Below are 54529 nucleotides of genomic sequence, written 5' to 3'. Positions count from 1 at the left end.
TTCGACAACTGCGGCATGAAGGTCACCTTCCAGCGGCCGCCACAGCGCGTCCTGATGCTGAACGGGACCAGCGTGGGCGAGGTGGAGAGCTTCATCCTGCTCGGTCTGGACAAGACCGTCCTGGCCAACGCCCAGAGCTACGGTGTCTCCGACGACCCGTCCATGATCACCAAGATCAAGGCGCTGCCGACCGGCGGGCTGACCATGAACAAGAACTTCGACGTCCCCGCCGAGCAGGTGCTCAAGCTGAAGCCCGACCTGGTGGTGTCCACGTGGTCGGGCGGGTTCGACGCCAAGCGCGGCTTCGCCACCCGCGAGCAGCTCGCCGCCGCCGGGATCACCTCCCTGGTCAACCCCGTGAACTGCGCGATGGGCAAGCCGGAGGCGAGCGAGGAGGAGAAGCGCGCCTACCAGAACCAGTCCATCAACTCCTCGCTGGAGTTCATCGCGCTGCTCGGGCGGGTGTTCGACGTCCAGCAGCGCGCGCTCGACCTGATCGGCAAGCTGCGCGCCCGCGTCGAGGCGGTCCGGGCCCGCGTCGCGGGGAAGCCCGGCAAGAAGGTGCTCATCGCCTATCCCGGCATGTCCATGATGAACGCCAACGGGCTGCCCGCCGTGATGACGGGCGGCATCTACGACGACGTGATCAAGGCCGCCGGCGGCGTCAACGCCTTCGCGGGCCAGACCTCGGACATGACCCGCACCCTCAACAGGGAGCAGCTGGCCACAGCCCAGGTGGACGTGCTCGTGGTCGGCCTGTTCACCCCCGAGGAGAACGGCGAAGCCTCCGCCGCCAAGCTGTTCGCCGCCTACCCGCAGTGGGCCGCGTCCAGGTCCAAGACCTACACGGTGGTCTCCGACGGCGTCTATCTCGGACCGCTCAACGCCTGGGCCGTGGAGAAGATCTCCAAGGTGGTCCACCCCGGTGACTGACACCTCGATTCGCCCGCCGCGGACTCATCCGGTGTCAGGGCAGGCCACCGGGCTGCTGCTGGCCGGGCTGGTCATCGCGCTGGTCGCGGCCTTGGCGGCGGGCATCTCCGTGAGCTCGGTCAACCTCCCCCTCGGCCAGGTCTGGGGGGTGGTCTGGGCGCACCTGTCCGGACGGGGTGCGCAGGCGGACCCGCTGCTCAACCAGGTCGTCTGGGAGATCCGCACCCCGCGGGCACTGCTGGCCGCGCTCGCCGGAGCCGGTCTGTCGGTGGCCGGGGTCGCGTTGCAGGCGCTGGTGCGCAACCCGCTCGCCGACCCCTACGTGCTGGGGGTGTCGTCGGCGGCGTCCCTGGGCGCCGTGCTGGTCCCCGCGCTGGGCGGAGCCGCTCTGGTCGGCGTCACCGGCGCGGCGTTCGCCGCCGCGATGCTGTCGGCGCTGCTGGTGTACGTCCTGGCCCAGCGCGCCGGGCGGCTGCTGGACTCCTGGCTGGTGCTGACCGGGGTCGCCGTCGGCTACCTGTGCACGGCGGCGACCACGTTCGTCCAGCTCCAGCTCAACCCGACCGAGCTGCAGGGCATGATGTTCTGGCTCATGGGCAGCGTCGCCGGCGCGACCTGGGCCGACCTGGGCGTGCCCGCCCTGGTCATCGTCGCCTGCATGACGTGGCTGGCGCTGCGGGCCCGCGCGCTCAACGCCCTGCTGGCGGGCGAGGAGGCGGCCATCGCCATCGGGGTGCCGGTGGCGACCCTGCGGGTCGGGTTGCTGGTGGTCGGGTCGCTGCTCACGGCCACCGTGGTCAGCGTGGTCGGCGGCATCGGCTTCATCGGGCTGATGATCCCGCACATGGTCCGGTTCGTCGTCGGCGCCGACCACCGCCGCGTGCTGCCCACCTCCATGCTGGCCGGAGCGGTGTTCCTGGTGCTGGTGGACCTGGCGGCGCGGACGGCCGACCGGCCCAACGAGCTGCCGGTGGGGATCTTCACGACCGGGCTCGGCGTGCCGTTCTTCCTGTGGCTGATGCGCCGCCGGGCACGTGGAGGCGTCGATGCGGCTTGACCTTGCCGGGGTCAGCGCGCACATCGACGCGCGCCCCATCGTCAGCGACGTCGACCTGACCGCCGGGCCAGGCGAGTTCGTCGCGCTGGTCGGCCCCAACGGCAGCGGCAAGTCCACGCTGCTGCGCACCGTCTACCGATCGCTGCGCCCCTCGGGCGGCGTGGTCCGGCTGGACGGGCAGGACCTGTGGCGGATGCGGCCCCGCCAGGCAGCGCGGCACCGCGCCGTCCTTCCCCAGCACAACCAGGTCGCCGAAGGCCTGTCCGTCGCCGAGGTCGTGGCCATCGGCCGGCACAGCCACCAGCGGCCGTTGGAGCGGGAGTCCGCCGCCGACCGGGCGATCGTCATGACCTCGCTGGAACGGGTCGGCATGGACGGTGCCGCCGACCGGCTGATGACCACCCTGTCCGGCGGCGAACGGCAACGCGTCCTGCTCGCCCGCGCGCTGGCCCAGGAGGCGCCGGTGCTGGTGCTCGACGAACCCACCAACCACCTGGACGTCGGCTCCCAGCTCCTCCTGCTGGATCTGATCCGCTCCCTCGGCCTCACACTGCTGGCCGCCCTGCACGACCTCGACCAGGCAGCCGCCTATGCCGACCAGGTCGTCGTCCTGCGCGATGGCCATGTCGCCGGGCAGGGACCTCCGCTGGAGGTGTTGACACCCGCCTTCATCGAGGAGGTCTTCGGCGTGCGCGCCCACGTCGGCCCGCATCCCATAACCGGCCGGCCGCACATCGCCGTGGCCTCGCCCCCGCCCAAGGACCCGTTCGAGCCTCTTCGACCAGCACATTCGCAACTCGGGGAAGGTAGGTAGACGCCGGATACGCCAACAGGCAGCCAGGATCGAAGATTCAGGACGCTGGACGGACCGGTGCTTCGTCCGAGACCGCGGCCGGCTCGTCCAGGTAATCGGTGAGGTAGCTGCCGGTCGTGGCAGGCGGGGCGAAGCGGCGCAGGCGCAGGCTGTTGGAGACCACGAACACCGACGACAGCGCCATGGTGGCCCCGGCGATGAGCGGATTCAGCAGGCCGGTGGCGGCGAGCGGGAGCGCGGCGACGTTGTAGCCGAAGGCCCACACCAGGTTGCCTCGGATCGTGGCCAGCGTGGCGCGGGCCAGGGTGATGGCGGTGGGGACGACGTTCAGGTCGTCGCGGACCAGGATGAGGTCGGCGGCGGCCTGCGCGACGTCGCTACCCTCGACCACGGCCAGACCGAGGTCGGCGCGGGCCAGGGCGGGGGCGTCGTTGATGCCGTCGCCGACCATGGCGACGCGTTGCCCCTCGCCCTGGAGCCGGGCGATGGTGGCGGCCTTGTCGGCGGGCAGGACCTCGGCGATGACCTCGGTGATGCCGACCTGAGCGGCGACAGCGCGCGCGGTGGCGGTGTTGTCGCCGGTGAGCAGCACGGTGCGCAGTCCCATGGCGTGCAACCGTTCGATCGCCTCGGCGGCCGAAGGCTTGACGGTGTCGGCGAGGGCGATCGCCCCCAAGGCGGCGCCGTCGGCCGCGATGAGGACAGTGGTACGGCCCGCGTGTTCCCAGCGTGTCCGAGCCTGCTCCAGCATCGCGGGAACGGCGATCTCGTGCTGGGCCAGCAGCCGGGCCGAGCCGATGAGGATCCGCCTGCCCTTGACCGTCCCCTGGGCACCCAGTCCGGCCAGGGCGGTGAACTCGCTCACCGAGGGCAGATCCCCGAGCTCGCCGCGCGCGTGCGCGGCGATCGCCGTGGCGATGGCGTGCTCGGAGGCGTCCTCGACGGCGCCGACGTACCTGAGCACGTCGCGTGAGGGAACGCCGTCGGCGGTGACCAGATCCACCACGCTCATCCGGCCCTGGGTAAGGGTGCCGGTCTTGTCCAGGACGACGGTGTCGATGGCCCGGGCGGATTCCATGGCCTGATGGCTCTTGATGAACACGCCGAGCTGCGCACCGGTGCCGGAGGCGACCTGGAGAGCGGTGGGAATGGCCAGGCCGAGCGCACACGGACAGCTGCGTGTCGGCGCCCACCCGGGTGGCGCGCACCACGAGCCGGCCGCTGAGATTCACCGTCGCGCCGATCACCGCGTCGCCCTCGGCGACCTCGGCGGGCATCGACTCGCCCGTCATGGCGCTGGTGTCGATCGTGCCCTGCCCGTCCTCGATCTGGCCGTCGGCGGCGATTCGCTCCCCGGGACGTACCACGAACCGGTCACCGACCCGCAGGTCGGCCACGTCGATGCGGTACTCGTTCCCGTCGGCGCGCAGGACGCTCACATCCTTGGCGCCGAGCTCGGCCAGCCGGCGCAGGACCGCGCCGGAAGATCTCCGCGCCCGGGCCTCCAGCAGCCGCCCGATCAGCGCGAACGTCGTCACCCCGCCGGCGACGTCCAAGTAGAGCGCACCGCCCGGCGCCGTCAGCAGCGCCGACAGACCGGACGGAGCGGGCCCGGCGTCAGCCGGGAAGGCGATGACATACAGCGACCAGCAGGTAGCCGCGATGATCCCGGTCGAGATCAGGGTGTCCATGGAGGTGGTGCCGTGCCGCGCGGCCCTGAGCGCGGTCCGGTGGAACGGCCACGCGCACCACGTCACCAGAGGGAGGGTCAGGCCGACCAGCACCCACTCCCATCCGGGGAAGTGCCAGGCCGGCACGAACGCCATCCCCAGGGACAGATCCGCCAGCAGTACGGCCAGCCCGACGGCGACCACCATGCGCCGCCCCAGCATCCGCACCCGCCGGTCATCGGCGTCGTCCGGCGCGTCCGAGGTGTGCGGCGTGTACGGCTCGGCGCTGTACCCGGCGCGCTCGACCTCCCGGATGAGCTCCTCGAGTGTGGCGTCACCGGCCTGGATGGTCGCCTTCTCGGTGGCGTAGTTGACGCTCGCGGCGACTCCTTCCATCCGGTTGAGCTTGCGTTCCACCCGTGCCGCGCACGCGGCGCAGGTCATCCCGCCGATGATGAGCTGGACGGATGTGCCTTCCGGTGAAGTGAGGGTCATATGTGCTCCCTGAGCGTCGTCATGAAGGTGCCGGTCGGCACCGGGTCGGGCAGGTTGCCGAAGAAGTGCAGGCTTTCGTCGCGGGGACCGCCGCCAACGATGTCCACGGGTCAGCCGAGGGCCGCGACGATGGCATCGGCGTTGGCCCGGTACATGGCGATCAGGTCGAGGCCCTGGTCGGGGAAGTTGTCGATGACCACCCGCTTGGCCTGCAGGTTGGTCAGCGCGTCGCCGCCGGGCATGGCGGAGTTGTCCAGGATCAGCTGCGGCTTCCTGGCGGCCAGGTCGGCGATCTGTCCCGCGGTCGGCGGCTGCGGGCCGTACACCCCGGCGGGCCGGGCACCGGCCAGATCGGCGGCCCAGGCCACGAACGCCTGACAGACGATCACCGGCGTGGTGCCCTTGGTGGCGGTGGTGACCTTCTGCTTGAGCGCTGCGTACTCGGTGTCGAAGCTCTCCGTCCACTTCTCGGCCGCGTCGGCGGTGCCGAATGCGCCGCCCAGCCGTCGCACCTCGGCCTTCACCTTGCCGGGGGCGTTGTCCAGGGACACCTCGATCAGTTTGGCCGTGGATCCTGCGGCGTCCTTGAGCTTGCCCGCGAACCCTTCGAAGCCTGCGTAGAGCACGACGTCGGCCTCGGCGACCTTGGCCAGGTCGGAGGGCTTGGGGTCGTAGTCGGGCGCGTGCTTCACCCCGGGCGGGACGATCACCGTGATGTCGGTGGCGCCCGCCGCCTTGGCGAAGGCGGCCTCCCAGTTGGAGGCGGCGACCACCTTCAGCCCGCCCGGCTTCGCGGGTTCCTGCGCGCCGCCGCGGGCCTGCCGCTGCGGGATCCAGGCGACCTGTGCCCGGCGGCGGGCCCAGTCGGCTCCGCTGCGGGCCTGCTCGCCGTCGACCTCGATCAGGCCGGAGGTGTCGCGGTGCAGGCCGAGGACCGCACGCAGCAGCGTGCTCTTCCCCGAACCGTTGGTGCCGGTGATGGCCAGGTGGTCGCCGGGGGCCAGGTCGAGGTCGACCCGGTCAACGGCCGCGAGCCTGCCGTGGCGGCAACTGACCGCTGACAGGCGAAGGCCGGCCGCGCTGATAGTGGGCATGGGGGTACTCCGGTTGGGGGTGCGGGCATGACGAAAGCCGGCACCGGCGGTAAGTGGGCGCCTTGGGATCAGCGGGAGACAGGCGGCGGGGCGCGCATGCCCATCGCGTGACGCAGCAGCGCCGAGCGCAGAACCGCCGGAACACACCGGCTCGCGTCCCCGGCCCCGGGCGGAGCCGGGATCGCGCCGTGCCAGACCGGCAGGAGGCGCAGCCGTACCACCAGACGGCGCAGCAGCGCCCAGAGAACAGCCTCACCGCGAGCCAGCCACAGCGCCGTCAAGATCACGGCCCAACCGTGCATCACCAGCATGCCGAGCCCGGGGATCAGGCCGGAATGCAGGTGGCTCCCCGGCACCGCAAGGACTGGTGCCGTGGAGAAGAGCAGGTGCAGGCAGATCTGCACACCCGCCAGCAGCGGCAGGATCACGTTCATGCCGCGTTCGCGGCCGGTCACGGGCAGAGCCGTGAGGAAGGCGAGCACCAGCCCGCAGACCGCCGCCCTGCCGGAGACGGCGCCGCCGCCGAACAGGTGCGCGACCATGCCCAGCCCGAGACACACCACGGCGAAGGCGGTGGTGCGGGCCAGGCGGAAGGTCAGATCGGCGGACATGGTGGCCGTGTCACTCCGTGCAGCCGGTCGTGGGCCGACGCGGGCGACGAGACGAACATGCCGCAGCGCAGCGTCACCCTTGCTGTTCTGCGAATGAAACGCGGCACGGATGCCATCGCGAACTCCTGAAGAACCCCGTCCCCGGATGGACGGTGGCCGGAGGAACGCCCACCAGAGCGTCCCACTTGCCGGACGCGCCGACTGAGACCGTCAGAGGGCGCGTGACAGCATCGGCGGACCACGCCGATGGACCGCCGCGGCGAACTCCAACGAGCAGTGCACCCGCGGCTCGGATTCCGGTACGGCCTGCCGTACCGGAGCCGACTCTCCGGTCGAAAGCACGAGCAGCCATCGCAGCACGGGAAGCGGCGGCATCCCCCACAACCGCACCATCAGCCAGAACGCGTTCTCGCCCCGGTACAGCCACCATCCCGTGACGACCGCCACCACCAGATGGGCGAGCGTCATGCCCAGACCTGAGTGTGCATGGGCATCAGGCGAAACGGCGACGGGCGCGACGCCGGAGAACAGCTCGTGGAGCAGGATCTGCGCAGCGATGGTGGCGCCGAGCACCACCTGCGGCCCGCGCTCCCGCCCGCCGAGCAGGTATGCCAGCGCGAGCGTCCCCAGGCTGCCGAGGATCAGCACACCTGGTGCCACCGGCTTGCCACCTGCGAAGACATGTCCACCCGCGGACACCACGACGCACACCGTCGCGAAGACGGTCGCTCGCGCCAGGCGCAACCCTGGCCCCTCAGGGGACATGCCTGTCATTTTCCCATCCGGGGGTTGCGGTGATGACCCGAGGGCCGACCAGAAGGGATTCGATCGGCCGCGGGGAGCATCTGCGACGCGAGGTGGTGGGTGCGGCCGAGGCGCCCCGGAACACGGTGGAGTGGGGCTACCTCGCGGCCTCCTCGACAGGGTCGGTCCGCGAGGTTTCTAGACTGGGAGTATCCCCCCACTGCTTCCGAGGGGGAGGTCGTGACCTTCCTGTCCGCAGGATGGCTGTGGATGTTCGCGGTACTGGCCGCGGTCGTGGTCGCCTACGTGGTGGCCCAGGTGCTGCGGCCCCGCTACACGGTGCGTTTCACCAATCTGGCGCTGCTCAACCTGGTGATGCCGAGCCGTCCGGGCTGGGGGCGGCATGTGGCCGCCGCGTTGTTCGTGGTGATGATGGGGCTGTTGATCGTGGCGGCGGCCCGGCCCGCGGCGACAGTGAAGGTGCCACGCGACCGTGCGACGATCATGGTGGCGATCGACGTGTCGCTGTCGATGGCGGCCGCCGACGTGGCGCCGACACGGATGGGCGCGGCCCAGCAAGCAGCCAAGCGATTCGTGGCCGATCTGCCGGATCGGTTCAACGTGGGGCTGGTGTCCTTCGCGCGCACGGCGTCGGTGCTGGTGTCGCCGACGGCCGACCACACGGCCGTCATCAGGGGCATCGACGCGCTCAAGACCGGCCAGGGCACCGCCATCGGTGAGGCGGTGTTCTCCAGCCTGGAGGCGATCCGCTCCTTCGACCAGCAGGCCGCCAGCAATCCGCCTCCGGCGGCCATCATCCTGCTCTCCGACGGCGACAACACCTCCGGCCGGCTCGTGGTCGATGCGATGAGCGCCGCCGCCCAGGCCAAGGTGCCGGTGTCCACGATCGCCTTCGGCACCCAGGACGGCACCGTCGAGATCGACGGACGACCGGTGCCGGTGCCGCCGAACCTCGAGACGCTGCGCTCTCTGGCCGAGGGCACCCACGGCAGGGCCTACGGCGCGGAGACCAGGAGTTCGCTGGAGGGCGTCTACCAGCAGATCGGCTCATCACTGGGCACGATGACGGTGAAGCAGGAGGTGGGCTACCAGTTCCTGCGCTGGGCGCTGGTGCCGGCGTTCGCGCTCGCCGTGACCTCGATGCTGTTGTCGGTCAAGGTGCCGTGAAGCCCGTCGCCCTCGACGCTAGGCCGGGGTCACGATCTGGATCAGGTTCCCGCAGGTGTCGTCGAAGACCGCCATGGTCACCGGCCCTGCCTCCATCGGCTCCTGGGTGAACGTCACCTCCAGCCCGCGCAGCCGCTTGTACTCCGCCTGCACGTCCGCGACCTGGAACGAGGCGGCCGGAATGCCGTCGGCGACCAGCGCCTCCTTGTACGGCTTGACCGCGGGATGCCCGTCCGGCTCCAGCAGCAGCTCCGTGCCCTCGGGGTCCTCCGGCGAGACGACCGTCAGCCACCGGGGTCCGCCCAGCGGGATGTCGTGCTTCTTGGTGAAGCCGAGCACCTCGGTGTAGAAGTCGAGGGCCTTCTGCTGGTCGTCCACGAACACACTGGTGACGTAGATCTTCACGGTTGCTGTCCTTTCCTGGTGACCGGCCACCGCTCGAAGATGGCGGCCAGAGGAGTGGTGTCGAGGTGGTGGAACTTGTACCGCCCCTGCTTGCGCGTCGTGATCAGCCCGGCCTCCTCCAGCACCGCCAGATGCTGGGATACGGCCTGCCGGGTCAGGCTCAGCTGATGCCGGCTCGTCAGGCGGACACAGATCTCGAACAGGGTCTGGCCGTCGCGCTCGGTCAGCTCGTCGAGGATGGTTCGCCGGGTGGGGTCGGCGAGGGCCTTGAAGACATCGCCCATGCCGCGACAATAGGCAAGCCGTCACTTGCCTGTCAATCCAATCGCCGACTTCCAGGAAGGGACGCAGCCGATCTTCCAGCAGAAGTGGACCTATCGCGGACCGCGCTGGGCTGGGACGACGGGCAGGCTGCGGTCCAGGCCGGTGATGTGCAGCAGCCTGACCAGGTACGGCTGCGGCGCGGCCAGGGTGACGGTGATGCCCTGCCCCCGGGCGCGGTGCTGGATGCCGACCAGCGCGCCAAGACCGGCGGTGTCGCAGAACGAGACTTCCGAAAGGTCCAGAACGAGCACGCTCGTACAGGAGTCCAGCACGCTCAGCAGTCGCTGACGGAGCGCGTCGCTGGTGAAGATGTCGATCTCGCCGGTGAGCCGGACGGTCGTCGTGGCAGGCGGGCCGGTGTCGATGGTGCTCATGGGATTCCACCCGATCTAGATAGGGCTCTCAGCCCTGGGTCCTAGCTCCGTTCGTATGCCATGAGGTGGTCCACCTCCGTGAATCCGGCCGAGTCGAACAGGGACCATCCCGGGTGGGGACGGCAGGGCTCTCCCTCGGCGTACAGGAGAACTTCGTGCGCGCCGTGCGTGTACAGCACGGCCATGGCCTGGTCCAGCAGTGCCTGGTCGAGCGTGGCGTCGGCGTGCGCCAGGTCCGTCCCGAGCCACCACAGGACGCCGACCCCGTCGACGGGCGTCTCGACGACCGCCTCCACGGCCAGATCCTGCTCCCGGATGGTCAACCACCAGCCGGGAGGCGTCAGGCTGGGCTCGACCCGCACGAGCGGGCTCGTCGGCACCAGGATGAGACCGCCCCTGTCGCGGTGCAGGTAGTGCCAGGACCCCCGGCCGGCGAATCCGGCGTGCTCCAGAACCTTGCAGGTCACCGGGCGGCGCCGTGACGGCAGCGCGCCCAGCCCGGGAGTCAGGGCGGAGGGAATGCTGAACGCCTGTACGGCGGGCCGAGGTCCCAGCCAGCCTAGCACGTGGCCGACGAGCGGTTCGATCACGGTCACGAGTTCGCGCCCGTGCAGCCACAGGATCAGCCCGGCGTCGTCGCGAACCCGGGTGGTGGAGGAGATCACGCCGACCACTTCGCCGTCGTCGTCGGTCATCACCTCGGTGCGCGGCCGCTCGAGCTCGGCCCACCGGATGGGATCGCTCGCGCAGACGCCCTCCACGGCGTCGCCGAGCATCTTCGCCGTGCACGGGGCCTGTCCGGGCAGGCGATCCGCGTTGATCAGCGCGAGCACGTCCTCCTGGTCGGCGTCGTCGTAGGCGCGCACGTGGCGGACGGCCTCGCGGCGCGGGAATTCCTGTGCCCTCATGTCGCTGGTGGGACCTGCCACCGCCGACATGGCCGCGACCGCCACCCGTGGAGCAGTGTCCGGGGGGATCACGAGTAGAAGGAAGGCATCCTGGTCGCCGCGGATGACCCGGATCGTCCCCTCGGGCGAGGGAGACTCACCGATCCGGAGAAACCTGCCATCGATCACGAGGCTCGACGGACGGTCGTCCCAGGCGCCGGGGTCGACCCGGGCACGCAGGATCGGGCCGACACTCTCCTGCAGCGCGTTGATGAGCCCAGGCAGTTCCCGGCGTAGATCGCGGGACCTCGGCCACCAGGCCCCGTCCAGAATTCCCTCGCGGCATCCTGTCGGCTCCATCAGGAGCCGGACGTCAGCGGACAGCGGGGGGAACGGATGGTCGTGGTTCGGCATCATGACGTGCCGCCCATCTTCAGCCTCTCAGAGGCCGACTTGTCACCGAGGGTCACGCCAACATACCTGTCGGGCATTTCAGAACGTCCTCGATGGCCTCATCGTACGCCTGTCGGTGCCGCCGAGGCCGATCGCAGGGCAGAGCCACCCGGCTACGTGCTACCGTGTGAGTGTTGCAGTTGTTGTACCCATAAAAGACTTGTGCGCGCCCCGACGGAGTTCGCTCGTCAGGCGCGTGTTTTCGTTTTGCCGGTCACCTCCGGATGGGCTCATCGCGGCGACACGGAAGTCGTACGGAGCGACTTCCGTCTCAGCAGCTATCTTCAAGGAGATCGACATGGCTACCGGAACTGTGAAGTGGTTCAACTCTGAAAAGGGCTTCGGCTTCATCGCGCAGGACGGCGGCGGCGCCGACGTCTTCGCCCACTACTCCAACATCGTCGCCAACGGCGGCTACCGTGAGCTGCACGAGGGCCAGAAGGTGTCCTTCGACGTCGTGCAGGGCCAGAAGGGCCCGCAGGCGGAGAACATCGTCCCGGCCTAACCCGGCACATAGCACGATCAGATGGGCCCGCACCCCGTACAGGGGTGCGGGCCCATCTTTTTGCAAAATCTCGGAACAATGAAGCCAGTGATCCGTCCGGCCGGAGGGTCTGTCCGACAACCTGGCGATCTGGCGCAACCTGTGGTCCGATGGCGAGGACCTGCCCACACCTTCATCACCAGCCGGACACGATGACCACTCTTGACGAACTGGCCCACCGGGCCCGCTCGCTCGTCCTCGGTGAGCGCCGCGCGCTGCTCGGCGTCACGGGCGAACCCGGGTCCGGCAAGAGCACCTTCGCCCAGCACCTGGTCGCCCTGCTGCGGCGCACTCCCCTGCCATCACTGGACTGGGTGGCGTACGTGCCGATGGACGGCTTCCACCTCGCCGACGTCGAACTCGACCGGTTGGGGCGGCGCGACCGCAAAGGGGCCCCCGACACCTTCGACGCCGCCGGCTACACGGCCCTGCTCCGCCGCCTCCACCAGGACGCGGACGAGGTGGTCTACGCACCCGCCTTCGAACGCGACCTGGAGCAGCCGATCGCGGGCAGCATCCCGATCCCGCCCGCCGCCAGGCTCATCGTCACCGAGGGTAACTATCTGCTTCTCGACCAGGGCGACTGGGCTCGCGTGGGGGAACAGCTCGACGAGGTCTGGTACTGCGAACTCGCCAGGGACGAGCGCGTGGCCCGCCTCATCGCCCGCCACAAGCTGTTCGGCAAGGACCACGACACGGCGGTGGCCTGGGTACTGGGAACCGACCAGCGCAACGCCGACCTCATCGCCACGACCCGGTCTCGCGCCGACCTGATCGTGCCCGAGGAAGTCCTCCGCTCGATCGACGACCCCGACCGGGCGATGATCGACCAGCCGTGACCCCTCGGCCTGTCCTAGGAAGAGCCAACGGCAATAGCGGTCGATAAGAGCGAGCTGCCGGCGCCGGTTGATCGCGAGCCTTCCGCCAACCGAATGCTTGCTTGGTTGAGTCCCGCTCTGAGAAAGTGCGGTGTCCATTCTGTCCGGCAAGGTCAAGGAGGCAAGGTCTATGTCCGAGCTCACGGGCGTCTCGCACATCTCGCTGTCGGTGAAGGACAGAGACGCCAGCGTGCGCTGGTACACCGAGGTCCTCGACTTCAAGGAGTACGCCACGATGGATGAGGAGCGCTGGCTGCGCACCATCTGCCTGCACGACAGCCTCGCGGTCGTCGGCTTCACCCAGCACCTTGATGTGCGCGAGGACGGCTTCGACCACCGCAGGGTGGGCATCGACCACCTCGCGTTCGCGGTGCCCTCGCGCGCGGTGCTCGACGCATGGGCGCGCAGGTTCGAGCAGTTCGGCGTCACGTGCTCGCCCGTGGTCGACTCGCCGTTCGGCGCCGTGCTGTCGTTCCGCGACCCGGACGGCATCGCGCTCGAGCTGTTCGCGATGGAATAGAGCGATGTGTCACTGGAGCGCTAGGCCACCTCCTCGGCCAGGCGGTCGAAGAACTCGGTCCAGCCGGCGCGGGCGCCTTCGGCGTGCTCCTGGGTGGTGTTGACGCCGTACTGGTGGAAGCGCATGTGGGTGCCCGTGCCGGTGGCGGCGAACTCGATCGTCACCACCGAGGCGGGGCCGTCGCCGGGGTTGTCGGGGTCGCCGGTGGTGAACACGAGCCGCTCAGGAGCCCGCACCTCGCGGTAGGCGCCCTGCAGCGTCGCCTCGAACCCGTCGCCCGACACCAGCGTCGCCTCCCACCGGCCGCCGGGGCGCACGTCCAGGTGCACCCGGTCGGCCGGGGTGGCGTAGGCGCGGGGCCCGAACCAGCGGGCGAAGCGCTCGGGGTTGGTCCAGGCCTTGTAGACGTCCTCGCGCGGGGCGTCGAAGTCGCGGTCCAGCTCGTACTGCGCGGTGGGGGTCGACATGTCCGTGGTCCCTCTCTCGTCGTTTCTCTGGAGTGGTTCCACCTTCGCCATCGGCCCTTACGGTCTCCTTCCTGCGCCCTAAAGGCCTTCTTCTCATCCAGGTCAGGCGACCTTGGGTCTTTCGCTCATCCGTCGGAGGGTTCGACCTGGTCGGTGCTTTCAGTGGCGGTGGGTTTGGGTTTCTTGGTCTTGGTCTTCTTGGGGGTGTGCTTGGGGGCAGGGGTGGTTCCGGTGGTGCTGGGCCGTACGGGGTGGGAGGACTGGATCGTGGATGGCGGCGTGGTGGGGTACGGCGTGGCCGGGAAGGTCGTGGCGGTGGATCGGACGGTGGCGGTGAAGGAGTTCGTGACGACCGCGGGGGACGACGGGAGCACGGGCGGCGGATCGGTACGGCCGTACAGCCACGCGGCCGTGCCGGTTGCCAGCGCCACCACGACCGTCCCCGCCGCCAGCGCGCCGGCCCATGCCACTCGACGCCGCACCGGTACGGCCGGCCCGCTCACCCGCTGCCGGGACTCCTCGGCAACCGGGCCGGTGGGCTCCAGAGGGTGGCCCGCCACGACGGCGGCGATGCGGCGTTCGGCCTCGCGCAGCGTCAGCCGCTCCACCGGGTCCTTGCGCAGCAGGCCCGACAGGACCGGCGCGAGGGCGCCCGCGCGAGACATCGGGGGCGGTTCGGCGTGCAGGACCGCGCCCAGCGTGGTCAGCGCCGTCTCACGGCGGAAGGGTGACTGGCCCTCCACGGCGAAGAAGAGCGTGGCGCCCAGCGACCACAGGTCCGAGGCGGGCCGCGCCCTGCCTCCCGCGGCACGCTCGGGCGCCATGAACGCCGGTGTGCCCACCAGCTCGCCCGTCCTGGTCACCGGGACCTCGTCCTCGGTCGTGGCGATGCCGAAGTCGGTCAGCACGGCCCTGCCGTCCTCCGACAGCAGCACGTTGTCGGGTTTGACGTCACGGTGCACGACGCCGGCCTCGTGGGAGGCGTGCAGCGCCTCCAGCACCTGTATTCCGATCGACGCCACCTGAGGCACCGGCAGCGGGCCGTGTTCACGCACCCGCTCGCCCAGCGTGGCCGAGGGCACCAGCTGCATGACGATCCACGGGTGGCCGCGCTCCTCCACCACGTCGTAAACCGTGGCCACGCCCGGGTGGGAGACCCGGCCGGCAGCCCTGGCCTCGCGGAAGGTGCGCACGTTGAACATCTCGCGCTCCTGCTCGCTCAGGCCGCGCGGCGGGAGCACCTCCTTGACCGCCACGTCTCTGCCGAGCACCTCGTCGTGCGCCTGCCAGACCGTGCCCATGCCGCCCTGGCCGATGGTGCACAGCAGCCGGTAGCGTCCGCAGATAACCATGCACGGGCGGCTACCCTCACAGCAGCAGGCGGAACACCGCCGTCTCCGCCATGGATCGCCGGCTCACGCCTTGGGCACCAGAGCGACGTCGAACTCCACCTCGACGTCGTCGCTGAGTTTGAGCGCGCCGAAGAACGCCGAGTAGGGCTTGATGCCCCACCTGCTCTGGGTGACGGTCGCGGAACCGCGCGCACGGCTGTCGCCCAGCCGGCCTGTCACCAAGACCGGCTGGGCGACCCCGGCCATGGTCAGCTCGCCTTCGATGCGAAACGCCGCCGCAGTGCCCTCCACCCGCGTCGACCGGAACGTGATCGCCGGGTACCGGTCGGCCTGGAGGACCTTCTGCTGGATGTTCTTCCTGATGTCCGCCCTGTCGGAGTCGGTGAGCGGCTTGACGCCTCCGGTGCCCTCACGAACCTCGAACGACCTCGCGTCGATCTCGGCCACCACCGAGCAGCCGCCCGGATCGGCCGGGTCGACCGTGGCCTCACCACCCCAGCGGGTGACCTCGATGGTGAGATCATGCCCGGCCTTGGCTCCCAGCCCGGTACGCGTCGTCTTGACCAGGAGCCGACCGGACTCCGGACCGAAGGTGTAGCCACCAGCGGGAACACTCACCCTGCCAGGCTATCCCCACCGTCCGCTCACCCGACGGCGGCATGCGGTGACCCACTGATCACGGCGACGGCGAGCCACCGCGTGCGAGCCCCGCTCGCGACCACGCACGGCAGGCCCCGGCTCCAGCGGGCCATTGCGCCCGTGTGCCGGTCGGCTCTGAGTCGGCATATGCGGACGACGGGGCCGGCCGCCGCGTTCACTCGAGGTTCGTGTGGCGGGAGCGTAGGGTCTCGGGCGATTCCGAGCGGCGTGACCGGACTCGGTTGGTGATCAGGTCGACGAGGACGAAGAGAGCGATCTCGTAGGCGCTGCCCATGGGTAGCACCGCCGTCGAGGCCTGGTCGTCGGCCATGGTCTGGGCCGTGATGTGGACGACGCGATCAGCGCGGCCGGCCGGTGGGTTGTGGGGCTGGGCCGTCAGGTAGAGCAGGCGGGCGCCTGCCTGCGCCGCTACACCGGCCAGCGCCTCGACCGTGGCGAGGTGGCCCGGGCCGCAAGAGAGAACGACGAGGTCGCCCTCCCCCACCGCTGGGCAGGTCATCTCGCCGACGTAGTGGGCATCGAGCCCGGCGTGGAAGAGCCGCATGACCAGGCCGCGCAGGACCAGGCCTTCCCGGCCTGGTGCGTAGCAGGCGATCCGGCGGGCCGCGAGCAACTCCTCGACGATCCCGTCGAGCTCCGCTTCGGGCACGCTCCCGACCGCGGCGGCGATCTCCTCCATGGCGCGCGCGGCGTCGCCGGGCAGCTCGCTGTGAGTCGTCATCGCGGTCTCCTTGACGGACGGCTTCGGGCTCTCGGGTGCGAGGGCAACTGCGGCCCCGGTTTTGCAGCACCGCAGGTCGTGGGCTTGTTTATGCAGGGTAAGCGGTAATCCCCCACCTGAGGGCGAGGACCTGCCCGGCCGACCGGAGCCGGCCCCTTTTGACACCTTGTATGGCTAACCGCTATCTATTGGCTAGCCGTTAGGGGGATGGAGTGCAGGACGCAGTGCTGGCGATGCTCGCCAAGGAACCGTCGCACGGGTACCACCTGCGCGCCCGGCTGCGGCAGACTCTCGGCCCGCTGGGCGAGTCGATGAACCCCGGCCAGATCTATGTGACCTTGGCTCGGCTGGAAAAAGCCGGGCTGGTCGTCTACGAGCCGGCGGACGGGCTTCCCGAGCGGCCCGAGCGCAAGGTCTACGCGCTGACGCCGGCCGGGCAGCAACGGGTGGCCGCCTGGCTGGCCGAGGTGGGCTGGCCGAAACCGGACCTGGCGGAGTTTCATCTCAAGCTCGCCGCTGCCGCCGCGGCCCGGCTGGCCGACCCGGTGGAGCTGGTGGCCGCGCAGCGCCGTGAGTTGCTGCGCCGCTTGCGTGAGGCGCAGCAGGCGGCGCTGGCCGAGCCGGCGGGGTCAGGCGCCGGCCTGCTGCTGGAAGGGGTCGTGCTGCGGTTGCAGGCGGACCTGCGCTGGCTGGATGCCTGTGAGCGGGCCTGGTCCAAGGAGGGTGGATGAACGTGTCAGGTGCCGCGGTCCGGGCCTGCGGCCTGGTGAAGACGCATGGTCAGGGGCAGAGCCGGGTCCGCGCGGTGGACGAGGTCGACCTGGAGGTGCCGCAGGGACAGATGCTGGCGGTGATGGGGCCCAGCGGCTGCGGGAAATCCACTCTGCTGCACCTGCTGGGTGGCCTGGAGCGGCCTACCGATGGAGAGGTGTGGGTGGCCGGGCGGCGCATCGACACGCTGAGCGAGCGAGCTCTGGCGCGCATGCGGCGCCGAGCGGTGGGGTTCATCTTCCAGGCCTTCCATCTGGTGGAGGAGCTGTCGGCGGCCGAGAACGTGGAGCTGCCCGCGTTGCTGGCCGGACGCTCGCGCCGCCAGGCCAGACGGCGCGCGAGCCTGCTGCTTGAACGACTCGGGCTCGCCGACCGCGCCCGGCACCTGCCGTCGCAACTGTCGGGCGGGCAACGTCAGCGGGTCGCCGTCGCCCGCGCGCTGGTCAACGAACCGCTGGTTGTCCTGGCCGACGAGCCGACCGGCAACCTGGACACCACGGCGACCCTCGAGGCGCTGCGGATCTTCGAAGAGCTGCGTACGGCGGGGCAGACGCTGGTGATCGTCACGCATGACGAGCGGGTCGCGGCCACCGCCGATCGGCTGGTCTCGATGCGCGACGGGATGTTCGTCGACGACACCCGGCTGGCCGGCTCCCCCACGCGCGGGCTCGGCGGGCTGATCGGGCTGGAGGGCTGAACGGCATGGGCTCCATCGTGCTCGTCGCGCGGCTGGTGCCGGCTGACGTGCGCCGGCACAAGGTCCAGGCCGTGGTGCTCCTGCTCGCGGTCACCGTGGCCACCGCCGCCCTGGCGTTGGGCCTGTCCCTGCAGGGCGTGAGCGACGCGCTGTACGAGCAGACCCGCGCGGCCACCGCCGGGCCGGACGTGGTGGCGCTCTCCGGCGACACCGATCCCGCGGTGACCTCCACCCTGGCCTCGCTGGCGAAGGAGCCCGCGGTGATCGCCCACCATGGGCCCTATCGCATCGTCTACGCCGACCTCACCACGCGCGATTCCCTCTCGTCTCCTGTGGTGGTGCAAGGTTTCGGCGAGACGCCCGGCGCAGTCAACCGGCCGCTGCTGACCTCGGGTCAGTGGGTACGCTCCGGTGGCACGGTCCTCGAACGCGGCTTCGCCGCCGCGCTGGGCGTCAGCGTCGGCGACCGCGTCACCATCGCCGGCCGGCCGTACCCAGTCGTCGGGATCGCCGTGACCGCGGCCACCTCCATCTACCCCTGGGCGGCGCAGATCGGGCCGGGCGGTGGTCCCAGCGACTACAGCGGCCTGGCCTGGATGACCCGATCAGATGCCCGGGCCCTGGCGTCGTCCCACGATCTCCCGGTGACCTTGGCCCTGGACCTCAAGCTGCGCGACCCCGCAACGGCGCAAGCCTTCCTGGACGCCCATCGCATCCCCACCCTCAGGGTGAACTTCCACAGCTGGCAGTTCACGGCCGAACAGGACATGGTCATCCTCAGCGACACCCAGCCGATCCTGGTCGTCGGTAGCTGGCTGCTCGGCTTCCTGGCCATCACCGGAGCGGCGGCGCTGGCCGCGGGGCGCGCCGTCGAGCAGACGCGCCGGGCCGGGCTGCTCAAGGCCGTCGGCGCCACCCCGGGGCTGATCGCCACCGTCCTGCTCACCGAGTACCTGGCGCTGGCGCTGGTCGGCGACGCGCTGGGATTGGTGATCGCCCGTCTGACCGTGCCCGCCATCGCCAGCCCCACGGCCAGCCGGATCGGCGACGCGGCCGGGCCCGGCGGCGCCACCGTTGCCGCGGCGACCGTCCTCGCCGTGGCGGTGGCGGTGCTGTCCACACTGCGTCCCACGCTGCGGGCCATGCGTACGGCGACCGTCACGGCGCTGAGCGCCGCCGCGCACCAGCCCCGTCACCGGCCCTGGCTCACCGCGCTGTCCGCGCTGCTGCCCACGCCGCTGCTGCTCGGGCTGCGGCTGACCGCCCGCCGGCCGGGCCGCGCCGTACTGCAGGCGTGCTCCACCGCCACCACGGTGATCGCGATCGTGGCTCTGCTGACCCTCCACGCCCAGCCGGAGAGGGGCTACGGCCTGGATGGCTCCTCCGCCCTGCCCAACCTGCGCGGCGAGCACGACCGCCGGCTGATGCTCGCCGTCACCATCCTGCTGATCGCACTCGCCGTCGTGAACACCATCACGCTCACCTGGACCACCGCCATGGAGGCCCGGGCGAACATGGCCATCGCACGTACGCTCGGCGCCACCCCCGGACAGATCACCGCGGGGCTGTCCACCGCCCAGCTCCTGCCCAGCCTGCCCGGCGCCGTCATCGGCGTCCCTTTGGGCATCGGCCTGCTCTCACTCTTCGCCGCCAGGAATTCGGCGGAACCTCCCTCCTCCTGGCTGCTCGGGGCCGCGCTCGCGACCCTCCTGGCAACGGCGGCACTCACCGCCCTGCCCGCACGCCTGGCCGCCCGCCGTCCCGTGGCGCAGACCCTCAGCGCCGAAACGGCCTGACCGACCCAGCCCAGCAGGCATAGCGGTCCCCAGCTCCGGCCACTCGGCACAGGGGTCAGACGCCTCGTGGTCGTCGGCGACCGGCTCGGGCGGCTGATTCAGAGCATGACCAGAAGAACGGCCACCAGCAACGGAAGAAGCCTGGTGCCTGGCCGCGTGTTCTGCAGCACCGTCGCGACCGGTCACCTACTCCGCCGGGTCAAGCGCTCGTCCACCTGATCTCGTACGGCTGGAGAGTGACGCTCTTGCCGTTCACCGTCGCGGTCAGCCGGCTGCCCGTGGTGTTGACCATCAGGAGCTTCTCCTGCTGGGCCAGCAGGCGGATTCTGGAGTCGGAGGTCGTGGCCTGCCGCAGCTCGACCCCGGCAGGGAACCACTTGACGAAGTTGCTGATCAGGTCGCCGGTCGGGAGCGCTGAGCCATCCTGAGGGTTCCACATGCAGCCGGGGCAGTCGCCCTGCTTGGTTTCTGGGTTCCAGTACAACGCGGTGGCGGCGCCCGAGGTCGCGAGTTCGATCATGGATACCGCCTGCACCGCCAGCCGCATGTCCTCCGGCCACCTGGTCTGGCCGTCCTCGGGCATGATGTACCACTCCGACCACCAGATCGGCAGGTTGCCCGTCTTCTTCCGCAGCCACCGGGTGACCGCGCCGAACTTGGCCGTGGCGCCGAACGGGTCAGGCAGGACCGCGTGGTCCTCCGTGGGAGAGGCGCCGTCGACGACGATGAAGTCGGCGCCCTTCTTGTGCTTGTTCCAGTAGTCGAAGGCGTCCAGGACCACCTGGTCCACCGCGCCCCACTTGCCCTTGAGCTCGGATGCGTCGGCGCTGCTCACGCTGTCCATGCCGAGGTACGGCCCGCCGATCTTGGCGTCCGGCCTGACGGCCTTCACCGCTTCGTACACCTTGTTGTAGAGGGTGGTGTAGCCCTCGATGTCCGGCGGCTTGGAGTGGTCGGGCCAGAAGCCCTTGAGCTCGTTCCACACCATGAAGTACTGGACGTTGTTGTAGCGTTGCGCGATCGTCGCGGCCAGCTTGGCGAAGTCGTCGAAGTGCGACGGCTCAGGGGCCGCTTCGAAGTGGTCCCTCTGCCAGGAGGTCTGCCCCGCAGGCCCGCCTTTCATCCAGTCAGGCGCACAACACAGCGTGATCACCGGCAGGCCGCCGGAACGGTCCATGAGCCGCATGCGGCTGTCGAGATCCTTGAAGGCGAACTCGCCCGGGTACAACTCCGGGTTGCCCACGCCGAAGCCCATGATGTGCTGGTTCTGCAGCATCGGGACGTGGGACAACGTCTGGGAGGCGCCCTCGAGCAGCCGCTCGTCCCCGTTGTTCGCGCTGGTCTGGGTGTGCGTGAGCCCCCAGCGCGGCCAGTTGGGATCCACAGGCGGAGGCTCGGCCACGGCCGAGCGGGCGGGCGCGGCCGTCCGGCCCTCCGCCTTGGTCGCCGCTTCGGGAACGGTCGCCGAGCACGCCGACAGCGCGGCCAGCACGAGCGTCGCGATGACGACCGTCCTGGTCCGGCGAAGTCGCGTCGAGCCCCAACCATGCCAGCCCATCAGACCCCTCACCCGATCGTCATGTCCCTCGTCCATCGGGAGGGTGGCATGCCGGATATGCCGGAGACTAGGTGGAGCCGAGAGTTCTCAGGCAACTTTCATGAAGCGCTCGGGAATCCAGGCCGAGCCGGTTCTGGTGGCGAGAGTGCCTGCCGACCGCCTTCCTTGATAAATTAGTTGCGCAAGCCAGCAAGCATGCTCCGAGCGTGATGCGAGGAGGCCGCGTAGATGTTCAGCGGTGAATTGAGTCCCACACATTGGCTGATTCTCGGGCTGGTCGTGCTCCTGCTGTTCGGGTCGAAGAAGCTGCCTGATGCGGCGAGGTCTCTCGGCCGTTCCCTTCGGATCCTCAAGTCGGAGACCGGAAAGCTGCAGGAGCAGGACGAGACCAGTGCGCCGGCCCTCTCTTTGGAGGAGCAGGCTCGTCGTCTTGAGGAGCAGGCCGCCGCCTTGAGGGCCAACGCCGAGACGGACAAGCAGGACTGAACGCCGAGGACCACACCACGCAGCCAGGCGGCGACGGCGCGAGCCGTACCGGAAGACCACGCCAACGGCCAGGCCGATGTGCCGGCGCTCAGGCGCGCGGCTGCTGATCGCCGGACGGTGGGGATTGGCCAAAGACTTGCGCATGCGAGCAACAAACAGCGCCACGACAACGTCCTACAGGCGTAGGACGGGACTCCAAGGGCATGAGAACGCGTTTGGAGACTCGGGCACGTATGGAAACCGGCACCGGCCTGGCGGCCGCCATCGGGTGGACGCTCGCTTCGATCGTGGTGCCTGGGGCCGCGCATCTGCGTGCCGGACACCGAATGCTGGGACTCGCGATCTTCGCGATCTTCCTCGTGGTGGTGTCTGGGATCGCGGTGTTCGCGTTGTCCCTCGGCGACAAGATCACGGTGGTGCTGAGCGAGCCGTCCTGGATCCCGCTGTTCGTCTCAGTCTGCTTCGTAGGAGGGGGGCTGTGGGCGGTCCTGGTCGTCGCCTCCTATGCGGTGATGCGACCCCGCCGCGGCACGCTGCGGCGGGTGGGCGACCTGGTGGCGCTGGTGACCACTCTGGCGGTGATCGCCCCGTTCGTCGTCGTCGCCAGGGCCGCGCGGACCGTTGAAGCCACGTTGAGCGACGTGTTCGCCTCCCCGCTGCACGAGTCGGTCGACCACGCCGACCCGTGGCGCGGCCGCCCCCGGATCAACATCCTGCTGCTGGGCGGCGACGGCGCCGGCTCGCGCAAGGGGTCGAGCATCCGCACCGACAGCGTCAACGTGGCCAGCGTGGATACCAGGACCGGCGCCACGGTGCTGTTCGCTCTCCCGCGGGAGTTGGAGAACGTTCCGTTCCCGCCGGGAAGCGTCATGGCCGGGCTGTTCCCCCCGCCCAAGGGCTTCTACATGCCTCCCGGCCAGGGCCGCGGCGAGAAGGACCTGCTGAACGCGATCTGGGAGTACGCCGACCTGCATCCTGAGCCGTTCCACAACTCGCCCACTCGGGCACCGGACGCGCTCATGGGCGCCGTCGGACAGATCCTGGGCTTGAAGCTGGACTACTACGTGCTGGTCAACATGTGGGGCCTGGCCAAACTGATCGACGCGCTCGGCGGCGTGCGCATCCACGTCGAGCAGGACATCTGCTACGGCGTCGGACGCAGCGACGGCGGCACTGTCAAAGCAGGCACCCGTCTGCTGAACGGCGCCGAAGCACTCTGGTACGGCAGAGCCCGCGACCATGACGGATCCACCTGCGCGGGCGGCGACAACCACACCCGGATGCGCCGCCAGCACTGCATCATGAGTGCCATGCTCCACCAGCTCGACCCGGGCACCGTACTCTGGAGCTTCGAGCAGCTGGCGGATGCGGCCAGGCAGACCTTCCGCACCGACATCCCGCGAGCCCGCCTCCAGGACCTCATCCCGCTCGCCGGCAAGGTCAAGAACGCTCGGGTGACGACGCTGTCGTTCGTGCCACCCGCGTACAACCCCGCCTATCCCGACTTCGACAGGATCCGCGCCGACGCCGCCGATGCCATCGCCCACTCCGGCGACCGGGCTCGCGATGCCGCTGATGGCCTCCACCCGCACAGCGCCAGGCCGAGCCCCGCCCAGAGCCGCCTGTCCGACCTGTCCGACTCCTGCTCCAGGTGATCAAAGAAGTTCAGGCCGGGACCAGCAGGGTCGTCAGGAGGTCGTCGAGGCTGACCAGCCCGACCAGCGTGCCGTCCTCGGCATGCGCCAAGGCGAGCTGGCTGTGCGCGGAACGCAGATGCGTGACCGCCGCGCTGACGGAGCTTCCGGCCGGGATGGCAGGAAGGTGGTGGGCCAGGTCGCCGGCGGTCGTCGAGGCGTCGCGGCGCCGGGCGAGGTAGGCGTCGCGCACGTGCACCAGGCCTGCGGGCCGCCCGTCCTGCCAGACGACGAGACGTGTCCGGCCGGTGTGTGCCGTCATGTCGATCACGTCCTGAGCCGTGGCCGCGGCAGGCACGCCGACGATCTCGTCCTTGGGGATGATGAGCGGGCCGATGCCGGTTTCCGGGGCATCCAGCGCGCTGCTGAGGATCACGTGGTCGTCGCTGTCGATCAGGCCGAGGCGGCGCGATTCCTCGATCAGGTGACTGAGCTGCTCGGGAGTGCGCGGATTGGCCGACCCTGAGCGCGGATGCACGCCGAAGAGGCGCAGCAGCAGGTTGGTGATGCCGTTGAGCAGGCGGAGCAGTGGCCGGACGAGAACGGTGAAGCCGCGGAACGGCAGGGCCAGCAGGGTCGCCGAGCGCTCGGGGTTGGCAATCGCCCAGGACTTCGGCGCCATCTCGCCCAGGACCATGTGCAGGAACGTGATGATGGCCAGCGCGATGACGAAGGCGACCGCGTGCGCCCCGGCCTCCGGTAGTCCCAGGGCGTGGAAGAGCGGCGTCAGGGTCTCGGCGATGACGGGTTCGGAGACCACACCGAGGCCGAGGGAGCAGAGCGTGATGCCGAGCTGGGCGCCGGCCAGCATGAGCGTCAGTTCCCTGATCCCTGAGACGGCGGCCGCCGCGGCGCGGCTCCCCTGGGCCGCCGCCTTCTCCAGCCGGTGACGCTTGGCGGCCACGAGGGCGAACTCGGCCGCGACGAAGAACCCGTTACCGATGAGCAGGAGCAGGGTGAGGAGGAGTCCGGTGGGCAGGCTCATGCTTCGGGCTCCTGTCGGTGCGGAGTGAGCCGGACGCGTTCGGGGACGTGCCGGTCCAGGGTGAGCACCTCGAGGTGCGCGTGCGTGTGTGCGTCGGCGTCCAGGGTGGGAGGCAGCTCCACGTCGATCGCGTCTCCCGGTACGGCGAAGCGTCCCAGCCGGTGGAGGATCAACCCGGCGAGAGTGTCGTATTCGTCCTTGTCCGGGAGTTCCAGATCGGTGGCCAGGGCGATCTCGTCGATGCGGAGCCCGGCGTCCACCTCCCAGCCCTTGCCGCGCCGTACCACGGAGGCCTGGTCCAGATCGTTCTCATCGGCGATCTCGCCTACCAGCTCCTCGGCGACGTCCTCCCAGGTGACGAGCCCGGCCAGGCCGCCGTGTTCGTCCAGCACGCAGGCCACCTCCTCGCCCCTGGCGTGGAGCTGCTGGACCAGGTGGGGCAGCGACAGCGAGAACGGCACGAGGAACACCTCCTGCGCCAGGTCGGCGACCCGGGTCTCCGCCGCGCGACCGATCGGGACCGTGGCCAGCTCGCGCAGGCTCACGACGCCGATCACGTCGTCGACACGGTCGCCCAGCACCGGGTAGTGGGTGTGACCGTGCTCGGCGATCAGCTCGTCCAGCTCGAGGACGGTCGCGGAGCCGCTGACGGTGACCACGTCGACGCGGGGCACCATGACCTCTTCTGCCGTGTGGTCGGAGAAGGCCAGCGCGCGCTCCAGGACGTCGGCCTGGCTGCCGGGGAGATGCCCGTGTTCTTGGGACTCGCCGATGATGTGGCCGAGTTCCTCCAGGGTGGCGCCGTGGTGGAGCTCCTCGACCGGTTCGATGCCGACCGCGCGCAGCAGCTTGGCGGCCGCGGCGTCGAAGAGCCGGATGACCGGCCCGGCCACGGCCATGTAGATCAGCGTGGACCCGGCCAGGGAGCGGGCGAGCGCCTCCGGCCTGGCCAGCGCCAGGTTCTTCGGGGCGAGCTCGCCGAGCACCATCTGGATGACGGTGGCCAGGACGAACCCGAGCACCAGCGACACGCCACCGACCATGCCCTCCGAGACGCCGACGGCGGTCAGCGCCGGAGCGATGAGCTCGGCGAGCGCGGGCTTGGCGATGAAACCGACGATGAGCGCGGTGACCGTGATGCCGAGCTGGGCACCGGACAGCATGAACGACAGCCGTTCCATCACCCGCACGGCCTTGGCCGCCTTCTTGTCGCCTCCGGCCGCGTGCTGGGAGAGCGTGAGCCGGTCGGCACCGACGAAGGCGAACTCCTGGGCGACGAAATAGCCGGTGGCGAGGGTTAACACGAAGACGGCCAGCAGGCCAAGAGCTACGTTCACCGGTCTCCTTCGATCACGACGCCCCACGCTAGCCGACCAGCGACCTATGCCGGTGAACGCCCCAGGTTGATCCACCTCCACCTACGGCTTTCTCGAGAGCAAGCCGATCCATCTTGTTCGGGGAGCTGAGATCGCGGGCCATCCACGAAGATGGTGACGGTATGATCTCCATCACCAGCCCCTGTGTCCGTATTTGCTAGTTTGCTTGCGCGTTTGGGGCACATGTCGGGGTGGAGGCGGGTATGCGCGGACGGGGCGCCCTGTCAGTGGTGGGCTGGACGCTGCTGTCCATCGTGGCGCCCGGCGTCGCGCACCTGCGAGCCGGGCGCAAGCGGACCGGCCTGGTCCTGCTGGCGTGTTACGGCCTGCTGCTGATCGCAGCGGCGGCCGCGGCGCTCAACGCCAAGAACCTCGCGGGCCTCCTGCTCGACCCCACCTGGCTGGCGGTCATCACCGGCGTGTGCGTGGCAGGCGGGCTGGCCTGGGCCGCGATCATCGTCAGCTCCTACGTGGTGCTGCGTCCTGGACGCCTCGCCATGTGGGGGCAGATCGGCACCGGCGCGGTCGCGGGGGTCACGGCGGTCGCGGTGGCGCTGCCGTTCGGGCTGGCCGCGACGACCGCGCGCACCTCGGATGACGCGATCGGGTCCGTCTTCAAGTCCTCACCGTCCACCCCCATCGATCACAAGGATCCGTGGAAGGGGCGCGACTACCTCACCATCGCGTTGCTGGGCGGCGACGGCGCCGGCTCGCGCAAGGGGCTGAGCATCCGCACCGACAGCATCAACGTGGTCAGCATCAATGTGCACACAGGTGACGCGGTCGTCTTCGCGCTGCCCCGGGAGATGGAGAACGCGCCGTTCCCGCCGGGCAGCCTGATGGCCAAGCGGTTCCCGCCGCCCAAGAACTTCTGGCTGCCGCCCGGGCAGGGCCGCGGCTCCGCCGACCTCATCAACGGCATCTGGGCCTACGCCGACCTGCACCCGGAGGTGGCCGGCCACTCGCCTGACCGCGCGCCGGAGACGGTCAAGGGCGCGCTGGGGCAGATCCTCGGCTTCAAGGTCGACTACTACATGCTGGTCAACATGTGGGGCGTCGCCCACCTGATCGACGCCCTGGGCGGGGTGCGCATCCACGTCGAGCAGGACATCTGCTACGGCGTGGGCCGCAGCGACGGCGGCGTGGTCAAGGCCGGCACCCGCACGCTGAACGGCACCCAGGCCCTGTGGTACGGCAGGGCCCGCGACCATCCCGGCAGCACCTGCGCGGGCGGCGACAACCACACCCGGATGCGCCGCCAGCAGTGCGTGATGAGCGCCATGCTCAACCAGCTCAACCCGAGCAACGTGCTGCTGAAGTTCAACGCCCTGGCACGCGCGGCCAAGCAGACCTTCCAGACCGACATCCCGCGTGACCTGCTCCAGGACCTGGTCCCGCTGGCCCAGCAGGTCAAGGGCGCGCACGTGTCGAAGCTGAACTTCATCCCACCCGCCTACAACCCGGCCTACCCCGACTATCGGAAGATCCGCCAGGCCGTACGGGCGGCCCTGGCACGGTCAGGCACGCCTGCCCGCGCGCAGGCGTCCACCCCGTCGCCGGTCAGCACACCCACGGCCACCCGCTCGCCCGGCGAGCCCGTCAAACAGGCGGGCCGGCTGGAATCGCTGAACTCCTCCTGCGTACCCACCAAGAGTGGAGCCTGACCGCTCGCCCTACTCATATGCCACCAAGAGGCACATGAGACTGCGAGACCGAGGAACCGCCGCCCACAGGCTTGCCTAAGTACGCAACTACGCGACCGACGGGAGGAGAGAGTTAGGTCATGCGGTGCTGGAGGCCTCAGGCGCCCAGGCCGTCGGCGTGCTCCGCCTCGTCGGCCCGTCGAGCCATCCGGCCGACCAGCAGTCGTACGGTGGCCACCACATCGGGGTCGTCGACCAGGTAGACCATCCTGCGCCCCTCGCGACGCGCACGCACCAGCCCGGCCAGCTTCAGCTTCGCCAGATGCTGGCTGACCGCGGGAAGCGCGCCACCGACCCGTTCGGCCAGTCCGCTCACGTCGCACTCGCCCTGCGACAGCGCCCAGACGATGTGCAACCTCGGCGGCGAGGCCAGCAGCCCGAACGTCCCAGCCGCTTCGACCAGCACCTCAGCAGGTGGATCGTCGAAGACCTCGGTCGCCACAGCCGCTCTCCCGTCCACCTCTCGTCGCAACGGCCCAGTCTAGGTGCGCATCACGAGTAACAGACATGCCGCTTCTCCGATTCTCCATCGCGATCGAGTCTCAAGGCTGGACCGTTCCGTTTCAACCCCCTCCCGCTCCGGAATCGGGGTTTCGGTGGCGCTGCCCGGGGACGCGTCGAACTGATCGCCCGCGACGTCACACCGAGGACTCGCGGTTATCCCGGGGTGATGGTGTGGCACAGCACCGGCGCGGCGAGCAGCGAAAGCGGTCCGCCGAGCAGGGCGGCGGCGCCGGAGTAGGCCGCGGCGGGGACCCAGCCGCGCCCGTTCCGCGGCTCGTGCAGCAGCCGCTCGACGCGCCGGACGACCGCGGTGTCGGCGACGGCCAGGCCCGGCTGGGCCGGGGCGGCCATCCGCACGATCGCCCGAGCCAGAGGCAGATTTCCGTGCGTACGGCGAGCCACGTCGTCGGCCATCAGCTCCACCAGGACGGAGACCGCCTCCAGGACTCGGCGAGCCGGCGGGAAGGCGCGGGAGAGCGCGACGAACGGCAGCTTCAGCAGGTCGTGCCGCCCATCGGCGTGTGCACGTTCATGAGCGAGGACCGCCTCGAGCTCGGCGGACCCAAGGAGGTCGACCGCTCCCCTGCTCAGCACGACCCGGGCCTCGCGTCCGGGCATGCAGTAGGCCACCGGCACGGCGCTGGGCAGAACGTAGGCGTCGTGGGCGGGCGAGTAGTCGGCGGTCAGGTCGACGAGCAGGCGCTGGCGCCGCCGCTCGGCCAGAGTGCCGACGATGGTACGGGCCGTGGTGGCGAGCAGCCACGCGACGAGACCCACGGACCACAGGAGCGCGACGCTCATCCCGGCCTGCCACTCTCCGCCGAGGAGCCGGTGGCTCAGCGTGTGGGCGCCGTGCGGGAACGCCGTGGCCAGCGGCCAGACCGCGGCCACCAGACCGATACCGGCGCCGCCCAGGCCCGCCGCCGCGCCGATCGCCATCCAGAGGGCGATCGCCGCTCGCGGATGCCGCGATGGCCAGCGTGCTGCCGCCAGCCGGTTGCCGAACGCCGCCGGTAGCAGGGCGAGGCAGGCGACGACCAGCCAGGGGGTCACCGTTTGTCCAGTGCTGCCCGGAGCGCGGCCGCGACCTCGGGCGACACGGTGCCGACGAAACGGTTGACCGCCGCGTCCAGGTCCGCGGCGTCGTCCAGGGCGGCGCGCATGGTCTCGGCCACGAAGGCGTCCTTGCCGGCCACGGCCTTGTAGCGGTGGGCGCGGCCCACGCGCTCCCGGGACGCCAGGTCCTTGCGCGTGAGCCGTACCAGAACGGTCAGGACGGTGGTGACCGCGGGCTTGGACTCGAGCTCGTCGGCGAGCTGCTGAGCCAGGATGCCCTCCGGGTGCGCCCAGAGGACTTCCATGATCGAGCGTTCGAGACTGCCGAGCCGCACGCGGCCACCTCCTTCTACGTCACGTAGAAGGCTACTGCTCGCCCCTTCCCTGCGTGTCGGCGCTCGCCGTGCGCCGTCAGCCCTTGCCCTCGCTCTTGTGGACCGGGCCGTGCGGGTCCGCGCAGTGCTCGTCGGTCTCCCCGATGGTGAGCAGCGTGGGTGCGGCGTGGTCGACCTGGAGGGTGGTGTGCTCGATGCCGTAGGTGTCGTGCAGCATCTTCTCCGCTGCCTGCCGTACGGCATGGCAGTCGGCGCCGGGGTCGACCAGGATGTGCGCCGAGAGTGCGGCGTAGCCGGAGGTGACCTCCCACACGTGCAGGTCGTGCACCTCGCTCACGTTCTCCAAAGCGGCGGTCTTCTGACCGATCTCCGCGGGGTTCATCCCGGCCGGGGCGGCCTCCATGAACACCCGCCCGGAGTCGCGCACCAGCCCCCAGCCCGCCTTCAGCATCAGCCCCGCCACGACCAGCGCGGCGATGGCGTCGGCGCGGGCCCAGCCGGTCCACCAGACGATCGCGCCGGCGATGGTGGTGGCGATGAAGGCGAACAGGTCGTTGAGGATGTGCTGGTAGGCGCCCTCGACGTTCAGGCTGGAGCGGTTGGCGCGCGAGAGCAGCCAGGTGGCGGCCACGTTCACGACGATCCCGGCCAGGCCGGTGGCGACCACGAAGGCGCCCTCGACCTCCGGCGGCGTGATCAGGCGCTCGATGCCCTGGTAGATGAAGTAGGCGGCGAGCAGGAGCAGCGTGATGCCGTTGATCTGGGCGGAGATGATCTCGGCCCGCTTGAGGCCGTAGGTGTATCCGCCCTGCGGCGGCTTGGCCGCGATCCGCATGGCGATCAGCGCGAAGACGATCGCAGCGGCATCGGTCAGCATGTGGCCGGCGTCGGAGATCAGCGCCAGCGACTGGGCGATGATGCCGATGACCACTTCGATGGCCATGAAGCCGACGATCAGCGCCAGGGCACCGCTGAGGTACCGGCGATCCGCGCCCGCGCTGACCCCGTGCCCGTGGCCATGTCCGTGCCCGTGCTCAGCCATCACACCTCCGATACTTGAACAGCTCTTCAGATATTAAGTGTGTCGATGTGATCATTCGTCTGTCAATCCCGCCGCGCCACCTCCGTTGGGGCATCGCGGTCTGACCGCACCCTCAAGCCGCGGTACGACAGCCGAACGACCTGCACGGGAACTGCGGCAGCCGAACGACCTGCGCAGGAACTATCTAACGACCTCCCCGCGATCGGGTCAGGACATGCCGGCGTGATGCGGGTCGGACGGTTCAGCAGCCTGCGGGGAAGGCGGGTACGAGTTCGGTGCCGGGCCGGGCGCATCGCGGTCTGGTCACACCACCCACCACCTTGGCCGTCGCAGATGGTGGGCGGGACGGCGAACCCGCGTCCGGCCGGCAGCGGCCTGATCTCATCGATTGCCCGGGACATGGCCGCGCGGGCCTACTAGTGGTCCACCAGCACGTTCACCGCCCGCGTGAAGACGTGGTCAGGCGGGCTGCCACAGCTCGACGCGATTGCCCTCAGGGTCGGTGACCCAGCCGAATCGACCGACGCCCTCCATGTCCTGCGTTTCCTCGGCCACGTCCGCTCCCTTGGCGCGCAGTTGCGCGAGCATCGCGTCCAGGTCGCGGACCCGGAAGTTGAGCATGGTCTGCTGGGTGCGGGACCCGAAGTAGTCGGTCTCGGACTCGAACGTCGCGAACACCGTCAGCCCGGTCCCCTGACGCCACAGGCCGTGCTCATCGGCGTCCAGGCCCAGGCAATCGCGATACCACGCGCTCAGGGCCGCCGGGTCGGCAGCCCGCATGAAGTAGCCACCGATGCCAAGCACACGTTCCATGCCGCCATCTTGCCAGCCCGGCGATCGGGCGGGCCGGCCCTCGCAGGAAAGCCCGCGCCCAACGCGCCCTCGCGTGCGGCGGGGCACATCGGACCGCGGGTGTCACCGCACTTCCTCAGCCTGATCAGGAAGCTGTCCCGGTGAGCGAGGTCAGTCGCCGTGCAACCCGTCCGGGTCGCAGTAGTCGATCTCGTCGGTCGGGTGGAAGGTGGACACGATGATCTCCCGTTTGAACGGGCCGCCCTGCGGCACGTCCTCGGCCGACACCTCCAGGGTGAACTGCTGCATCGCGCGGAGCCTCCGCCCCGCGATCACCACCGGACGGCGGACGATGTAGATCGCGGCGAACGGGCAGCAGTAGTAGCTCCCGTACGGCTCGCCGCGCGAATCCGTGGCGAAGGCGATAGCGCCGTCCCGGAGGGCCGCGTCGATCTCGGCCTGGATCCGCAGAGTCCTCGCCGGGTCGGGATCGTAGTCCCACATCTCCTTGATCGCCTGGTGTGCGCGCGGGTCGGCCTGCCAGAAGGTCCTCTTCTGCGGGTCGGTCAGGCACCACGGGTCGAAGTCGCGGACATCGGCCACGGCCAGGTTGGCGGGTGGTACGGCCTGCCGTACACCCGGGCCCTTGTAGTCGGCGATCAGCTGGGGCATCGCGATCAGCTGGCCCAGGTGGTAGTAGATGTCCAGCGCGCGCTGCAGGCGCTGCTCGATGGCCTCGTGCATACGCGGCGCCGGGTCGGTGTCGAGCAGGCCCTCGGCGTAGTCGGCGGCGGTCGCGGCCTCGGCGGCGAGCTGGCGCAGCCGCTCCAGGGCGGCGCGGTGCTTGTCGGCGTCCGTGACGGTCTGCTCGAAGACGCCGAGCGCGACCTCGGCGTGCCGGCGGATCGCGCGGGAGGCGGCGAGCATGCCGTGCAGGTGCGGCAGCGGGCAGGGGCTTGCCTCGGCCCACTCAGGCAGGTCGGCCGGCAGCAGCATCTCCTTCTCCACCAGATAGCGGGAGTTGCCCGCGGCCTGGCGAGCCCGGGACACCCAGCCCTCCACCTGCGCGAAGCATGCTCCGACCTGGAGGCTGGTGACCTGCGGAACGTATCCGACGGTGCGTGGATCGGCGGCGTAGTCGGCGTCCAGCAGGTGCTCCCCGATCGCCTGCAGGACGAACGCGTTCCACGTGCACAGCAACTGCCCGGCCGCGGCTTGCGGGCCGTGCCAGAGGTTCACCCCTTCTGCGGCTAACCGCCCGCGCAGCGCTTCGGCCTGCTCCAGCTCGGTGTAGACCAGCCCGCCCGCGCGCCGGTAGGACTCCAGCTCGTCGGCGGAGACCTCCCCCTTGAACGCCGCGGCCATCCGCGTCATCAGCGACATGTACGCCTCCCCGTGTTGATTACTTGGAAGCGTACGGGCGCGGGTGATCAAGCGACCGGAACATTTCGATCACGACTTGTGAACATCTCAACGAACGTTAGTATGTTGCTATGAGTGAGGAGACCTGCGAGCTGCTGTGCCTGGATCTGCCGCTGGCCGAAGGGATCAGGGAATCCCTGCCGCACCTGGAGGTCACTGAGCGGGCCGCCGCCACGGCCAAGGCGGTCGCCGACCCCACCCGGCTGCGGATCGCCGCCGCTCTGCTGCGCGGCGGTGAGCTGTGCGTGTGCGACCTGGCCTGGGTGACGGGCCTGCCGCAGAACCTGGTCTCCCACCACGTGCGGCTGTTGCGTACGGCGGGCCTGGCCCGCTCCCGCCGCGACGGCCGCATGGTCATGTACACGCTCACCGGCACCGGACAAGCTCTCCTCAACGCGGTCATGGAGGGTGCGGCGCGATGAGCGACGCCTGCTGCGCCCACGACCCCGCCCCCATTCACGAGGAGCAGGAGAAGCTCTGGCAGGTCCCGAACCTGCGTTTCGCCGCAGTGGCCGCGGTCCTGCTCGGCGCCGGGTGGCTGGTCGGCGGCATCACCGGCGACGTGCTGGAGATCGCCGGGGCGCTCGCCGGCGGCTGGACGTTCGTCCCCGGCACGCTGCGTGCCCTGTGGCGCCGGAAGATCGGCGTCGGCACGCTGATGACGATCGCCCTCATCGGCGCCCTCCTTCTGCGGGCGTACGGCGAGGCCGCCATGCTGGCCGTGCTCTTCTCCATCTCCGAAGGCTTGGAGGACTACGCCGTCACCCGTACCCGGCGCGGCCTGCGAGCCCTGCTCGACCTCGTTCCTGAACAGGTCACCGTGTTACGCGACGGCCGCGAGGACACCGTCGCCCCGGAGAAGCTGCGGGTGGGCGAGACGATGCTGCTCAAGCCGGGCAGGCGTGCCGCCACCGACGGGATCATCACGGCCGGCCGTACCTCGTTGGATCTGTCGGCGATCACCGGTGAGTCCGTCCCGGTTGAAGCGGCTGCGGGCGACCTGGTGCACGCGGGCGCGATCAACGGCGGTGGCGCCGTCGAGGTCCGGGTCACCGTCCCCGTCTCCGGCAGCTCCCTGGCGCGCATCGTGCACATCGTCGAGGAAGCCCAGGAACGCAAGGGCGCCTCCCAGCGGCTGGCCGACCGCATCGCCAAGCCGCTGGTGCCGGGCATCATGATCGCGGCTGTGCTGGTCGCGCTCGTGGGCAGCCTGCTCGGCGATGCGCTCGTGTGGATCGAGCGCGCGCTGATCGTCCTGGTCGCCGCCTCCCCGTGTGCGCTGGCCATCTCCGTGCCGCTGACCGTGGTCGCCGCCATCGGCGCCGCCGGCAAGCAGGGCGTCCTGATCAAGGGCGGCGCCGCGCTGGAGGAGCTGGGGCGGGTCCGCGCGGTCGCCTTGGACAAGACCGGCACTCTCACGCGAAACACCCCGGCCGTGGTCGAGCAGGTCCCCGCCGATCCGAGGCTTCTCCGGGTGGCCGCCGCGCTGGAGGCCCGCAGCGAGCATCCGCTCGCCCGCGCCGTCCTCGCCGCCGCCCCTGACGCGGAACCCGCTCAGGACGTCGTCGCCGTCACCGGACACGGCCTGGAAGGCACCGTCGACGGGCGGCCCGCCCGGCTGGGCAGGCCCGGCCACCTCGACCCCGGCCCGCTGGCCGACGACGTCAAGCGCATGCAGGACGACGGCTGCACCGTCGTCCTCGTCGAGCACGACGGCGAGCTGCTCGGCGCGCTTGCCGTACGCGACGAACTGCGCCCGGAGGCCGCCGCCACCGTGGAGAACCTGCGCCGCCTCGGCGTGTCGGTCGCGATGCTCACCGGCGACAACGGCGCCACCGCCGCGACGCTGGCCCACCAGGCGGGCATCGCCGACGTCCATGCCGAACTCCGTCCCGAGGACAAGGCCCGCCTGGTGACCACGCTCGCTCGGCCGGTGGCCATGGTCGGCGACGGCATCAACGACGCTCCTGCCCTGGCCACCGCCGACGTCGGCATCGCGATGGGCGCCATGGGCACCGACGTCGCCATCGAGACCGCCGACGTCGCGCTCATGGGCGAGGACCTGCGCCACCTGCCGCAGGCTCTCGACCTGGCGCGCCGCGCCCGCACCATCATGCTGCAGAACGTGGGACTGTCCCTGGCGATCATCACCGTGCTCATCCCGCTGGCCGCCCTCGGCGCGCTCGGCCTGGCCACCGTCGTGTTCATCCACGAACTCGCGGAGGTCTTCGTCATCGCCAACGCCGTCCGCGCCGCCGTACCGCTCACACCTCTGTCTTCAAGTACGGCGAGCCACGCTAGATCCCCAGCAGGCTGCTCCAGTACGCCTGGAACCTGATGCCGATCAAGGCGAGCAGAGCCAGCACCCAGACGGTCAGCGCGACGGCGTGATAGTCGGCCAGCTTCCGGCCCAGGCCGTTCCCGCGCAGGTTGTGCAGGGTGACGTACCAGAAGATCGGCATCGTGACCGCCCACACGACCATGCAGTACGGGCACAGCGCGCCGATGACGTAGAGGCTCTGGAAGATCAGCCAGTGCACGAACACCGCCCCGGCGGTGACTCCGGCCTGCAGCCCGAGCCAGAACCAGCGGCGCGGTCCGGCACCGGCCAGCAGTGCCGCGCCCACGGCGGTGACGATGGCGAAGCCCGCGATGCCCAGCAGCGGGTTGGGGAAGCCGAACAGCTCGGCCTGCGGAGTCCGCATGATGGAGCCGCAGGAGAGCACCGGGTTGATGCTGCAACTGGGCACGTAGGCCGGGTTCTTCAGCAGCGCGATCTTCTCGACCGTCAGGACGAAGGCCGCGAGCAGTCCGATCGCTCCGCCGATCAGCAGGAGGCGGGGCAACAACCGCGGAAAGCTACTTGGCGAGTGCCGCATCGATGGCCGCCTTGAACTCGTCGGAGGAACGCGGTTCGAGCTTCTTCCCGTTGAGGAAGAACGTGGGCGTGCCCTGCACTCCCAGTGCCTGGCCGTCCGCCGCGTCCTTCTTCACCCGGGCCAGCGTGGCGGGGTCGTCGTACGCCTTGTCCCAGGCCGCCATGTCCAGCCGCAGGCGTTGGGCGAGTTGGCGGAAGAAGGCATCGGCGGGCACCCGCTTCTCGGCCCACTGGCCCTGCGTCTGGTACATCTGCTGGTACATCGGCTCGAACTTGCCCTGCCGCGCCGCGGCCTCGACCGCCCGGGCGGCCCGCTCGGCGTTGAAGTGGCCGGCGATCGGGAAGTAGCGGGCCACGAAGGTGACCTTGCCTGCGTACTGCTTCCGCAGTTGCTCCACCGTCGGGAAGTAGGCCTTGCACGCTTCGCACTCGAAGTCCAGGAACTCCACCAGCGTGACCTTGCCGTCAGCGGCGGTCTGCAGCTTGTGGCTGTCCTTGCGGACGAACAGGGACTCCCCCGCCGCGAGCCGCTTCGCGTCCCCGGGCCGGCTGATCACCAGGAACGCCGCGGCCGCGAGCGCGAACACGCCGACCACCACGAGCGACACCTGGAGGTTCCTGCGCCGCGTGTCCTGCCGCCTGCCCTCCTCCCGGACCGCCTCGATCTTGGCGCGACGTTCTTCTCGGGACACCGCAACTCCTCACCGCGTCGAATTTCTACGCAGCGTAGAAGATGGGGCATACCGTGGGGATAAGGCGGCTACGCCTCCCGCTCGGGGTGGATGGCCTCCGTGTGCTCGGTGTGCGCCACGGCCAGGTCGAGCAGCATCCGGACGTGGGCGTCGTCGAGCCGGTAGTACGCCATGCGGCCCGCCCGCCGTACGGACACGACGCGGTGAGCGCGCAGCAGCCGGAGCGCGTGCGAGGTCGCGGACTCGCTCAACCCGCTGACCACGGCGAGATCGCAGACGCAGAGCTCCCCTTCGAGCAGGGCCAGCAACAGCCGCAACCTGCCGGGATCGGACAGCAGCCCAAGACCATATCCGGCGACCTTCATGTTGAGCCGGCGCGGCAGGGTTTCTCGCCGTACTGGATCAATGAAGCAGTACGGCTGGCAGCGTCACGGGCGTTCGGCGCGTACGTGCGCGCGCATCCCTTGCAGACCGAACAGGATGAGAAGTTCGACCACGCCGCCGTCGGCGCTGCCCAGCCAGTGCGGCAGGGACGTGTCGAACTCGGCTGCCTCGCCGGGCGGCAGCGTCAGGTCGCGCTCGCCGAGGATGAGCCGCAGGCGTCCGCTGAGCACGTACAGCCACTCGAAGCCCTCGTGAGTCTGCAGGGTCGGTTCGAGCGGTTTCGGCTGAGCGGGGATGATCATCTTGAACGCGTGCGTACCGCCCGGCCGCCGGGACAGCGGAACGAAGACCATCCCGAACCGCCGGATCGGCTTCAGGTGGATCCGGGGGTCGCCCATGCGCGGGGCACCGACGAGGTCGTCCAACGGGACGTCGTAGGTACGGGCCAGCGGCAGCAGCAACTCCAGGGTCGCCCGGCGCTGCCCGCTCTCCAGCCGGGACAGCGTGCTCTCCGACACCCCGATGGTCGCCGCAAGGTCGGCGAGGGTGATCCCCCGTTCGCGGCGCAGCGCACGCAGCCGCGGCCCCACCGCGTCGAGCACGTCTTCCGTTTCACCGTCCACGAGCCCAGCTTGCCAGAACCGCAAGAATCCGTGCCAGACCGGGCCGCTCGTGGCAAGACTGAGCGCATGAGCACCGCCGATACGACCACGTTCTGGGACGGCGTCTACGCCGCCCGACCAGCGGCCACCGCCCCTCCGCCGAACGACCGGCTTACCGAGACGGTCACGGGCCTGCCGCCCGGCGACGCGCTGGACCTCGGATGCGGCGACGGCGGCGACGCGCTGTGGCTCGCCCGCCAGGGGTGGCACGTCACCGCCGTCGACATCTCGGCCGTGGCGGTCGAGCGGCTCGCCGGCCTTGCCCGCTCACACGGCCTGGGCGACCGGGTCATCGCCGAGCGGCATGACCTGCGCGACTCCTTCCCGCAGGGCGGGTTCGACCTGATCTGCGCCCACTACCTGCACACCCCCTTCGACCTGGACAGGGCAGCCGTCCTGCGCTCGGCCGCGCACGCGCTGCGCCCGGGCGGGCGGCTGCTGGTCGTCGACCACGGCTCGACCGCGCCGTGGTCGTGGAACCAGGATCCCGACGCCCGGTACCCGACGCCGCGGGAGGTCTCCGCGGGTATCGATCTGGACCCGGCGACGTGGACGGTCGAGCGGGCCGACGCACCCCGCAGGATCGCGACCGGACCGGGCGGGCGCACCGCCGAGGTCACCGACCACGTGCTGCTCATCCGCCGCACCGCCTGACCCGCTCCCCACGAAGGAGACCACCATGCCCACCGCCTCCCGCCACGGCGACACCCCGCCGCCCCGGACCGGAAGCAGCGAGATCGCGATCCTGCGCGGGTTCCTCGACTACCTACGGACCTCGATCGCCGCGAAGGTCGACGGTGCCCCCGAACCGCAGGTCCGCACAGCCGCGGTGCCGTCGGGCACGAACCTGCTCGGCCTGCTCAACCACCTGACCTTCGTCGAACGCTCGACGTTCCTCGGCGACAAGGTCACCGACTGGCCGGCGACGTTCCAGGCCGCACCGGAGGACAGCGTGGCCGACGTCGTCGCCCGCTACCGCGAGGCGGTCGAGCGCGCGAACGACGTGCTCGACGGGTGCGCCGACCTCGGCGCACCGGTCCCCCGGCCGCGGCTGGACCGCCCCGCTCCCAGCATCCGCTGGGCGCTCACCCACATGATCGAGGAGACCGGCCGCCACGCCGGCCACGCGGACATCCTCCGCGAACTGATCGACGGCGCGACCGGGCGCTGACCCACGATCACCTTCCAGTCAGCGGAGGTCGCGGATGAGATCGCCGATGATGGAATTGACCTTGTCCGAGTCGAACGTCTCCGTCCCGATCAGCAGGGTCACGGCCCGCTGGCCGTCGTCGGTGACGGCGTTCCTGAACTTGTGGCCGCTTGCCATGCTGCCGCTGTGTCCCCAGGCGACGAGACCTGGGGCGAACCGATAGCCCTCGACTCCCAGGCCGTAGTCCTCGCCAAGGTCGTCCACAATGGTCTGTTTCATGTCGGCGAGCTGGGCTGGGGCCAGCAGCTTCCCGGACAACAGCGCGGTCCAGAAGGCGGTCGCGTCGGCACCGGTGGAGATCAGCTCACCCGACGCGTCGGCCTCGGAGGTGTTCCATTCCGTCTTGTCCACCAGTGTCCCGCCCTGCTTCACGTAGCCCCGCAGGTCCGGCTTGGGGATCGTGGTCCGGTCGCCGGGCCAGGAGGTCTCACGCAGTCCGAGGGGCTTGATGATCCGCTGGTCGATCTCGGTGCTGATGCTGCGACCTGTGACCTTCGTGATGATCAGTCCGGCCAGGTTGTAGTTGGTGTTGGCGTAGGCGAAGCCCGACGGAGCCCTGTCCGGCGGAGGAAGCGTCAGCGCCTGCTCCACCGTCTGCAAGGGCTCGATGTGATCCCAGCGGTGCGCCTCCTCGTTGTCCCAGAACGGCGCGTCCAGGTAGTCGGGCAGGCCACTGGTGTGCTGCAGAAGCTGCCGGATCGTGATCTTGCGCCCGTCGTAGTGCTTGGTGCGGATGAGACCGGGCAGGTAGTGATCGACCGTGTCATCGAGGTTGATCTTGCCTTCGCCGACGAGCTGCAGCACGATCGTGGCTGTCCAGGTCTTGGTATCGCTGCCGATACGGCTGTGCTCATTGCCGACGACCTTACGGCCCGTCCTGCGGTCGGCGAGGCCGACGCCGCCGTTCCAGACGCCGCAGCGCGGACTCTTCACCGTCACGACAATCCCTGCGCCGACCCTCGCCAGCGCCTTCAGCGCCGTCTCGATGGGCTTGGTGTCACACTGTGGTGTCGCGGCCGACGCGGCAGGCGTCACCACCAGAGAGGCCGCGACCGCCAAGGCCGCGACAACACTCGTCCTACCTCGCATGATGTCTCCTTTCACCGTGCGGCGTAACGGGGCGTTTCGGTTGCGCTCGCCTGGGCCGCGGCCGGTACGGTCGCAGGGGCTGCCCGCGGCACGCTTGCTGGGACGTGCATGCTGACAGCGTCGCGTCTGTACTGACCGGGTGAATTCGGTGCCCGTCCCAGAGAATCCGCGAATGTCTTGTACGCCTGGCTAAAGAGGTGAGGATGCTCGACACCGGAGTGCCCGATCTCGGACAAGTCCTCGACGCGTTGGGCTCTTCGCTGCTGCGGCCGTTGACCGTACTGCCGGAAAGGCCGGTACCGGTCTCAGGCGTGCTCATCTTCGAGCGGCGAGCCCCGCTTCCCCCCGTCAGGGACGCGATCCTGCTCGCCGTCGGCGTAGGGACGGCCGAAGCACAGGCGAAGGAGCTCCTCGCCTCGGCGGCCGAGGTCGGGTACGCCTGCCTGGTGGTGAAGAGCTTCGGCGAGCCGGTCACCGAGCTGGTGGAAGCCGCGCAGCGGTCCGGAATCGTGGTGCTCGCCGCCGACGAGGCCGTGGCCTGGCACCACCTGGACGCCATGATCTCCTCCGCCCTCGCCTCCGCGGTGCGTTTCGCGCAGGCCGCGGGCGCCCCGGCCGTCGGCGATCTTTTCGCCTTGGCCAACGCGATCGCGGGGATGGTAGGAGGCGCCACGGTGATCGAGGATCCGCACCGGCGGATCCTCGCGTACTCGACCTTGCCCGGCCAGGCCATCGATGAGGGCCGCCGCCAGGGCATCCTCGGCCTCCAGGTGCCGGACGGCCCGGACTATGACGAGCAGTACCGCGCGCTCGTCCAAATGGGGCGCACCTGCCGGTTCCCGGCCGTTCTCGGCGGTCTTCCCCGTCTCGGTGTCGCGGTCCGCGCGGGAAGCGAGGAACTGGGTTCCATCTGGGTCGTCGATGCCGAGGACGGCCTGGACTTCGCTGCCGAACAGGCCCTTTCCGACGTGGCGGACATCGTCTCGCTGCACCTGCTGGCGGCCCGTACCGCGGACGACGCCGTCCGGCGCAGGCGCGCCGACCTGTTGCGGCGGCTGCTCGCCGACCCGAGCAGTGTCACCGCGGTGGCCCCGCAACTCGGCCTGGACCCGAACCTGCCCGTCGCGGTGGCCGCGTTCGCCGTCGCCTCGACCAGTGCCGACGATGTTCTGGCGGCACACGCGGCCACCCGGCTCGCCGACTTGGTGAGCCTGCATTGCGAGGCCCACTACGGCAGGCACGGCTGCGCGCTGATCGACGGCACGGTCTACGCACTGCTGCCGAGCGGGCCCTCGCCGAACGCGCACCGCGAACTCGTCGCCGACATCGCCCGGCGAGCCCATGGCGCGCTGCGGGTGCCCGTCCAGGCCGGACTCGGCTCGACGGTCCAGGGGCTGCGCTCGATCGCGAGCTCACGCGCCGACGCGGATCTCGTCCTGCGCGCACTCACCGACCGGCCGGGTGACCCGGAACCGTGCCAGGTGGCCACGATCGACGAGGTGTGGGCCAGCGCGACCCTGTCCGCGCTGGCCCAGATACTGGCCGCGCACGAGGCGCTGCCCCGCAGGCTCGGGCCGGCGGTGCGCGCCCACGATCTCGAGCACGGCACCACCTACGCCTCCACCATCCTCGCCTACCTGAACGCCAACAGGGATATCGCGGCCGCCTCCCACCAGCTGACCGTGCACCCGAACACGATCCGGTACCGGCTTTCCCGCGCCGAGGAGATCTTCGGGTTCGATCTCGCGAACCCGGACGAACGGCTGGTGCTGTGGCTGCGGTTGCGGCTCGGCGACCAGCTCGGCTGGTGAACACAGGTCTTGAAGTTCACACTCGGCTCGGCGGCACTCGTTGACCAGGCCACGCCGATCGCCTACGCCTGCCGTCATCGGGAGAACTTGGCGACGGCTGCCGGGGTGACCGGGGTGAAGAAGTTGACGAGGTTGCCGTCGGGGTCGCGGAACAGCAACGACCGGTTGCCCCACGGCATCGTGGTGGGCTCGTTGACGAAGCCGGTGATGAAGCCGGTCAGGTTCCGGTACACGCGGTCCACGTCGTCGACCAGGAACTCGGTGATCACGCTGTGGTTGTCGGCCGGGCGGGACGACCCCGGAGCGAACAGCGGGACAGTTCGGGTGCTGGCGATCGCCAGAGTGGCGCTGGGGGTCTTGAGCTCGGCGAAGTCTTCGGTGGACCAGGTCGCCCGCACCCCGGTGACCCTCTCGTAGAACTCGACCAGGCGTGCGACGTCATCGGTGATGATGCGGATCGAAATGAAGTCCATGGCATTCCTCCTAGGTTCGGTAGCGCCTCGCACGTTAGACCTGATAGTGGACAGAATCGGTCCACTATTGTGGTGAATGTGTCCCGCCCCACCGGCCGCGTGCTCACGCTCCTGGAACTGCTGCAGTCAGGAGGCACCCGGACGATCGCCGAACTCGCCGACCGGATCGGCGTCGACGGCCGCACCGTGCGGCGGTATGTCGACCAGCTGATCGATCTCGACGTGCCCGTTGAGACGGTGCGCGGCCGCTACGGCGGGTACCGCCTCGCCCGGGGCTACCGGCTGCCGCCGCTCATGCTCAACGACGACGAGGCGCTCGCCGTACTGCTCGGCCTGATCGCCGGACGGCGCACGGGGCTGGCGACGGACACCGCGAGCGAGACGGCAGCGGCCAAGATCCGGCGGGTGCTGCCCGAACGTCTCGCCCGCAGGCTCGACGCGGTCCTGCAATCCCTCGCCTTCACCAGGCCGTCCGGCGAGTCCATCACCCCGGACACCGGGACCTTGCTCACCATCGCCGACGCGGTGCGCCACCGCCGCCCCGTCTCGATCAGGTATACCGATCGCGACGGCCGGCGCAGCGACCGCACCCTGCACCCCTACGGGATCGTCAGCCATTCGGACCGCTGGTACATCACCGGCGCGGACCCCGGGGTCGGCGAGAACCGGACCTTCCGCCTCGACCGCATCCATGACGCCAGGGCCCTGCCCGGCTCCTTCGAGAAGCCTGCCGGACCGGACCCGGCAGAGCGCGTCCTGTCAGGGTTCGCCACAGCGTCCTACCGGCACGAGGTGACGTTGCGGATCCACGGGACGGTCGAGCAGATCCGCGCCCGCCTTCCCGCCGGTATCGCGAGCGTGGAGGAGTCAGGGGAGGATCCAGCGACCGAGCGTTGGCACCACGTCGAAATCCGGGCCGAACGGCTCGACTGGTTGCCTGCCGTACTTGCCTCACTCGACCGGCCATTCGTCATCGAGCGCCCCGACGAACTACGCGACCTCGTCATCGCGCTCGCCGACCGCCTCACGTCCTACGCCCGCCAAACCCGAGGGTGATCACCGTCTGGAGGCCTCGGGAACACAAACCGTCAGCGCGCCCGGCACGATCCGCGCCTTGATCCGGCCGGTGGTGCCGCGGTCGCCGCCGTCGAGCTCGTAGGTGAGCGGCGCGCCGAACCTGGCCGACACTCGCCTGGCCCGCGTGATGCGCACCAGCGGCGAGTCCTCGGACCGGCCGGTGGCCATCCGCCCGAGCACCCTGGCCCACTCGATCGGCCCGGAGGCGGTGGAGACGCCCACCTCCAGCCACCCGTCGTCGGGCCGCGCGTCGTCGAAGGCCTCCACCCCGCCGGCGATCGTGCCGACGTTGCCCAGCAGCAGGCAGCTGGCGTGCCCGTCGAACCAGGGCGTCCCGTCGATCGTGACCTCCATCGGGACGGGCGCGCCGCCGACGTGCCGCACCGCCGCCGCCACGTAACCCAGCTTGCCCAGGCGTCCCTTGGTGCCGCCGTCCACGTCCGCGACCATCTCGGCCTCGAACCCCGCCCCCGCCATGACCGCGAAGTGCTCGCCGTTCACGCGGCCCAGATCCAGTACGGCACGGCGGCCGTGGAAGCCGAGCCGTACCGACTCCTCCAGGTCGATCGGGATGCCCAGGTTGGTGGCGAACAGGTTGGCGGTCCCGGCGGGCAGCACCGCCATCGGCACGCCCGAGCCGGCCAGCGCGTCGGCGCAGCGCTGCACCATGCCGTCGCCACCCCAGACGAACACCAGCTCGGCGCCCCGTTCCAGCGCCTTGCGCACCCTCTTGGGCGCCTTCCTGCTCTTGGGCACCTCGTACCAGACCAGGTCGCCGACGTCCTGCTCGCTGATGAGCATCCGCAGCCGGTCCAGCCCGGCCCCTAGCGTCTTCTTGCGGTGCGCGATCACCGCCACAGTGGTGGACACGCCACCGCGACTACCCGAGACTCATAGGCCTCGAACCGGGTAGCTGCCGGAAATGCGACTGGGACCCAGACTCGCGCTGGCCGCGCTGGCGGTGGCGCTCATCATGATCCCCTTCTCGCTGCTCCTGGTGGTGGCGCGGATGCCCGTCAACGCGCTGGACCGCGGCGTCGCTTTCGAGCTGCACGCCTACGCGCATACGCACCCGGCGTGGGTCCGGATCCTGTCCGTGTGGACCGACGCGTTCGGGCCGTGGCCGTGGCGCATCGCGGTCATCGCGCTTGCCGCCTGGACGCTGTACCGGGGCGCGCCTCGGCTGGCGGCCTGGGCGATCACCACGATCACCGTCGGCGGCCTGCTGGCCCTGCTCCTCAAGATCGTCGTGGCCAGGGCCAGGCCGGTCCTGCCCGATCCCGTCGCGCTGGCGCCCGGCGACTCCTTCCCCTCCGGGCACGCGGCCAACGCCACCCTCGGCGCGGGGGTGATCGTCCTGCTGCTGCTCCCCGCGCTGCCGCGCTGGGGACGGCGGGTCGCCTGGGCGGTGGCCTGGCTGCTGGTGCTGTCGGTCGGGTACACGCGGGTCGCGCTCGGCGTGCACTGGGTGTCCGACGTGCTCGGCGGGATCGTGCTCGGCGCCGCGGTGGTCACCGCCACCGCGGCCGCGTTCGAGACCTGGCATCGCGACCAGGGGCGTAGGCCTGAACCACCCGTCAGCGAAGGATTGGAGCCCGAATCATGGTCAAGTACTACGCGCTGAGGATCCTGTTACCGCTGCTCGTGCTGGGCGGGGTCACGTTCGGCGTGGGCGAGCTGATCCTGGCCGTGCCCACCGGCGAGGACGCCGTCAGCCGCGGCCTGGCCGCCGGCCGCACCCCGCTGCTGAACACGCTTACCGACCTCGGCAGCAGCCTGTCCGACACGCCGTACATCGTGGCGCTCACCGCGATCACCGGCATCGTGTTCCGCCTGGTCTACCATCGCTGGCTCGAGACGATCTTCCTGGTGACGGCGGTGTGGAGCCAGTCGCTGGTCTTCCTGGCCACCACCGAGCCCATCGGCCGTCACCGCCCGCCGGTCCCGCACCTGGATCCCGCCCCGCCGACCTCGAGCTTTCCCTCGGGACACGTCAGCGCCGCGGTCTGCTTCTACTGCGGGGTCGCGCTGGTGCTGACCTCCCACCTGCGCAGTCGCGCCCTCCAGGTGCTCGTCTGGGTGCCCGGCGTCGCCGCGCCGCTGATCGTCGCCTTCTCCAGGCTCTACCGCGGCATGCACTTCCTCACCGACGTCGGCTGGGGTCTCCTGCTCGGCGCCTGCTGCCTGGCCATCACCGCCACGATCCTGTACGGCAGGCCTCAGAAACCCCCCGAGCGCCGCAACCAGGACGGCCTGCCGTCGGGATCGACCACCATGCGGTAGAGCGGCATCGCCAGCGCCCGCCGGAAGCGGCCCAGCCGTGGGGCCGGATGCGGTCTGAGCCGCCCCGGCGGGCGAGTTCCTCGGCAGCCGTTCCTGTGCCAGGCCTCCAACCGCGCTGCCGACTCGGTGAACGCCTCGAACGCGGCGACGGGGTCGCACAGGTCGTCCAGCTCGCCCGGTCCGCGGTCCAGGTGCTCGGCCGCCAGCTCCAGCCGCAGGTCCCTGGCGTAGACGCGGGCGCCGTACGGCGGGCGCGGATCCTCGCGCTCGTCGACGACCGCGCAGCTCAGCTCGGAATCGAACGTCCACGAGCGCAGGTTGACGTTGTCGGATCCCACGTCGGCCCACACGTCGTCGACCACGCACACCTTGGCGTGCACGTAGACGGGCATCCCCGCGTGGTTCTCCAGGTCGTAGAGCGCCACCCGCCCGTCACCCGCGCGCATCAGCCGCGACAGCGCCTCGGCCCGGCCGATCAGGCTCGCGGGACCGGCCAGCCACCCGTCCTGGTCCGGGTACCGCGGCACGACGATGATCATGCGCAGCTCGGGCTCGCGTTGCAGCGCCTCGGCGAACGGCTCGATCACGTCCGTCGACCACAGGTACTGGTCCTCCAGGTAGACCAGTGACCGCGCCCGCGACAGCACCTTGCGGTAGGCCCGCGCCACGCTCCGCTCCCCCTGCGGCGCGAACGGGTAGGCCCACCGCAGGTGCGGATAGGTCCGCAGCAGCTGTACGGCGTGCGTCCCCACCTCAGGCGGTGGCGGGCCCGGCTCGGGCAGCGGCGGCACGTCGGTCATGTGCCCGAGCCGGTCACGCAGCCAGTGGATCGGGTGCCTGGTCTCCGGCGCCGGATCCTCCCACCGTTCGCAGAAGACCTTCTCCACCTCGGCCACCGCGGGCCCGGAGATCGCGACCTGCGCGTCGTGCCAGGGCGGGCGCTCGCCGTACACCTTGGGCATCGGCGCCACCTGCGGGTCGCCGGCGTGCGCGGCGTCGTCGCGGCGGCTGTGGCACAGGTCGATGCCGCCGAGGAAGGCCACGTCCCGCTCGGGACCGGAGTCGTGGCGGAGGACGACGAACTTCTGGTGGTGCGAGCCGCCGCGCCGTACCCGCGTGTCGAGCAGGGCCTGGCCGCCCGCGGCCTCGAGGCCGGTGCCCAGGTGGCGGTTCTCCGCCGAGCTGAAGCGCAGGAAATCCAGGTGCGAGCGCCAGATCAGGCCCCTGACGAGGGCGCCTTGCCCCGCTGCCCGGGCCATCGCCTCGCCGACGCCAGGTCCGTCGTCGGTGAGCCGCTCGTCGGGGTCTCCGCGCCAGTCGGCGAACAGCAGCAGGTCGTCCTTGCCGAGGTCGTCGATGCGTTCGCGCAGCTCGCGGAAGTAGGCGGCGCCGTGGATGAGCGGCCGTACCAGATTGCCGCACGTCCACGGCACGAGCCGGGTCGCGTCGTTGCCGCGCTCCTCGGCGGTGAGGAACCAGTCGTCGAGTCTCATGTGCGCCGCCAGCGTGCCTCCCCGAAGCAGTAGCAGGCGAACAGGACCACGCCCATCGCCACCACCGCGAGCAGCCAGGGCCCTGCCGGGGTGCGGGCGAAGGCCCGCAACGTCTGGTCGATGCCGCCCGCCTTGCCCGGGTCGAAGGTGATCGCCGCCTCGACGACGAAGACGCCCGCCAGCCCGGCGACCAGTCCGCGGACCACGTAACCCGCCAGGCCGAGCTTGTCCATCACCGTCCTGGCGCGCGGCGGCATCGGGCCCAGGTACTTGCGGAAGTCCTTCGTGACGCCCTGGCGGATCCAGTAGAAGCCCAGCGCGAGGATGCCGAGCCCGATCGCGCCGACGATGAACTGCCCGCCAGGTATGCCGAGCAGCTTGGCCGTCACGTCTTGCGACTGCCGGTCGTCCGACCGTGCCCGGCCCGCGAGCAGCACCGTCAGCAGCGAGAAGCAGACGAACGCGTACACCACGACCCGGCTGACGCCCTGGACGCGGTCCTTGGCCCTGCGGGAACCGAAGAACACCTCCGAGAGCTGCCAGATCGTCAGCGCCGCGAATCCCACGGCCATCGCCCACAGCACCACGGCGCCGAACGGCAGGTCGGACACCGTTCTGATGGCTCCGCTCTTGTCCGCCTCGCGCCCGCTGTGTCCCAGCGTGATCTGGACCGCCAGGACCCCGATCAACCCGTACAGCGTGCCGCGACAGATCAGCCCGAACCGTGCTAACCGGTCCATGGCCTTACTGTTGGCGGCGCGGCGCGCCGTGGCTTCGGCCTCGGACACCTCGTCCTCCCAAGTCCGTCGGAGCCATCCACGCTGCCCAGGAATCCCCCTTCTAGGCCGATTGGCAGCGGATGGCGGGGGTTTGACCATCCCTTGACCGGCTAGTTACCCGCTCCATGGGCGGTTTCAAGAAATTTCTGGTGCGCGGCAACATCGTCGAGCTGGCGGTAGCGGTGATCGTTGGAGCCACGTTCAGCGGGCTCGTCCAGGCACTCGTCTCCGACCTGATCACCCCGCTGATCGGAGCGGTCACGGGAGGCAGGAGGCCCAACTTCGCCGACTATTCCTTCACCGTCAACGGCAGCCAGTTCAAGTACGGCGACTTCCTGAACCACCTGCTCAGCTTCCTGCTCATCGCAGCGGTGATCTATTGGCTGATCGTGGTGCCCATGAACCGGCTCATCAGCCTGTTCGACCGCGACAAGGACGCGACGACCAAACAGTGTCCCGAGTGCCTCAGCGACATTCCCGCCGAAGCGCGCCGCTGCGCCCAGTGCACCATCGCACTGATCCCCGAATCCGAGAAACCTGCCGGTAAGGCCCTTGGAGGCTGATCAGCACGGACGGCCGAGGCGGTACTGCTGGGTTTCGATCCAGGCTCTGCATCGCTCGATCTGCTCGAGGTCCAGCCCGGTGGCCTCGGTGAGGTCCTCGGCGGTGAGCACGCCACCGGCGCTTTCCTCGGCTCGGGCCACCTTTCCCGCCCAGAGCTCCTCGTGCACGAACGGGCGTCGCCGATAGTGATCGAGCAGGGCGGCCAGATGATCATCGGTACACGCGGTCAAGGCCGCCGCAGGGCCGCCGAGGTGGATCGTGGACGGCTCCAGCGTCAGCACCGGGCCGTCAGCGATCACCACACCACACCAGCTGCACAGTTCAGACAAAAGCCGCCTTTTGTCTGGATTGTCGCGCTCCATGTCTGCTGTCTACCCGGCGGAATTCCGCCTGGTACCGGCGCATGAATCCGGATTAGGCAAACTATCGGGCTTGAAATCGCCGTTGATGGCGGTGGTGGACGTGGAGTCGCGAGAGCGCGTCTAGCCGGGACCCACGACGGTGGCCAGGGTTCCGATCAGTTGCCGGAAGCGTCGCACCGGCTCGGGCTCGCCGGTGATGTCGATGCCGAGGTCCGACTGGGCGAAGATGCGGGCGGCCAGGGCGTCGGTGGTCGCGGTGATCGTGACGTCGGCCCATGCGGGTGCGGGCGGGGCTTGCGCGGTGAGTGACCATCGGTGGCCGTCGCTTTCGGCCAGGTAGTCCGTGCCGTCCAGCCGGAAGTGCCAGCGGACAGGCTCGCGATCGTCGGTGGCGAGGTCGACGGCCTGGACGGCGGCGCGGAGCAGGTGCTCGGCGTGCAGCGGCTCGCCCGGCCGGGGCAGCCGCCAGGAGTGCCGCACCCCCCACCAGTTGAGCGCGTCGATGACGGGCTCCAGGTCGGCTCCGGTCGGTGTCAGGCGGTACCAGACCTCCCGCCGGCCCGGCTCGCGGTCGGCGGTGACGATGTCGGCGTCCTCGAGCTCGCGCAGGCGCTGGCTCAGCGTCTTGGGGGTGATCCCGCCGAGGCGGTCCATCAGGTCGGTGAACCTTTTGGCGCCGGTGAGAAGGTCGCGAACCACCAGCAGACTCCAACGGTCGCCGACCCGTTCCAGGGCGCGCGCGGTCAAACAGAAGTGGTCGTAGGTACGGACGTTGCGAGTCACGCATGTCATCATACTAGTTGACAGATACTATCTCCAAAATACTATCTTGTAGATATCAACTGGTTGGAGGGATGCCATGTACGACCCACCTGTCTATCTCTGGGCGATCACCATCGCCGGAGTCGCCGCGATCCTGGCTTCGACCTGCTTCGTGCTGTACGGCGGCGCGGAACGCGCCGGTCTGGGCCGAAGGCCTGCGGCGCTGCTCGCCGGCGGCGCGGCCGTCGTGTTCGCCGGATGGTTCACCGTCAGCGCGGTGCTCGCGGGTAACGGCTGGTACCACAGGCTGCCGTGGCTGCCGATCGCGGTGGTCGGTTTCCTGGGCACGCTGCTGGCGCTCAGCCGTATCCCGGTGGTGGCGCGCGCCCTGGCGGCTCCGGGCATGATGAGCCGCCTCATCTATCCGCACTCGTTCCGGGTGACCGGGGTGACCTTCCTGCTCATCATGGCCTTCGGCCATCTGCCCGCGCTGTTCGCCCTACCCGCAGGGCTGGGCGACATCGCCGCCGGTATCGCTGCGCCGCGGGTCGCGCGAAGGCTCGCGCAGGGCACGGGCCGCCGCGCCGCCCTGTGGTTCAACGCCTTCGGCATCGCCGATCTGGTCGTGGCTCTGGCGCTCGGCGCACTCACCGGATTCCAGCTGCTCGACATCACGCCGTCCGGTCAGCCGAACAGCGAACTCCCGCTCGTGCTGATCCCGACAGTCGGCGTACCGCTGCTGTTCGCCCTGCACATCACGTCCGTGGTCGCGCTGGTCAGAGCCCCGCGAACAGCCCCGGCCACCGAGCCCTCGGTGCCCGGCTCGATGAAGTACTCGACGTAGAGGAGACGACAATGTGGCTCGAGATCGATGCGCTCAAGGAAGCGGCGGCCTGGCCGGACGCCGACCAGCGCACCACTGTCGTGCTCGCGAGCCAGCTCATGGCCGCCGAGCGCTACCAGGAGGGCTTCGACTACTTCACGGCCCGCTCGGACAGCACCCCCGCCGACGCTCTCTCGCTGGCGCTCGCCGGAGCGTTCCAGGCTCGTCTTGACGGCGAGACCGAGGAGGCGATCGCCAAGCTGGACGCGGCGACCGGCCTCGGCCTCGGGCTTCCGCACTACTTCCGGGGAACCTCGCTCGCCCGGCTCCCCAGGTGCGCGGGCCGCGCGGAAACCGTCGTCGCCGACCTCGAGTTCGTGCTCGCGGTCAGGGACCAGTTCCCGCCCGGCTTGATGAGGGCCGTGCACGAGGGGCTGTCCCACGCCTACGAACTCCTCGGCCGGACAGCTGAGGCCGAAGCGGCCCGAAGCCGATCCGGGCGACTGATCACCGACTACTCGGTGGACGCTGACGACGGGTTCCGTTTCGTACCCCAGCAGCTCGTCGAACTCGCACCCGACGTGCACGTCGCCCAGGGATATGACTTCTCCGACCTCGCCTTCGTCGTCACCGCCGAAGGGGTCGTCGCCATCGACTCCGCCAGCACCCCCGAGCACGCGGCCGCGGCCCTTCGCGACCTCCGCCGGCTCACCGGATCGCCGATCACGCATGTCATCCTGACGCACGCGCACTGGGATCACGTCGGGGGACTCGAGGCGCTCACGGCGGACGGCGCGACGGTGATCGCGCAGGCGAACTTCCCGGACGAGCTGCGGCTGCAGAACTCCGGACCGGAGCCCTTCCGGTACTTCCTGCCGGGCGGCCGCAGCCATCGAGTCCAGGCCGTGCCGGACCAGTTGGTGAGCGAGCCCGAGAAGCTGACCGTCGGCGGAGTCGAGTTCGTGCTCATTCCGATCGCAGGGGGTGAGACGCACGACGGCCTGATCGTCCACGTCCCGGACCGGGAGGTCGTGTTCACCGGGGACATGAGCATGCCGTACCTCGGCGCCCCGTTCTTCGCGGAAGGCTCCGCCGAGGGCCTGTTCGAGGCGATGGAGACGGTCATGGAACTGCGCCCCCGGCTGCTGATCCACGGGCACTCCGGGCTGACCGCCACCTACACCATCGAGGCCTTCCCCGGGCTGCTCGCGGCCTTCCGCGACCTGGACGCCGCCGTACGGGCCGGTATCGCCGACGGGCTGACGTTGGCCGAGATCCTGCGGCTCAACCACCTGCCACAGGTACTGAAGGATCACCCGTCGGCGGTCATCCCCTATCTGGTCTCCCGCGATCACTTCATCCAGCGCGTCCACCGTCAGCGGACCGGATACTGGCATCCCCGAGGGGAGGGCGTCGAGCACTTCACGCCGGCCGAGATGGCCGGTGCGGTCGACCTGCTCGGCGGCGGAACGGCCGCCGCCTTCCACACGGCGGGCGCCGAACTCACCCGGCGCGGCGAGTACGCGCTCGCGCTGCGGATCCTCGACCTGGGGCTCCTCAGCCACCCCGGCACGCCTGAGCTCCTCGACCTCCGGCATGACGTTCTGCAGCGGCTGATCGAAGGCAATCAACTGCTCAACCCGTTCAAGTTCGTCTACTACGCGGGCCTCGCCGACCTCGAACTGGCGCCACCCGCCTGACCTTCGGGCGCGCCTGCTCAGCGCCCACCTGGTCATCGCCGCAGGCCGGACAGCGCCTCTCGCGTGTTGTCTGCCGTACCGAATCAGTGCAGCGGTACGGCAGGCAACACCGCACCGTGGGCGGGTGCAACCAGGAGGGGCGCAGCGGGGTTCCACGGGCGTAGGTGTCTGAAACTGACTCACGAGGGAGTCCCATATGACTGAGGTTCTGGGCGGCAAGGCGGCGCTGGTGACCGGCGGCAGCCGGGGTATCGGCGAGGCGATCGCGCTGCGACTGGCCGCGGACGGCGCGGATGTGGCGGTGACCTACCAGCACAGCGCCGACCTGGCGCACGCCGTGGTGGATCGGGTCAGGGCGCTGGGGCGCCAGGCCGTGGCCCTGCAGGCCGACGCCGGAGACCCTGCTGCGGTCGCGGAGGCCGTCCGGAAGGCGGCCGCGGAGCTCGGCCGGCTGGACATCCTGGTCAACAACGCCGGAGTGTTCCCGTCCGGCCCGCTCACGGACGTCGGGCTGGAGGACTTCGATCAGGTGCTCGCCGTCAATGTGCGCGGGCCGTTCGTCGCCGCCCAGGTCGCTTCCGGGTACATGACCGAAGGCGGGCGGATCATCAATATCGGCAGTTGCCTGGCCGGCCGTACCCCTTTCCCGGGCATCACGCTGTACGCGCTGAGCAAGACCGCGCTCACCGGGCTGACCAAGGGCCTTGCCCGTGACCTCGGCTCGCGCGGCATCACCGCCAACGTGGTCCATCCCGGTCCGATCGATACCGACATGAACCCCGCCGACGCCCCCGGCGCCGACGCCCAGAGCGCGTACACCGCCCTGGGGCACTACGGGGAACCGGCCGACATCGCCGCGACCGTCGCTCACCTGGCCGGCGAGGGAGGCCGCTACATCACCGGGGCCTCCATCGCGGTGGACGGCGGCGTCACCACCTGACGCGTGCGGCCCCGGCTGTCGTGATCAGTGCGGCCGGCACCCACGACAGCCGGGGACGGTCAAGAAGTTCTTGAATCCTCACTTAAAGGATCATTAGCATCAATCCGGTGGCACAGGGATATATGTGCCGTCTCGCCGCCTGCGCACCCGCGCTTGGTGCCAGGCCTTGGAGGTACCGTGACATCGGATCCGATCCCCGCAATCGATCACATCTCAACCGGATACGACCCCGACCCCGCCCTGTCGATGTCGTTGCACGCCGACGCCTACACCGAGCCGAGGTGGTTCGACGTCGACCAGCGGGCGATCTTCGCCCGTACGTGGCAGTGGCTGTGCCATGTGGAGAAGCTGCGCGAGCCGGGAAGCTATGTGACGGGTACGGTGGCCGGCATGCCGATCGTGGCCGTCCGGGACGAGGCTGGCACGCTACGGGCGTTCTACAACGTGTGCAAGCACCGCGCGCACGAACTGCTCACGGGCTCCGGCGTCCGACGCAGCATCGTCTGCCCGTACCACGCCTGGAACTTCGACCTCACCGGCCGGTTGAGGCGAGCACGCAACACCGGCGCCATGGCGGGCTTCGACACCTCCACGGTGTGCCTGGACCAGATCCACGTCACCGAGTTCGGCGGCATGGTCTACGTCAACCTCGACCCCGAGGCGGCTCCTCTGACCGAGCAGGCCGGGGACCTCGAGGCGGAGATCGAGGCGTGGGCGCCGGACGTCGCCAAGCTGACCCTTGCCCGCCGCCTCACCTACGACATCGCCTCCAACTGGAAGAACGTCGTCGACAACTTCCTGGAGTGCTACCACTGCCACGTGGCCCACAAGGACTTCGTGTCCCTGGTCGACATGAGCACCTATCGGGTCACCACCCATGGGATCTACTCCAGCCACATGGCCCAGGCCGGTATAAAGGAGAACTCCGCCTACGACGTGTCAGGCGCGACCGTTACCGAGCACGCGGTCTGGTGGCTGTGGCCCAACACCTGCCTGCTGCGCTATCCCGGCCGCGGGAACTTCATGGTGCTGCAGATCATCCCTGACGGCCCCGAACGGACTCGCGAGATCTGGGACTTCTATCTGGAGACCGCGGAGCCCGACGAGGCGGAACTGGACAGCATCCGCTACATCGACGAGGTTCTCCAGGTGGAGGACATCGCCTTGGTGGAAAGCGTCCAGCGCGGAATGCGCACCCCCGCGTTCACCCAGGGAAAGATCGTTTATGATCCCGACGGGTCGGGGTTGTCGGAACACGCGCTCCATCATTTCCACGGCCTCGTCCTCGACGCCTACCGGCACGAGCTCGAACGATCCGGCCCCCGGGACTTCTAGGATCAGGCCGTGGGTAGCCAGGTCACGCAGTTCCGTTTGTATCTGTACGCGTGTGCCGATGAATGTCAGCACAAATTGCTGGTCCGGGTGAATCGGCCAAGCTACCCGAGCGCCGATCAGGCAGCCGACGACGCGGCCGAGGACTTCGCGGATTCCGCGGCCGATCACCTTCGGACCTGGTGGCAGCGCTGGCTGCTGCGCCTTGACTGCCGCCGCGAACACGAGTCCCGGCTGCTGAACGTCTCGACCGAGGCCATTTCCGAAGAACTCGACGGCCAGGGCTTGAGACAACTGCTGGTGTGGGAGACGGATGCGATCATCGGCGTGGCCTCCACAGAAGAGGAGTTCCGGCGGCAGCTGTACGACTACTACGGGCCGGACGACCTCCCCCCATCCGACCTGCAGGTTGTCTCCCACTCCGTCTATTTCCTGACCGAGCAGTCCGGGACAGGCGATCTCCGCGACGCCTGACACCGCCCAGGATCATGACGGGTCATCGTCCAGCGCGAAGCGCATGTACCGCGTCGCGGAACGGCGTACCGAAGCCTTTCCCTCGGCAGTGACCACCCGTCCCCAGAACGCTCCGTAGATGCGTTCGAAGGAGAACGGTTCGATCAACGCGAGTGCGCGGCGGATGACACGCGGTCGCTCTGGAATGAAGTTGGGGATGCTGTACATGAAGCTGACCCACCGCCGGTCCATCACCACCATGAAGATGTCGCCGCTGAACAGCGCACCGCGTCCCTCGGGGTCACTGCTCCAGTGCAGTACGGTGCCACCGGCGAAATGCGTGCCTGCGTTGAT

The 54529-nt window shown here is 69.9% G+C and carries 60 protein-coding genes and 1 pseudogene (2 of these 61 cut by a window edge); 27 read left to right on the top strand and 34 right to left on the bottom strand.

Translation table 11 applies throughout. The features are described 5' to 3' along the window. The 3 genes in view from KIK09_RS30070 to KIK09_RS30060 are tightly spaced (each overlapping or abutting the next) and all read left to right on the top strand, a layout consistent with a single transcriptional unit that may run on beyond the window. On the top strand, positions 1–933 hold the 3' portion of the coding sequence (locus KIK09_RS30070) for an ABC transporter substrate-binding protein (RefSeq protein WP_214322758.1). 129 nt of this gene lie to the left of the window's left edge; only the last 933 of its 1062 coding nucleotides appear in the window; its start codon lies off the left edge, out of view; it ends in the stop codon at positions 931–933. Continuing rightward, positions 926–1990, top strand: coding sequence for a FecCD family ABC transporter permease (locus tag KIK09_RS30065; protein WP_214322757.1), 1065 nt, complete (start codon positions 926–928; stop codon positions 1988–1990). Before KIK09_RS30070 ends, KIK09_RS30065 begins: the two co-directional genes overlap by 8 nt. After that, positions 1980–2804 (top strand): ABC transporter ATP-binding protein, encoded by an 825-nt coding sequence (locus KIK09_RS30060; protein ID WP_214322756.1) that lies wholly within the window; start codon positions 1980–1982, stop codon positions 2802–2804. Before KIK09_RS30065 ends, KIK09_RS30060 begins: the two co-directional genes overlap by 11 nt. 37 nt (positions 2805–2841) lie before the next feature. Here the strand turns inward: KIK09_RS30060 and KIK09_RS60165 are convergent, their stop codons facing one another. The 5 genes and pseudogenes from KIK09_RS60165 to KIK09_RS30040 form a co-directional block, all read right to left on the bottom strand. Next, complete coding sequence (locus KIK09_RS60165) at positions 2842–3954, bottom strand: heavy metal translocating P-type ATPase (protein ID WP_308164388.1); 1113 nt, start codon at positions 3952–3954, stop codon at positions 2842–2844. Positions 3955–4027: 73 nt separating this feature from the next. Beyond that, positions 4028–4918 (bottom strand): annotated as a pseudogene (locus KIK09_RS60160) (P-type ATPase actuator domain-containing protein); the annotation flags it as partial. A gap of 161 nt (positions 4919–5079) precedes the next feature. Then, the gene (locus tag KIK09_RS58060; protein ID WP_250573969.1) at positions 5080–6063 is read right to left on the bottom strand and encodes a metal ABC transporter solute-binding protein, Zn/Mn family; all 984 of its coding nucleotides are present in this window, start codon (positions 6061–6063) and stop codon (positions 5080–5082) included. Between the two features lie 68 nt (positions 6064–6131). Continuing rightward, on the bottom strand, positions 6132–6674 hold the full coding sequence (locus KIK09_RS30045) for an MFS transporter (RefSeq protein WP_214322755.1): 543 nt from the start codon (positions 6672–6674) through the stop codon (positions 6132–6134). Positions 6675–6884: 210 nt separating this feature from the next. Beyond that, positions 6885–7439 (bottom strand): MFS transporter, encoded by a 555-nt coding sequence (locus tag KIK09_RS30040; protein ID WP_214322754.1) that lies wholly within the window; start codon positions 7437–7439, stop codon positions 6885–6887. A gap of 219 nt (positions 7440–7658) precedes the next feature. On the opposite strand from KIK09_RS30040, the gene KIK09_RS30035 reads away from it, so the two are divergent. Continuing rightward, entirely contained in the window at positions 7659–8606 is a 948-nt protein-coding gene (locus tag KIK09_RS30035) for a VWA domain-containing protein (RefSeq protein ID WP_214322753.1), read from the top strand. Between the two features lie 18 nt (positions 8607–8624). On the opposite strand, the gene KIK09_RS30030 is transcribed toward KIK09_RS30035, so the two are convergent. The 4 genes from KIK09_RS30030 to KIK09_RS30015 all read right to left on the bottom strand — a co-directional run bounded on the left by KIK09_RS30030 (position 8625) and on the right by KIK09_RS30015 (position 11013). Next, entirely contained in the window at positions 8625–9011 is a 387-nt protein-coding gene (locus tag KIK09_RS30030; protein WP_214322752.1) for a VOC family protein, read from the bottom strand. After that, a complete protein-coding gene (locus KIK09_RS30025) occupies positions 9008–9295 on the bottom strand; it encodes an ArsR/SmtB family transcription factor (RefSeq protein WP_214322751.1) in 288 nt (95 codons plus the stop codon). Before KIK09_RS30025 ends, KIK09_RS30030 begins: the two co-directional genes overlap by 4 nt. 90 nt (positions 9296–9385) lie before the next feature. Continuing rightward, entirely contained in the window at positions 9386–9709 is a 324-nt protein-coding gene (locus KIK09_RS30020; protein ID WP_214322750.1) for an STAS domain-containing protein, read from the bottom strand. Between the two features lie 41 nt (positions 9710–9750). Then, on the bottom strand, positions 9751–11013 hold the full coding sequence (locus KIK09_RS30015) for a DUF5994 family protein (protein WP_214322749.1): 1263 nt from the start codon (positions 11011–11013) through the stop codon (positions 9751–9753). A 334-nt stretch (positions 11014–11347) separates the two neighbouring features. On the opposite strand from KIK09_RS30015, the gene KIK09_RS30010 reads away from it, so the two are divergent. From KIK09_RS30010 to KIK09_RS30000, 3 genes are all read left to right on the top strand, one after another. Beyond that, positions 11348–11554: a cold-shock protein gene (locus KIK09_RS30010; RefSeq protein WP_214322748.1), complete on the top strand. Its 207-nt coding sequence runs from the start codon at positions 11348–11350 to the stop codon at positions 11552–11554. Positions 11555–11745: 191 nt separating this feature from the next. Beyond that, a complete protein-coding gene (locus KIK09_RS30005) occupies positions 11746–12432 on the top strand; it encodes a nucleoside/nucleotide kinase family protein (RefSeq protein ID WP_214322747.1) in 687 nt (228 codons plus the stop codon). 169 nt (positions 12433–12601) lie between these two features. Beyond that, on the top strand, positions 12602–12991 hold the full coding sequence (locus tag KIK09_RS30000; protein WP_214322746.1) for a VOC family protein: 390 nt from the start codon (positions 12602–12604) through the stop codon (positions 12989–12991). A gap of 20 nt (positions 12992–13011) precedes the next feature. Here KIK09_RS30000 and KIK09_RS29995 read toward each other — a convergent pair whose 3' ends face one another. The 4 genes from KIK09_RS29995 to KIK09_RS29980 all read right to left on the bottom strand — a co-directional run bounded on the left by KIK09_RS29995 (position 13012) and on the right by KIK09_RS29980 (position 16191). Continuing rightward, positions 13012–13458: an SRPBCC family protein gene (locus tag KIK09_RS29995; RefSeq protein WP_214322745.1), complete on the bottom strand. Its 447-nt coding sequence runs from the start codon at positions 13456–13458 to the stop codon at positions 13012–13014. 125 nt (positions 13459–13583) lie between these two features. Beyond that, on the bottom strand, positions 13584–14810 hold the full coding sequence (locus tag KIK09_RS29990) for a serine/threonine-protein kinase (RefSeq protein ID WP_214322744.1): 1227 nt from the start codon (positions 14808–14810) through the stop codon (positions 13584–13586). A gap of 63 nt (positions 14811–14873) precedes the next feature. After that, positions 14874–15428: a YceI family protein gene (locus KIK09_RS29985; protein WP_214322743.1), complete on the bottom strand. Its 555-nt coding sequence runs from the start codon at positions 15426–15428 to the stop codon at positions 14874–14876. Positions 15429–15624: 196 nt separating this feature from the next. After that, positions 15625–16191: an SIS domain-containing protein gene (locus KIK09_RS29980; RefSeq protein ID WP_214322742.1), complete on the bottom strand. Its 567-nt coding sequence runs from the start codon at positions 16189–16191 to the stop codon at positions 15625–15627. 212 nt (positions 16192–16403) lie between these two features. On the opposite strand from KIK09_RS29980, the gene KIK09_RS29975 reads away from it, so the two are divergent. Genes KIK09_RS29975 through KIK09_RS29965 form a run of 3 tightly spaced genes read left to right on the top strand, consistent with a single transcriptional unit; the run spans position 16404 to position 19455 of the window. Beyond that, positions 16404–16922: a PadR family transcriptional regulator gene (locus KIK09_RS29975; RefSeq protein WP_214322741.1), complete on the top strand. Its 519-nt coding sequence runs from the start codon at positions 16404–16406 to the stop codon at positions 16920–16922. After that, positions 16919–17659 (top strand): ABC transporter ATP-binding protein, encoded by a 741-nt coding sequence (locus KIK09_RS29970; protein ID WP_214322740.1) that lies wholly within the window; start codon positions 16919–16921, stop codon positions 17657–17659. Before KIK09_RS29975 ends, KIK09_RS29970 begins: the two co-directional genes overlap by 4 nt. 5 nt (positions 17660–17664) lie before the next feature. Further along, entirely contained in the window at positions 17665–19455 is a 1791-nt protein-coding gene (locus KIK09_RS29965; protein WP_214322739.1) for an ABC transporter permease, read from the top strand. Between the two features lie 199 nt (positions 19456–19654). Here KIK09_RS29965 and KIK09_RS29960 read toward each other — a convergent pair whose 3' ends face one another. After that, the gene (locus KIK09_RS29960; RefSeq protein WP_214322738.1) at positions 19655–21013 is read right to left on the bottom strand and encodes a glycoside hydrolase family protein; all 1359 of its coding nucleotides are present in this window, start codon (positions 21011–21013) and stop codon (positions 19655–19657) included. Between the two features lie 228 nt (positions 21014–21241). Between KIK09_RS29960 and tatA the strand changes: the two genes are divergently transcribed. Together tatA and KIK09_RS29950 are read left to right on the top strand one after the other, a co-directional pair. Further along, positions 21242–21499 carry a Sec-independent protein translocase subunit TatA gene (gene tatA / locus KIK09_RS29955; protein WP_214322737.1) on the top strand — a complete coding sequence of 86 codons (258 nt, stop codon included), beginning with the start codon at positions 21242–21244 and terminating at the stop codon, positions 21497–21499. 233 nt (positions 21500–21732) lie between these two features. After that, positions 21733–23154 carry an LCP family protein gene (locus KIK09_RS29950; protein WP_214322736.1) on the top strand — a complete coding sequence of 474 codons (1422 nt, stop codon included), beginning with the start codon at positions 21733–21735 and terminating at the stop codon, positions 23152–23154. Between the two features lie 10 nt (positions 23155–23164). Here KIK09_RS29950 and KIK09_RS29945 read toward each other — a convergent pair whose 3' ends face one another. Continuing rightward, positions 23165–24178, bottom strand: a complete 1014-nt coding sequence (locus tag KIK09_RS29945; protein ID WP_214322735.1) for a hemolysin family protein — start codon at positions 24176–24178, stop codon at positions 23165–23167. Then, a complete protein-coding gene (locus KIK09_RS29940) occupies positions 24175–25515 on the bottom strand; it encodes a hemolysin family protein (RefSeq protein WP_214322734.1) in 1341 nt (446 codons plus the stop codon). The genes KIK09_RS29945 and KIK09_RS29940 overlap by 4 nt, the downstream gene beginning before the upstream one ends. Before the next feature lie 242 nt (positions 25516–25757). Between KIK09_RS29940 and KIK09_RS29935 the strand changes: the two genes are divergently transcribed. Further along, the gene (locus KIK09_RS29935; RefSeq protein ID WP_214322733.1) at positions 25758–27218 is read left to right on the top strand and encodes an LCP family protein; all 1461 of its coding nucleotides are present in this window, start codon (positions 25758–25760) and stop codon (positions 27216–27218) included. Positions 27219–27354: 136 nt separating this feature from the next. Here the strand turns inward: KIK09_RS29935 and KIK09_RS29930 are convergent, their stop codons facing one another. From KIK09_RS29930 to KIK09_RS29905, 6 genes are all read right to left on the bottom strand, one after another. After that, positions 27355–27699, bottom strand: a complete 345-nt coding sequence (locus KIK09_RS29930) for an ArsR/SmtB family transcription factor (RefSeq protein ID WP_308164363.1) — start codon at positions 27697–27699, stop codon at positions 27355–27357. A 215-nt stretch (positions 27700–27914) separates the two neighbouring features. After that, on the bottom strand, positions 27915–28814 hold the full coding sequence (locus tag KIK09_RS58055) for a M56 family metallopeptidase (protein WP_214322732.1): 900 nt from the start codon (positions 28812–28814) through the stop codon (positions 27915–27917). After that, positions 28811–29152: a BlaI/MecI/CopY family transcriptional regulator gene (locus tag KIK09_RS29920; RefSeq protein WP_214322731.1), complete on the bottom strand. Its 342-nt coding sequence runs from the start codon at positions 29150–29152 to the stop codon at positions 28811–28813. The genes KIK09_RS58055 and KIK09_RS29920 overlap by 4 nt, the downstream gene beginning before the upstream one ends. A 76-nt stretch (positions 29153–29228) precedes the next feature. Continuing rightward, complete coding sequence (locus KIK09_RS29915) at positions 29229–30194, bottom strand: cation diffusion facilitator family transporter (protein ID WP_214322730.1); 966 nt, start codon at positions 30192–30194, stop codon at positions 29229–29231. 459 nt (positions 30195–30653) lie between these two features. After that, positions 30654–31007 carry a VOC family protein gene (locus tag KIK09_RS29910; protein WP_214322729.1) on the bottom strand — a complete coding sequence of 118 codons (354 nt, stop codon included), beginning with the start codon at positions 31005–31007 and terminating at the stop codon, positions 30654–30656. A 150-nt stretch (positions 31008–31157) separates the two neighbouring features. Beyond that, a complete protein-coding gene (locus tag KIK09_RS29905; protein ID WP_214322728.1) occupies positions 31158–32369 on the bottom strand; it encodes a hypothetical protein in 1212 nt (403 codons plus the stop codon). Positions 32370–32479: 110 nt separating this feature from the next. Here KIK09_RS29905 and KIK09_RS29900 point away from each other — a divergent pair, with 110 nt between their 5' ends. Beyond that, a complete protein-coding gene (locus KIK09_RS29900) occupies positions 32480–32830 on the top strand; it encodes an ArsR/SmtB family transcription factor (protein ID WP_214322727.1) in 351 nt (116 codons plus the stop codon). Next, entirely contained in the window at positions 32827–34746 is a 1920-nt protein-coding gene (locus KIK09_RS29895) for a heavy metal translocating P-type ATPase (RefSeq protein WP_214322726.1), read from the top strand. Before KIK09_RS29900 ends, KIK09_RS29895 begins: the two co-directional genes overlap by 4 nt. Here the strand turns inward: KIK09_RS29895 and KIK09_RS29890 are convergent. The 4 genes from KIK09_RS29890 to KIK09_RS29875 all read right to left on the bottom strand — a co-directional run bounded on the left by KIK09_RS29890 (position 34706) and on the right by KIK09_RS29875 (position 36985). Then, positions 34706–35287 carry a vitamin K epoxide reductase family protein gene (locus KIK09_RS29890; RefSeq protein WP_214322725.1) on the bottom strand — a complete coding sequence of 194 codons (582 nt, stop codon included), beginning with the start codon at positions 35285–35287 and terminating at the stop codon, positions 34706–34708. The two genes, KIK09_RS29895 and KIK09_RS29890, sit on opposite strands and share 41 nt — an antisense overlap. Beyond that, positions 35268–35978, bottom strand: coding sequence for a DsbA family protein (locus KIK09_RS58050; RefSeq protein WP_214322724.1), 711 nt, complete (start codon positions 35976–35978; stop codon positions 35268–35270). Before KIK09_RS58050 ends, KIK09_RS29890 begins: the two co-directional genes overlap by 20 nt. A gap of 68 nt (positions 35979–36046) precedes the next feature. Then, on the bottom strand, positions 36047–36343 hold the full coding sequence (locus KIK09_RS29880; RefSeq protein ID WP_214322723.1) for an ArsR/SmtB family transcription factor: 297 nt from the start codon (positions 36341–36343) through the stop codon (positions 36047–36049). 63 nt (positions 36344–36406) lie between these two features. Next, positions 36407–36985, bottom strand: a complete 579-nt coding sequence (locus KIK09_RS29875) for a helix-turn-helix domain-containing protein (protein ID WP_214322722.1) — start codon at positions 36983–36985, stop codon at positions 36407–36409. Between the two features lie 66 nt (positions 36986–37051). On the opposite strand from KIK09_RS29875, the gene KIK09_RS29870 reads away from it, so the two are divergent. After that, positions 37052–37678 carry a class I SAM-dependent methyltransferase gene (locus KIK09_RS29870; protein WP_214322721.1) on the top strand — a complete coding sequence of 209 codons (627 nt, stop codon included), beginning with the start codon at positions 37052–37054 and terminating at the stop codon, positions 37676–37678. Positions 37679–37703: 25 nt separating this feature from the next. Further along, positions 37704–38195 (top strand): DinB family protein, encoded by a 492-nt coding sequence (locus KIK09_RS29865; protein ID WP_214322720.1) that lies wholly within the window; start codon positions 37704–37706, stop codon positions 38193–38195. Between the two features lie 18 nt (positions 38196–38213). On the opposite strand, the gene KIK09_RS29860 is transcribed toward KIK09_RS29865, so the two are convergent. Beyond that, positions 38214–39293 carry a serine hydrolase domain-containing protein gene (locus KIK09_RS29860; RefSeq protein ID WP_214322719.1) on the bottom strand — a complete coding sequence of 360 codons (1080 nt, stop codon included), beginning with the start codon at positions 39291–39293 and terminating at the stop codon, positions 38214–38216. Between the two features lie 233 nt (positions 39294–39526). On the opposite strand from KIK09_RS29860, the gene KIK09_RS29855 reads away from it, so the two are divergent. After that, positions 39527–41134, top strand: coding sequence for a PucR family transcriptional regulator (locus KIK09_RS29855; protein WP_214322718.1), 1608 nt, complete (start codon positions 39527–39529; stop codon positions 41132–41134). 74 nt (positions 41135–41208) lie between these two features. On the opposite strand, the gene KIK09_RS29850 is transcribed toward KIK09_RS29855, so the two are convergent. Continuing rightward, positions 41209–41607 carry a VOC family protein gene (locus KIK09_RS29850; protein ID WP_214322717.1) on the bottom strand — a complete coding sequence of 133 codons (399 nt, stop codon included), beginning with the start codon at positions 41605–41607 and terminating at the stop codon, positions 41209–41211. 78 nt (positions 41608–41685) lie between these two features. Between KIK09_RS29850 and KIK09_RS29845 the strand changes: the two genes are divergently transcribed. After that, complete coding sequence (locus KIK09_RS29845) at positions 41686–42663, top strand: helix-turn-helix transcriptional regulator (protein ID WP_308164362.1); 978 nt, start codon at positions 41686–41688, stop codon at positions 42661–42663. Here KIK09_RS29845 and KIK09_RS29840 read toward each other — a convergent pair whose 3' ends face one another. Continuing rightward, on the bottom strand, positions 42664–43554 hold the full coding sequence (locus KIK09_RS29840; protein ID WP_214322716.1) for a diacylglycerol/lipid kinase family protein: 891 nt from the start codon (positions 43552–43554) through the stop codon (positions 42664–42666). It lies immediately after the preceding gene. 52 nt (positions 43555–43606) lie between these two features. On the opposite strand from KIK09_RS29840, the gene KIK09_RS29835 reads away from it, so the two are divergent. Continuing rightward, positions 43607–44308 (top strand): phosphatase PAP2 family protein, encoded by a 702-nt coding sequence (locus tag KIK09_RS29835; protein ID WP_214322715.1) that lies wholly within the window; start codon positions 43607–43609, stop codon positions 44306–44308. Beyond that, positions 44287–44967 (top strand): phosphatase PAP2 family protein, encoded by a 681-nt coding sequence (locus KIK09_RS29830; RefSeq protein WP_214322714.1) that lies wholly within the window; start codon positions 44287–44289, stop codon positions 44965–44967. Before KIK09_RS29835 ends, KIK09_RS29830 begins: the two co-directional genes overlap by 22 nt. On the opposite strand, the gene KIK09_RS29825 is transcribed toward KIK09_RS29830, so the two are convergent. Further along, positions 44904–46460 carry a phospholipase D family protein gene (locus KIK09_RS29825; RefSeq protein ID WP_214322713.1) on the bottom strand — a complete coding sequence of 519 codons (1557 nt, stop codon included), beginning with the start codon at positions 46458–46460 and terminating at the stop codon, positions 44904–44906. The two genes, KIK09_RS29830 and KIK09_RS29825, sit on opposite strands and share 64 nt — an antisense overlap. Then, positions 46457–47248 carry a DUF1206 domain-containing protein gene (locus tag KIK09_RS29820; RefSeq protein ID WP_308164361.1) on the bottom strand — a complete coding sequence of 264 codons (792 nt, stop codon included), beginning with the start codon at positions 47246–47248 and terminating at the stop codon, positions 46457–46459. The genes KIK09_RS29825 and KIK09_RS29820 overlap by 4 nt, the downstream gene beginning before the upstream one ends. A 116-nt stretch (positions 47249–47364) precedes the next feature. Here KIK09_RS29820 and mscL point away from each other — a divergent pair, with 116 nt between their 5' ends. Beyond that, entirely contained in the window at positions 47365–47802 is a 438-nt protein-coding gene (gene mscL / locus KIK09_RS29815) for a large conductance mechanosensitive channel protein MscL (protein ID WP_214322711.1), read from the top strand. Here mscL and KIK09_RS29810 read toward each other — a convergent pair whose 3' ends face one another. After that, positions 47803–48165 (bottom strand): hypothetical protein, encoded by a 363-nt coding sequence (locus KIK09_RS29810; protein WP_214322710.1) that lies wholly within the window; start codon positions 48163–48165, stop codon positions 47803–47805. Between the two features lie 120 nt (positions 48166–48285). Continuing rightward, on the bottom strand, positions 48286–48948 hold the full coding sequence (locus KIK09_RS29805; RefSeq protein ID WP_214322709.1) for a winged helix-turn-helix transcriptional regulator: 663 nt from the start codon (positions 48946–48948) through the stop codon (positions 48286–48288). 76 nt (positions 48949–49024) lie between these two features. On the opposite strand from KIK09_RS29805, the gene KIK09_RS29800 reads away from it, so the two are divergent. From KIK09_RS29800 to KIK09_RS29780, 5 genes are all read left to right on the top strand, one after another. Continuing rightward, complete coding sequence (locus KIK09_RS29800) at positions 49025–49771, top strand: DUF8737 domain-containing protein (protein WP_214322708.1); 747 nt, start codon at positions 49025–49027, stop codon at positions 49769–49771. Positions 49772–49782: 11 nt separating this feature from the next. Further along, positions 49783–51450 (top strand): MBL fold metallo-hydrolase, encoded by a 1668-nt coding sequence (locus tag KIK09_RS29795; protein ID WP_214322707.1) that lies wholly within the window; start codon positions 49783–49785, stop codon positions 51448–51450. Between the two features lie 196 nt (positions 51451–51646). Beyond that, positions 51647–52390, top strand: a complete 744-nt coding sequence (locus KIK09_RS29790; protein WP_214322706.1) for a 3-oxoacyl-ACP reductase family protein — start codon at positions 51647–51649, stop codon at positions 52388–52390. 177 nt (positions 52391–52567) lie between these two features. Next, positions 52568–53725, top strand: a complete 1158-nt coding sequence (locus KIK09_RS29785; RefSeq protein ID WP_308164360.1) for an aromatic ring-hydroxylating oxygenase subunit alpha — start codon at positions 52568–52570, stop codon at positions 53723–53725. A 9-nt stretch (positions 53726–53734) separates the two neighbouring features. Continuing rightward, positions 53735–54196, top strand: a complete 462-nt coding sequence (locus KIK09_RS29780) for a hypothetical protein (protein ID WP_214322705.1) — start codon at positions 53735–53737, stop codon at positions 54194–54196. Positions 54197–54208: 12 nt separating this feature from the next. On the opposite strand, the gene KIK09_RS29775 is transcribed toward KIK09_RS29780, so the two are convergent. Further along, a protein-coding gene (locus tag KIK09_RS29775; RefSeq protein WP_214322704.1) for an MBL fold metallo-hydrolase crosses the window boundary here: on the bottom strand, positions 54209–54529 show its 3' portion. The gene runs 522 nt beyond the window's last position; 321 of the gene's 843 nt are visible here — the last part of the coding sequence; its start codon lies off the right edge, out of view — the gene reads right to left on this strand; it ends in the stop codon at positions 54209–54211.

It is taken from the genome of Nonomuraea sediminis (assembly GCF_018531495.1).
Lineage (GTDB): Bacteria > Actinomycetota > Actinomycetes > Streptosporangiales > Streptosporangiaceae > Nonomuraea > Nonomuraea sediminis.
This window is presented reverse-complemented; position numbering and strand designations above follow the sequence as displayed.

What these genes read in the sequence shown, in the direction of transcription:
- KIK09_RS30005 (WP_214322747.1), top strand. Translation starts at nt 11,746, where the DNA reads ATGACCACTCTTGACGAACTGGCCCACCGGGCCCGCTCGCTCGTCCTC.
- KIK09_RS29850 (WP_214322717.1), bottom strand. Translation starts at nt 41,607, where the DNA reads ATGGACTTCATTTCGATCCGCATCATCACCGATGACGTCGCACGCCTG.
- KIK09_RS29970 (WP_214322740.1), top strand. Translation starts at nt 16,919, where the DNA reads ATGAACGTGTCAGGTGCCGCGGTCCGGGCCTGCGGCCTGGTGAAGACG.
- KIK09_RS30020 (WP_214322750.1), bottom strand. Translation starts at nt 9,709, where the DNA reads ATGAGCACCATCGACACCGGCCCGCCTGCCACGACGACCGTCCGGCTC.
- KIK09_RS29830 (WP_214322714.1), top strand. Translation starts at nt 44,287, where the DNA reads ATGGTCAAGTACTACGCGCTGAGGATCCTGTTACCGCTGCTCGTGCTG.
- KIK09_RS30025 (WP_214322751.1), bottom strand. Translation starts at nt 9,295, where the DNA reads ATGGGCGATGTCTTCAAGGCCCTCGCCGACCCCACCCGGCGAACCATC.
- KIK09_RS29900 (WP_214322727.1), top strand. Translation starts at nt 32,480, where the DNA reads ATGAGTGAGGAGACCTGCGAGCTGCTGTGCCTGGATCTGCCGCTGGCC.
- KIK09_RS29880 (WP_214322723.1), bottom strand. Translation starts at nt 36,343, where the DNA reads ATGAAGGTCGCCGGATATGGTCTTGGGCTGCTGTCCGATCCCGGCAGG.
- KIK09_RS29795 (WP_214322707.1), top strand. Translation starts at nt 49,783, where the DNA reads ATGTGGCTCGAGATCGATGCGCTCAAGGAAGCGGCGGCCTGGCCGGAC.
- KIK09_RS29950 (WP_214322736.1), top strand. Translation starts at nt 21,733, where the DNA reads ATGGAAACCGGCACCGGCCTGGCGGCCGCCATCGGGTGGACGCTCGCT.
- KIK09_RS29990 (WP_214322744.1), bottom strand. Translation starts at nt 14,810, where the DNA reads ATGGTTATCTGCGGACGCTACCGGCTGCTGTGCACCATCGGCCAGGGC.
- KIK09_RS29800 (WP_214322708.1), top strand. Translation starts at nt 49,025, where the DNA reads ATGTACGACCCACCTGTCTATCTCTGGGCGATCACCATCGCCGGAGTC.
- KIK09_RS29945 (WP_214322735.1), bottom strand. Translation starts at nt 24,178, where the DNA reads ATGAGCCTGCCCACCGGACTCCTCCTCACCCTGCTCCTGCTCATCGGT.
- KIK09_RS29790 (WP_214322706.1), top strand. Translation starts at nt 51,647, where the DNA reads ATGACTGAGGTTCTGGGCGGCAAGGCGGCGCTGGTGACCGGCGGCAGC.
- KIK09_RS30015 (WP_214322749.1), bottom strand. Translation starts at nt 11,013, where the DNA reads ATGATGCCGAACCACGACCATCCGTTCCCCCCGCTGTCCGCTGACGTC.
- KIK09_RS30010 (WP_214322748.1), top strand. Translation starts at nt 11,348, where the DNA reads ATGGCTACCGGAACTGTGAAGTGGTTCAACTCTGAAAAGGGCTTCGGC.
- KIK09_RS29935 (WP_214322733.1), top strand. Translation starts at nt 25,758, where the DNA reads ATGCGCGGACGGGGCGCCCTGTCAGTGGTGGGCTGGACGCTGCTGTCC.
- KIK09_RS29855 (WP_214322718.1), top strand. Translation starts at nt 39,527, where the DNA reads ATGCTCGACACCGGAGTGCCCGATCTCGGACAAGTCCTCGACGCGTTG.
- KIK09_RS30045 (WP_214322755.1), bottom strand. Translation starts at nt 6,674, where the DNA reads ATGTCCGCCGATCTGACCTTCCGCCTGGCCCGCACCACCGCCTTCGCC.
- KIK09_RS29895 (WP_214322726.1), top strand. Translation starts at nt 32,827, where the DNA reads ATGAGCGACGCCTGCTGCGCCCACGACCCCGCCCCCATTCACGAGGAG.
- KIK09_RS29915 (WP_214322730.1), bottom strand. Translation starts at nt 30,194, where the DNA reads ATGGCTGAGCACGGGCACGGACATGGCCACGGGCACGGGGTCAGCGCG.
- KIK09_RS29995 (WP_214322745.1), bottom strand. Translation starts at nt 13,458, where the DNA reads ATGTCGACCCCCACCGCGCAGTACGAGCTGGACCGCGACTTCGACGCC.
- KIK09_RS29810 (WP_214322710.1), bottom strand. Translation starts at nt 48,165, where the DNA reads ATGGAGCGCGACAATCCAGACAAAAGGCGGCTTTTGTCTGAACTGTGC.
- KIK09_RS30040 (WP_214322754.1), bottom strand. Translation starts at nt 7,439, where the DNA reads ATGTCCCCTGAGGGGCCAGGGTTGCGCCTGGCGCGAGCGACCGTCTTC.
- KIK09_RS30000 (WP_214322746.1), top strand. Translation starts at nt 12,602, where the DNA reads ATGTCCGAGCTCACGGGCGTCTCGCACATCTCGCTGTCGGTGAAGGAC.
- KIK09_RS58060 (WP_250573969.1), bottom strand. Translation starts at nt 6,063, where the DNA reads ATGCCCACTATCAGCGCGGCCGGCCTTCGCCTGTCAGCGGTCAGTTGC.
- KIK09_RS29905 (WP_214322728.1), bottom strand. Translation starts at nt 32,369, where the DNA reads ATGTCGCTGATGACGCGGATGGCCGCGGCGTTCAAGGGGGAGGTCTCC.
- KIK09_RS30060 (WP_214322756.1), top strand. Translation starts at nt 1,980, where the DNA reads ATGCGGCTTGACCTTGCCGGGGTCAGCGCGCACATCGACGCGCGCCCC.
- KIK09_RS29865 (WP_214322720.1), top strand. Translation starts at nt 37,704, where the DNA reads ATGCCCACCGCCTCCCGCCACGGCGACACCCCGCCGCCCCGGACCGGA.
- KIK09_RS29910 (WP_214322729.1), bottom strand. Translation starts at nt 31,007, where the DNA reads ATGGAACGTGTGCTTGGCATCGGTGGCTACTTCATGCGGGCTGCCGAC.
- KIK09_RS29870 (WP_214322721.1), top strand. Translation starts at nt 37,052, where the DNA reads ATGAGCACCGCCGATACGACCACGTTCTGGGACGGCGTCTACGCCGCC.
- mscL (WP_214322711.1), top strand. Translation starts at nt 47,365, where the DNA reads ATGGGCGGTTTCAAGAAATTTCTGGTGCGCGGCAACATCGTCGAGCTG.
- KIK09_RS29835 (WP_214322715.1), top strand. Translation starts at nt 43,607, where the DNA reads ATGCGACTGGGACCCAGACTCGCGCTGGCCGCGCTGGCGGTGGCGCTC.
- KIK09_RS29980 (WP_214322742.1), bottom strand. Translation starts at nt 16,191, where the DNA reads ATGACGACTCACAGCGAGCTGCCCGGCGACGCCGCGCGCGCCATGGAG.
- KIK09_RS29965 (WP_214322739.1), top strand. Translation starts at nt 17,665, where the DNA reads ATGGGCTCCATCGTGCTCGTCGCGCGGCTGGTGCCGGCTGACGTGCGC.
- KIK09_RS29825 (WP_214322713.1), bottom strand. Translation starts at nt 46,460, where the DNA reads ATGAGACTCGACGACTGGTTCCTCACCGCCGAGGAGCGCGGCAACGAC.
- KIK09_RS29890 (WP_214322725.1), bottom strand. Translation starts at nt 35,287, where the DNA reads ATGCGGCACTCGCCAAGTAGCTTTCCGCGGTTGTTGCCCCGCCTCCTG.
- KIK09_RS29960 (WP_214322738.1), bottom strand. Translation starts at nt 21,013, where the DNA reads ATGGGCTGGCATGGTTGGGGCTCGACGCGACTTCGCCGGACCAGGACG.
- tatA (WP_214322737.1), top strand. Translation starts at nt 21,242, where the DNA reads ATGTTCAGCGGTGAATTGAGTCCCACACATTGGCTGATTCTCGGGCTG.